Origin of the sequence: Streptomyces sp. WI03-4A, assembly GCF_033792105.1 — a bacterium.
Lineage (GTDB): Bacteria > Actinomycetota > Actinomycetes > Streptomycetales > Streptomycetaceae > Streptomyces > Streptomyces collinus_A.
Window position 1 is genome coordinate 170663 of sequence record NZ_JARAUO010000009.1, and the last position, 56436, is coordinate 227098.

Consider the following 56436-nt stretch of genomic DNA (forward strand, 5'->3'; position numbering starts at 1 on the left):
TTCCTCACGACAGGAGTTCGCAGTGAGCAGCGTCCACCACGACGTCAACCTCCTTCCCCCGCCCCGGGTCGAGGAGGTCAGCGAGAACGTCTTCGCCTACATACAGCCCGACGGCAGCTGGTGGATCAACAACACCGGCTTCCTCGTGGGGCGGCGCGGCGTGATCAGCGTGGACTCCTGCTCGACCGTGCGGCGCACGCGCGCCTACCTGGACGCGATCGGCACGGTCACGTCCCAGCCGGTACGGACCCTGATCAACACCCACCACCACGGCGACCACACCTTCGGCAACCACCTGTTCGACGGCGCCACCATCGTCGGCCACGAGGCGACCCGGACGAGCGTCCTGCAGTGGGGCGAGCCGGGCGCGGCGGCCGCGTTCTGGACCGACGTCGAGTGGGGTGACGTCACGATCGAACCGCCCTTCCTCACCTACACGGAGGGCGTCACGGTGTGGTCCGACGACCTGCGCGCCGAGGTCCGCCACGTCGGCACGCCCGCCCACACCACCAACGACTCCCTCGTCTGGCTGCCCGAACGGGGGCTGCTGTTCAGCGGCGACCTGCTGTTCAACGGCGGCACGCCCTTCCTGTTGCAGGGGTCCGTGGCCGGTGCCGTGAAGGTGCTGGAGGAGGTGGTCAAGCCGCTGGGCGCGACGACCATCGTCCCCGGCCACGGCGGGGTCGCCGGTCCCGAGCTGGTCGACGAGGTGCTCGGCTACCTGCGGTTCGTGCAGCGCACCGCCCGGGCGGGCCGCGACGCCGGGCTGACGCCCCTGGAGACCGCCCGCGAGACCGACCTGGGCGAGTACGCCGGGCTGCTCGACGCCGAGCGCATCGTCGGCAACCTGCACCGGGCGTACGCCGAGCTGGAGGACGGCCCCCTCGGCCGGACGATCGACGCCGCGGCCGCCCTCGGCGACATGGTCGCGTACAACGGCGGACGCCCCCTCACCTGCCTGGCCTGAGGTCGAGACCTCGCTCCCGGCTGTGTGAGGTGAGAGCCTGGGTTCGGGGTCCGTCTGCAGATGGGACCAGATCATGGGCTTGCCGGGCCGGGCGCACGGCGACAGCGTGAACGACCCGTTCGACCTCACCACGGCCGCGTTGGTGACGGTGGACGGGTCGGGGCTGATCGAGTGCTGGAGCCCGCAGGCCGAGAAGCTGCTCGGGCACGCCTTCGCGGACGTGGCCGGGCGGCCGGTGTCCGAGGTGCTGCGGGGCCCGGACGGCACGGACGGCGTGGCAGGCCTCACGGCGCTGGTCGAGGGCCGGCTGGTGGCCGACAGCTGGGAGGGCCCGGTCTCGGCGCGCCACCAGGACGGCCACCAGATCGGCCTGGGGCTGCGGGTGCGGGCCGTGCCGGTGCCCGGCGGCGGTTGCCGCTGGCTGGCCGCGCTGTGCCGGGCCGAGGACTGGAAGCGTTGGGAACTGAGCCAGGCGGCGCTGCGCGGCCTGCTGACCCAGTCGCCGATCGGGATCGCCGTGCTCGACGCCGGGCTGCGCTACGAGTGCCTCAACGAGGCGCTGGTGGCCATGGAGGGGCTGCCGTGCGAGGACGGCGGCCGCGGGCCCGAGGTGTTCCAGGCCGTGGAGCGGCAGGCCAGGCGGGCGCTGTCCGCGGGCAAGGCCGTCTCGTCCGTCGAGAATGTGACGCCCCCGCCCGACGCGGCCGGCCGGCCGTGCGCCGAGCACCTGCGGCTGCGCGCGTCCTTCCCGCTGCGGGCCCGCACCGGCACCACCCTCGGGGTGTGCCAGACCGCCGTCGACTTCAACGAGCACGACCCCGGCCGCCGACGCCTGCTGCTGCTCAACGAGGCCGCCGAACGCATCGGCACCACGCTCGACCTCGGCCGCACCGCGCAGGAGCTGGTGGAGATCCTGGTGCCCCGGATCGCCGACTTCGCGGCCGTGGACCTGCTGGACGGCGAGCGGTCCCCTGAGGAGTTCGCCGCCCGTCCCCGGGGCGGCGGGGGCGGACTGCACCGGGCGGCCCACCTGTCGATCCGGGCCGACCACCCCGAGGTCATCGTCCCGATCGGCGCCCCGACCCACTACCTCGCGCAGTCCCCGCAGAGCCGCTGCCTGGCCACGGGCCGTACCGTGCGGGACGCGCTGCTGACCCTCGCCACCCCCTGGCTCGTACAGGATCCGCCGCGGCGGGACAAGTGGCTGCACCTGGGCGTGCACTCGCACATGGTGGTCCCGCTGCGCGCCCGGGGGGTGACGGCGGGGGCGGTGACGCTGCTGCGCTGGGAGAACCCGGAGCCGTTCGACGAGGACGACCAGCTCCTCGTCGAGGAGTTGTCCGCCCGGGCGGCCGTGTGCGTCGACAACGCGCGGCGCTTCGCCCGGGAACACAGCGCCGCGCTCGCCCTGCAGACCAGTCTGCTGCCCCCGGTGCTGCCGGACCTCAGCGCCGTCGAGGTCGCCTACCGCTACCTGCCGGCCGACGCCGAGGCCGGTGTCGGCGGCGACTGGTTCGACGTCATCCCGCTGTCCGGCGCGCGTGTCGCCCTGGTGGTGGGGGACGTGGTGGGGCACGGCATCCACGCGGCGGCGAGCATGGGGCGGCTGCGCGCGGCCGTGCAGACCCTCGCCGACATCGACCTCCCGCCCGAGGAACTGCTCACCCACGTCGACGACCTGGTCCTCAGGCTGTCGGAGGAGGCCGAGGCCGCCGAGGGCGGCCCACTCGTCGTCGGGGCCACCTGCATCTACGCCGTGTACGACCCGATCTCGCGCAGACTGCGGGTGGCGCGGGCCGGGCACCCCGGCCCCGCGATCGCCCACCTGAGCGAGCCCGTCGAGATCCTGGACGTCCCGGCGGGCCCGCCGCTCGGGCTCGGCGGCCTCCCGTTCGAGTCGGCCGAGTTCGAGGTGGAGGAGGGAAGCGTCGTCGCCCTCTTCACGGACGGGCTGATCGAGGCGTCCGACCACGACGTGGACACGGGCCTGGAGCGCCTGTGCTTCGCGCTGGCCCACCCGGACCGGCCGCTGGAGGAGATCTGCGACACGCTGGTGCGCACGCTGCTGCCGGACCGCCCGCCCGACGACGTCGCCATCCTCGTGGTGCGCACCCGCGGTCTGGGCCACGACCGCGTGGCGTCCTGGGACATCCCCGCGACCGCCGCCGCGGTGGCGGAGGCCCGCCGCGCGGCCACCGAACAGCTCGGCCGGTGGGGCCTGGACGACGCGGTGTTCACCACGGAGCTGATCGTCAGCGAGCTGGTCACCAACGCGGTCAAGCACGCCGACGGGCCCATCCGCCTGCGGCTGATCCTCGACCGGAACCTGGTGTGCGAGGTGTCCGACGCGAGCAACACCTCCCCGCGGCTGCGCCGGGCCCGCTACTCGGACGAGGGCGGCCGCGGTCTCTTCCTGGTCGCGCAGCTCGCCCAGCGCTGGGGCACCCGCTACACGTCGCGGGGCAAGACGATCTGGGCGGAGCAGCCGCTGCCCGCCCGGTACGGCGGCGACGACCCGTCCGCGGCGTCCGTGCCGTACCCGGCGCCGGATCCCACGGCAGGACCGGGCTGACCCGGCTGCGGCGGCGGCCGGGGCCGTGCCCTCGTACATTGGAGGCGTGGGTGACACCGCAGCCGACGGGGAGCCGACCACGGACCAGGTCGACTACGCCGCTCTGTTCGCCGCCACCCCCAGCCCCTATCTGGTGCTCAGCCCCGAGCTGCGGATCGTCGGTGTGAACAAGGCCTACTGCCGGGCGACCGACCGCACCCGGCGGGACCTGCTCGGGCAGTACCTCTTCGACGCCTTCCCGGACAACCCCGCCGACCCGCAGGCCAACGGGGTCACCAACCTGTCCGCTTCCCTGGCGCGGGTGCTGGCGACACGGGAACCGGACACCATGGCCGTCCAGCGCTACGACATCCCCGTCAGCAGCCGGCCGGGCCTCTTCGAGGAGCGCTGGTGGTCCCCGGTCAACACCCCGGTGCTGAAGGACGGCGGGGAGGTGGCGTGGATCATCCACCGCGTCGAGGACGTGACGGCCTTCGTCCACCACCGCCAGGAGCGACGCACCGCCGGCCCGCCGAGCCGGCGGGAGGAGGGCATGGAGGCCGAGCTGTACGCCCGGGCCAAGGAACTCGAGCGGCTGAACGAGGAGCTGCGCCGGGCCCACGCCCGTGAGCGCCAGGTGGCGATCACGCTCCAGGAGGCCATGCTGCACTCCCCCGACCTGGCCCGGCACTCCGACGTGGCGGTGCGCTACCTGCCGGCCATCGGCTCGCTGAACGTGTGCGGCGACTGGTACGACACCGTCGACCTGTCCGACGGCCGGTTCTCGGTCGCCGTCGGCGACGTGGTCGGCCACGGCCTGGAGGCCGCCACCGTCATGGGGATGCTGCGCAGCGCGCTCTCGGCGGCGAGCAGGGCGGTGGCGGGCCCGGCCCAGGCGCTGGAGGTCCTGGGGCTGTACGCGCGTTCCGTCGACGGGGCGCTGGCGGCGACCGCCGTGACGGCCCTCGTCGACACCCGGGCGCAGGTGATCATCTACTCGAGCGCGGGCCATCCGCCCCCGGTACTGATGCATCCCGGCGGGGACTGCCAGCTGCTGGACCGGGCCACCGATCCCCCGCTGGGCGCGCGGCCCGAGCACGTCCCACGCCCGCAGGCCGGTATCGCCTTCACCCACGGCGACATCCTCGTGCTCTACACCGACGGTCTGATCGAACGCCGGGACGAGGACATCGACACCGGTCTGCAGCGGCTGACCGACACGCTGCGCGAGTGCCTCGGCCTCAGCCCCGAGCGCTTGGCCGACATGCTGCTGGCCCGCCTCGGGGTCAGCCATGGCGCGCGGGACGACATCGCGCTGGTCGTGGTCGGGCTGTGAGTCCCGGCCGGCGGCGCCTGGTCGCGCGCCCGGCCTAACTGGAGTTCGGCGGCACGCCCGCCTGCCGGCAGCGGACGGCGACGGCCGCGATGTCGTCGTCGAGCAGTCCGGCGCTGTAGTGCAGCAGGTCGCGGTGGAGCCGGTCGAGCAGCTCGCGGGGCGGCGTCGGGCCGATCTCCCGCATCCAGTCCGGCAGCGGGAAGAACTGCCCGTCGCGGTCCCGGGTCTCCGTCACGCCGTCGGTGTAGAGGAGCAGCTGGTCGCCGGAGCCGAAGGCGACCGTGTCGACGCTGTAGTCGTCCCCGAGGAGCGAGGCGAGGTTGAGCGGCGGCGAGGGCGTGGTCGGCTCCAGGACCCGGATCTTCCCGTCCTGGACGAGCAGTGGCGGCGGGTGCCCGCAGTTGAGGATCCGCACCTGGCCCCCGCCGTAGGGGATCTCGGCGATGAGGGCGGTGGCGAAGTGCTCGGGCTGGTCGGGGTCGAGGATCGCCACGCTGTAGCGCCCTATGCTCGTCTCCAGGCGGTGGATGATGCCCTTGAGGTCGGGCTGGTCGTAGGCGTTCTCCCGGAAGCAGTTGATGACCGCCGAGGCGGCCCCCACCGCGGACAGTCCCTTGCCGCGCACGTCGCCGATGAGCAGCCGCACCCCGTACGGCGTGTCGGCCACCTCGTAGAAGTCGCCGCCGATCCGGGCCTGCTCCTGGGCCGCCAGGTAGAGGGACTCGATGTCGACGTCCTGGATGCGGCGCGGCAGCGGGCGCAGCAGCACCTTCTGCGCCGCGTCGGCGACGAGCCGGACCTGGAAGAGCGTCTCCTCCCGCTGGAGCCGCAGATGGCTGGCGTAGGCGGCCGCGAGGGTGACCGCGACGATCGCGGCGGCGGTGTACGGCGTCCCCAGGTCGGTGTAGACGAGACTGAGCCCGATCATGGCCAGCAGGCAGAAGCCGCCCAGCACGACGGTCGGGAGCACCGGCCACAGCGCCGCGGCGAGGGCCGGCGCGGCGGGCAGGAGCCGGCTGAAGGCGATCTCCCGGGGGGTGGCGAAGGCCAGGCCGGTGATGAGGGCGGTGAGGATCACCGGGGACAGCAGAACGGTCTCGCGGGAGCCGCCGTTCGGGGCGCGGTGACGCCGGTGCCGTCCTGTCCTGATCACAAAAAGTATCTTATCGGTGCATACCGGACTTCTGTCGGCACGACAACGCGCGGCCGGGCGGTGGGCCGCCCGGCGGCACACGGGGTCAGCGGCCCCGTCCGCGCGGCTTGAGCGGCACGTGCGGGAGCTCCGGGGCCGGCAGCCGGTCCCCGTCGTAGCCGTGCACCTCGCCGAAGCGGGTGCCCGCCGCCCAGTCCGCGCGGGCCCGCGCGACGTCGTCGTGCGAGCGGCCGATGAAGTTCCACCACATGACGATCTCCTCCTCGAACGGGGGCCCGCCGAGCAGGACCGTTCGGGCGGTGCCGTCCGACTCGTTGACGAGGGTCAGTGTCTCGGCCCCCGGGCGGGCGTAGCCCAGCTCGGCGGGCCGCAGCAGGGTGCCGGCCAGGCGTACGTCGCCGCGGTCGACCAGGAGGCCGTGCTCGAAGCCTGGATCCACGTCGAGGGTGAGGGCCGAGCGCGGCGGCAGCAGGATCTCGGAACCGAGCAGCGGGGTGAAGGTGCGCACCGGGGAGACGGCGCCGGCGAGGGAGCCGAGGAAAACCCTGATCCCGGCTCCGTCGAGGGCGACGGGCTCGGGCACGTGGTGCTGAAAGTCGCGCGCGGTGCCGCGGTGGGCCTCGGGCAGGGCCACCCAGAGCTGGACGCCGTGCAGCACGGTGGTGTCCGGGGTCGACACCTCGGAGTGGGCGATGCCGTGGCCGCCGGTCATGAGGTTCAGCTCGCCGGGCCGTACGAAGGCGTGGCTGCCGAGGCTGTCGCGGTGTTCGATCTCCCCGCTGAACAGCCAGCTCACCGTCTGCAGCCCGGTGTGCGGATGCGGCGCCACGTCCATCCCGCCCGTCCGCGCGACGTCGTCGGGGCCGTAGTGGTCGGCGAAGCACCAGGCGCCGATCAAGGTCCGGGACCGCTGGGGTAGCGTGCGGCGCACGGTCATCGCCCGGGGGCCGCCGAGGGGGACGTCCCGCGGGGCCAGCACCTCGACCGGGGGCGCCGCGGACGGCCGGGCGCCGTCCATGGCCGCGCCGCGGCTCGTCGCGTGGGGTTCCGTCTCCGTGTCGCTCACCGTGGACTCCTCCAGCTCACTAATTGTTCTATGTTCAACTATTGCAGCCGATCGTAGACCCTCCGAAGGAGTTTCGGGTTGACCACCTACACGACCGGGGCCGCGCTCCCGCGGATCTTCGTCGACAAGCAGAGCCCCGCCGCGTACCAGGCCCTGGTGCACACGTCCGAGGCGGTGCGCGCCGTCGCCGCCGAAGCCGGCCTCGACCGTGCCCTGGTGGAACTCGTCAACCTGCGGGTCTCGCAGATCAACGGCTGCGCGTACTGCCTGGACGTGCACACCCGGGCCGCCCGGCGCGCGGGCGAGACCGAACAGCGGCTCGGCGTGCTGGCGGCCTGGCGCGACACGGAGGTGTTCACCTCCACGGAACGCGCGGCACTCGCGCTGGCGGAGGCGACCACCCTGCCCGACGACGCCGCCGCCCAGGAGAGGGCGTACGACACCGCGCGCGAGGTGCTCACCGACGACCAGCTGTCCGCGGTGATCTGGGTGGCCATCACCATCAACGCCTTCAACCGGGTCTCGATCATGAGCAAGCATCCGGTACGGCCCCGCCCGGCGTCCGGCTGACCCCGCCGCCGTGCGCCGGCGGGCCACCACCCGTGCGCTCTCGGGCAACTCGGCCCGCAGGGCCGCCCCTGGCGTCGGCGGCGCAGACACGCACCACACGCGGGAGGCACCACATGACCACCGGTTCCAAGGCCCCGAGCGGCCGGCCCTGGCTGCACCGGAAGGGGGAGGTCATCCAGGATTTCGGGACCGTCAAGCAGTTCCCGATCGGCCTCTCCCACGACGCGCGCATGTACCCCTGCCGGCGTCTGAACCGGGTGCCGGCGGACGGGGCCGAGGAGGTCCCGGCGATGCTCTCGCGCCTGCTCGCGGCGCACGAGACCATCCTGACGGACGCCCACGACGCGGCCGCCCGCACCGGGCGGTCGGGCGACGACGGCACCAAGGACCTGCTCGTCTCGCAGGTCGTCCGCACCGGCGAGCTGCACGCCTGGTTCCTGGCCGAACACCTGGTCGACACACCGCTGGTGCGCGCCTGAGCCGACGCCGGCGGCGGTGGGGGCACCCGTCCGTCCCGGGTGCCCCCACCGCCGCCGGCACCGCATGATCCCTTGCCATGCTCATGAGCGGTGTGGCAGGGTTCCCCGCGTCGAACCGCATGTCACTCTCGCACGGCGAAGGACTGAAGCCATTGATCGCGGCGTCCCCCAGCGGCCGCCGTCGGCACTGACACCCCTGCCCCACCGGCAGCGGCCCGCGGTGCCCTCGCGTCTCCTCACGGCGGTCCCACGCATGTCCCGTGTTCCCGGCCCGAGCCGGTTCCGCAGCCGTCACGGCTGCCCTTCATCGTGAGGTCATCACCATCGTGCGCACCGACGTGCAGCGCTTCGCCGTCGCCAACCTGCTCCGCCGCCCCGAGGCGGCCGAAGTCGGCGGATTCGTCGTGGGGTTCGACCCCGCGACCACCAGCCCCTACATCAACTACGCGACCCCCGTCCCCGGCGCCCAGCCGGCCGACCACGACGTCAGCGCCCTGATCGAGACGTTCCGGGAGCGCGGTCTCAAGCCCCGTCTGGAGTTCGCCCCGGACGCCGCGCCCGCCGTCGAACCCGCCCTGCTCCGGGCCGGGTTCACGACCGAGGCGGTCCACGAGTACATGGTCTGCACTCCCGCCGGCCTGGTGGTCCCGGCCGGGCACACGGTCGTGGAGACACCGGTCACCGACGAGGACTACACGGCCGTCGACGCCGCCCTGTCCGAGGCGTTCGACGGTGAGTTCCCGCCCTCCCCGGAGAGCGCCGCCCGGCTGCGGCGCACCCAGGAGGGCGGCGGCGCCGTCCGGTTCGTCCGCGCCGCCGACGGCGGCTGCGCCGGCGCGGCGATCTGCTCGGCGCCCGCCGACGGCACGGCCGAACTGGCCGGCGTGGGCACCCGGCCCGCCCACCGCGGCCGGGGCATCGCGGCCGCGGTCACGGCGGCCCTCGCCGCGACCGCCTTCGACCGCGGCACACGGTCCGTCTGGCTGGAGTACTCCGGCGAGGGCTCCCGCCGCGTCTACGAGCGGATCGGCTTCCGCCCCACCGGCACCCGCCTGTACATGTCCCTCGAAGCGTGACCCGCGCCGGGCGGGGGCCGAACGGGTCCCCGCCCGGCGCCGGGCGACCGGCCGTGCGGGTCCGGTGGCGGACGTGGCACTATCCTTGCGCCCTCGAACACGGGTAGGGAGAAGGGACATCGGCGTGGCAATGAAGGCCCTGCGTTCGGCGTTGGAGGCGATCTACCTACGTCGCCTGAACCGCAAGCTGGACGGCCTGCCCCGGCCGCGGCACGTGGCGATCATGCTCGACGGCAACCGGCGCTGGGCACGGGGTGCGGGCCACCAGGACGTCCGCGAGGGCTACCGGGTCGGCGGCGCGAAGGTCACGGACTTCCTGCACTGGTGCACCGACGCCGACATCAAGCACGTCACGCTGTGGATGCTCTCCGACGACAACCTGCACCGGCCGGCCGCCGAACTCGGCCCCCTGCTCGACATAATCGAGGAGACCGTCCAGCGCATCTGCGCCCCCGGGGAGCCCTGGGAGATCGAGATCATCGGCGCCCTCGACCTGCTGCCCGGGAACACCGCCCGGGTCCTCAAGGAGGCCGCCGCCCTGACGAACGGCCGCGGCGGGCTCAAGGTCGACGTCGCCGTCGGCTACGGCGGCCGGCGCGAGATCGTCGACGCCGTGAAGGCCGCCTTCGACAAGCACATCAGCGCCGGCGGCGACCCCCGCGACCTGGCCGCGGAGTTCGACCTGGAGCACATCAGCGACAACCTGTACTCGCCGGCCGGGCACGACACCGACTTCATCATCCGCACGTCGGGCGAACAGCGGCTCTCCGGGTTCCTGTTGTGGCAGTCGGCGTACGCGGAGGTGCACTTCGTGGACGTCCTGTGGCCCGCCTTCCGCCAGATCGACCTGCTGCGCGCCCTGCGTTCGTACGCCGACCGCGACCGCCGCTACGGCCGCTGACGGCCCAGGGGCAGGACGGTGTGCTGGGCCAAGTCCTCCAGGAGCAACTCCGAGCCGCCGTAGCGGGCGAAGACGACCGGACCGGCGCCTCACCGCCGGACTCCGGCACTCCGGTCGAGCAGGTTCCGCGGGCGGTCGGCGGGGGCTGTCGCGGAAGCACCCCGGAATTGTCCGTGATCGGTAACAGCGGGATCCTCCGGCCGTCCGCCTCCGTCCTCAGAGATGCACGGGGGCTGATCGACACAGCGAGGGGACGGGGCCGACATGGCACGGCACGGTGGGCGGGGATGGTACGGCCGGGTGATCGCGGCGGCGGTCGGGGTGACGGCGGTGGCCGCCGCCACGTCGGTGTGGACCGCACAGGCCGGACCCGTCGCGGAGCACCGGTCGTCCGCGCGCCCGGCCGCGCCCAAGGTGGCGCCGGTGGCGGAGACCATCGTGCACGCGTCGGACGGCGGTGACCACGCGGTCAACATCACCATCGACGACGGCCCCGACCCGAACTGGACCCCTCAGGTGCTGCAGGTGTTGCGGGAGAACGGGGTGAAGGCGACGTTCTGCATGGTCGGCACCCAAGCCGAGGCCCACCCCGACATGGTCAAGCGGGTGGTCGCGGCCGGGCACCGGCTGTGCGACCACACGGTCTCGCACGACACCGCCATGGACAAGAAGTCCCAGTCCTACCAGGCGCAGCAGATCCTGGACGCCGAGCGCCAGATCATCAAGGCGTCCGGCGGTGTGCGGCCGATGTACTACCGGGCGCCCGGCGGTGCCTTCACCCCGTACAGCAGGCATCTCGCGGCCTCGCACGGGATGCGGCCGCTGGGCTGGAACGTCGACTCCAAGGACTTCGAGCGGCCGGGCACGCAGGCCATCGTCTCCACCGTGCAGAGCGAGCTGTCCAACGGCCCGACCCTGCTCTTCCACGACGCCGGCGGCGACCGCTCCCAGACCGTGGCCGCGTTGCGCACCCTGCTGCCCTGGCTGAAGCAGCAGGGTTACTCGTTCGGTTTCCCGGTCCGCTGAACGCGGCCGCTGACGTCTCAGAGTTCGGCCCACAGGAACCCCTCCGCGACGCGTGCGCGGAGGGGTTCGGTCGTTCGGGGCCCTCAGTGGTGCGTGCGTGAAGGGGTTCGGCCGACGCGCAGCACTCATGGGCCCGTTCGCGGAGGTGTTCGGTCCTTCAGCGGCCGGCAGGGGCCCGCTCCGCGGCGAGGACGGCCGCCAGCGCCCCGGTCACCGCGGGCCAGGCCGGCGAAGCCGGGTCGATCACGTCGAAGTGGCCGCAGTCGGGCAGTTCGTGGAGCGTGGCGCCGCTCCGGGCGGCGTACCGGCGGGCCATGGTCACCGGCAGGGAGTCGTCGCGGCCGCCGTGCACCACGACCGTGCGGCCCGCGGGAGCGCCCAGTACGGCGGGGTCGGCGGCGGCATAGCGCTGCGGCACCTCGTCCGGTCCGCCGCCGAGCAGAGCGGCGACGGCACCGCGGCCGCTGCCCAGTTCACCGGCCCGGGCCAGGTCGGCCGTGGGGGCCAGGGCGAGTGTGCCCCGGATCGCGGCGGGGGCCGTGGTCCGGCCGGGCGCGCCCTCGGGCAGCCGGTGCCGGAGCGCGGCCCACAGGGCGAGGTGGCCCCCGGCCGAGTGCCCCGCGTGGACCGGACGGTCCGGGTCGACCCGGCCGGGTGCCGCCTCGGCGGCCAGGCCCGGCAGCAGGTCGACGGCCGCGGCGGTGTCGGTGAACGTGGCCGGCCAGCCGCCTCCGCCCCCGACCCGGCGGTACTCGGCGCTGACGACCGCGCAGCCGCTGTGCGCCGCCAACGCCCGTGCGAATCCGTCGGCATGCCGCCTGTCGTGCTCGGCGCGCCAGTAGCCGCCGTGGAAGAACAGCACCAGCGGCGCGGGGCCCTGCGGTCCGGTGGCCGGCAGGAACAGGTCGGCCACCTGATCCGGATGGTCTCCGTAGACCAGCGGGAGCGGGGCGGCGGGGACTCGGGACACGCTCATGCACCTCGTTTCGATGTACCTCGATTCGCGGTGTGAGCGTACAGGGACCCGGCCCCGACGGGCGGCTTATTTGCAGAGGAGTCAGAGAGCGACCGGGGGCGACCGCGCTGCGGGCGCTCGCGCGCAGCGCGGTGCTCTCGTCATGTCACCACGGAAGGCGCTCAGTTGAGCATGACCCGAGGTAACGGTCTACGGTGATCGCGACCACGCGTTCGACACGCGCGCAACGCGACACGAGGGCGGCCAGGCCGCCCAGGGGGAAGCGCCGACCCGCGCCGCACGAAGCGGCGCCATGAGGTCTGCGCCCTGAGGAAGAAATGTACCTGCACGCAAAACAGAAGATCGTCACGCTCGCGACCGCCTTGTTGCTGACCGTGGGCGCGGGCACCGCCGCTGCGGCCGCTCCGAAGCCCGAGCCCGAGCCCACCCTGCTGGAGATCGCGGCCAAGGTGGCGCGGTACTCCGACTGCGGTTCCCAGCCGTTGCTGGAACGGCCCGCCTGCATCAGGGACTTCGCTCTCAAGTCCGCCGGACTGGGCCTGGGCGTGGGTGTCTTCCTTTACGTCACCCGTGACGCGATGAAGGACGACGGCGCCTCCTTCAAGGGACTCGAGAAGGAGCTGAACGAGCTGTACAAGCTCAAGCCGCAGCTCCTGCTCGACCCGGACAAGGAGCCGGACCCGGAGAAGAAGAAGGAGATCGTCGAGCACACGCTCAAGGCGCTCAAGGCCGCCAAGCCGCACGTGGACAAGGTGCGCACCGATCTCGTGAAGGCGTCCCGGCTGCTCGACGCGCACACGGAGTCGGTCGAGGCCCTGGCCGTGCTCGCCGTGGCGGTCGGGGACTACTACCCGGATCCCAAGCCCGTCGACGACCGGCCGCCGAAGGACACCTGGGACATCGCCGGCTTCTTCAAGGACGTCGGCAAGAGCCTGGACCAGATCAACGCCGGGTTCGACAAGATGAACGGCGCCCTCGATGACATGAACCAGGCCACGGCCGAGGTCAACAAGGGCCTGGACAAGGCCAACAAGGGCATCGAGAAGGCCAACCGGGGTATGGACAAGCTCAACGAGGGGATCAAGGACGCCAACAAGGGGCTGAACGAGACCAGGAAGGCCGTCGACGGCATCGACAAGGCCGCATCGAAGCTCCACCAGGTACCCGAGTTCGACTTCGACTTCTCCCGCCTCGCCGAGCGGATCGGTTCGAAGGACACGACTCCCGAGGAACGGGCCGCGCAGGAGCGCCGGATGTCGCTGCTCCTCAACCTGCTGCCCGGGATCGGCGACGGCAAGGGCGTCCTCGAAGCCATCACCGGCACCGACCTGGCCACCGGCGAGAAGGTGAGCACCACCGACCGGGTGCTGGGCTCGCTCGCGGTCATGCGCTGGCTCAAGTACGGGGGCAAGTTGCTTCCGGAGAGGATCCGCACCGCCCGCAAGGGCGACAAGCTGCCGCCGTGCAACAGCTTCCCGGCCGGCACCCGGGTCCTCATGGGCGACGGCACCACCACCCTGCCCATCGAGGAGATCACGGCCGGCGACAGTGTCCTGGCCGGCGACCCGCAGGCGGGGATCACCGGCGCGCGTCCGGTGGAGGACACGATCTACACCCCCGAGGACGAGGACTTCACCGGCGTACGCCTGGCCGGCGACGCGGGCGAGGGACCGCCCGAGCTCACCGCGACCGACCACCACCCGTTCTGGGTGGAGAACCAGGGACGGTGGACCGACGCCCGCGACCTGAACCCCGGTGACACCCTCCGCGCCCCGGACGGCACCGGGGTACGGATCGACAAGGTCACGCACTGGAAGGAGCCGCAGGGCGCCTACAACCTGACCGTCAACGATCTGCACACCTACTATGTGCTGGCGGGGAAGACTCCCGTACTCGTCCACAACGCGTCGTGTGATTTCATCCGCGGCGAGATCCCCGACGCCGCGGCCATCGACCGCGGCTCCCTGGTCAAGATCAAGGAGAAGCAGCTCGAAAAGGCGCTGAAGAGCGTCGGTGAGGACCCGCACGCCTTCAAGGCCGACTGGGTGGGGAAGAACAACGTGTCGCGCTTCGACGCGATGCGCGACGGAGAGGGCAGGGTCGTCCTCGTGAGCAAGGACGGGAAGATCTTGGTGCCGACCAACTACAGGTACCGGCCGTGAGCGCCTTCCGGATGTACCTGAGGGTGGTCAGCGAGTCCCTGCAGCCGGAGCAGATCTCCGCGCGGCTGGAGACCGAGCCCGACGAAGCGACGGCGATCGGCAGCCGCAGGCGCCCCCAGTCGCCACCGCGCGCCCACACGACCTGGATCCGGCACGCCCCGGCCCCGGACGGGCCCGGACGCCCCGAGGACGTCGAGCCCGTGATCCTCGCCTGGGGACCGCAGTTCGCCACGGCCCTGGGGCAGCTGGCCTCCTCCGGGGACGCCGAGATCTCCCTGGTGATCGTGCAGAAGCTCACCGACCCGGAGGACCCGCAGCAGAAGGGCATCTGGCTGAGCGCACCCCTACTGGCCTGGCTCACGAAGGCGGGGGCGTCGCTGGACATCGACCAGTACGTGTACGTCGGCAACGACGACTGAGCGGTCAGCTGTCCGGAAAGCGGGCCCCGGAGGGTCAGGTCCCCGGCACGGCGAGCACGATGAGGACCAGCGGGGAGGGCCCGTCCCGGGTCCCCCGCCGGGCAGCGTCCGGAGGCGATGGGCGCAGGCTTGAGTCTCCTCCTGGTCGAGATGTACCGGGAGGGGTACGAACTGACCGCGCTCCTGCCCGCGGCACCGTCCGCACACCCCCTCGCCGGTCACCTGCACGTACGGACGCGCGGCCGCTGACAAGTGGGCGCAACAGACTTGCCTCACTACTTAATTCACCTCTTGACGCTTCTGGTTCAGACCTTTACGTTGCACCGCACCCCCCACACGACAGGAGCGCCCCATGCGCGGTGTCAGAACGTCGTCGTCCCCGGTCCTCGCCCTGTGCCTGCGACTGCTGTTCCTGCTGGCCGTCCTGCTGGCCACGGCCGTCACCCCGGCACGCGCAACGGCCGTCACCCCGGCGCCGGCCGCGGCCGCCCCCTTCAAGGTGCTGGCCCTGTACAACGGGACCTGGGACGCGGCGCACATCAGCTTCGTCGAAGAGGCGAACGAGTGGTTCCCGAGGCAGGCGGCGGCCAACGGCTTCACCTACACCGCGAGCACCGACTGGGACGTGCTCGCCGACAGCCGGGTGAACGCCTACCAGGTGGTCCTCTTCCTCGACGACCTGCCGCAGTCGCCGGCCCAACGCTCCGGCTTCGAGCGGTACATGCGTGCCGGCGGCGCCTGGATGGGCTTCCACGTCTCGGCGTTCACCACCGACGCGGCGGGGTGGCCCTGGTACCACGATCAGTTCCTGGGTTCGGGCGACTTCACGAGCAACACCTGGGGCCCCACCAGCGCCGTGCTGCGGGTGGAGGACCGTACGCATCCCGCGACGAAGAACCTGCCGGCCACCTTCACCTCGTCGGTCAGCGAGTGGTACAGCTGGTCCAACGACCTGCGCAAGAACCCGGACATCAGGATCCTCGCCTCCATCGACCCGAGCAGCTTCCCGCTCGGCACCGACCCCGCGCAGACCTGGTACAGCGGCTACTACCCGATCCTGTGGACGAACACCAAGTACCGGATGCTGTACGCCAACTTCGGTCACAACGCGATGGACTACGCCACGAACACGACGCTCTCGTCCACCTTCGCGAGCCCGACGCAGAACCGGTTCGTGCTGGACGGCCTGAAGTGGCTGGGCGGGCTCACGGACCCGCAGCCGCCGACCGGGCCCATCTCCGAGACGTCCTGGTACGAGCTGCGCGCCGACGGCAACGGCACCTGTGTGGACGCCCGGGGCGCCGCCACCGCCAACGGCACGGCGGTCCAGCAGTACACCTGCAACGGCACCGCGGCCCAGCAGTACCAGCTCCGTTCCACCGACGGCGGATACGTGCGGATCGCCGCCCGGGGCAATCCACAGCAGGCCGTCGACGTGACCGACCGCTCCACCGCCGACGGCGCCCCGTTGCAGCTCTGGACCTACGGAGGCGGCCAGAACCAGCAGTGGCGGCCGGTCCAGCAGGCCGACGGCGGCTACCACTTCGTGGCCCGGCACAGCGGGAAGTGCCTCAGCGCCGCCCCCACGGCCGCCGACAGCGTCCAGCTCACCCAGCGGGCCTGCGACGGCTCCCCCGCCCAGAGCTTCCGCCTGACCGAGCGTCCCTGACCGAGCAGACCCGGTCGAGCAGTCACGGTCGAGCAGTCCTGACCGAGCGGTTCCGACCGGGCGGCCCGCCCGGCCCGGTATCCCGTCGCCGGTGCCGGGCCGGCTCAGGGACCGGGGGAAAACCGCTGGCCGGCAGGGCAGCCGGATGCTGGGATGGCTCGATGCGAGACGACGTTGCGTGGACCGTGGACCGCGGCCGGTACGAGGACGCGGTGACGCCCTGGGAGCAGGAGTCCTGGCGGACGGCGGCCCTCGCCTGGGTGGCGGACGGGCTCGCCGCGCACGGGCTGCGGGCGGCCGGTCCGCTGGGGGTGCGGCTGCGGCCGTGGTCGGTCCTGGCGCGGGTGCCCGTGGCCGGGCGGCCCGCCGTGTGGTTCAAGGCGAACCCGCCGGCCAGCGGTTTCGAGGGGGCGCTCACCGCGGCGCTGGCCCGCTGGGTGCCGCGGCACGTCCTGGCACCGCTCGCGGTCGACGCGGACCGCGGCTGGTCGCTGCTGCCGGACGGGGGCGCCCTGTTCCGGGACGTGCTGGAGCGGCAGGCCGTGGGCCCGGAGACGTGGGAGGGGCTGCTGCGGCAGTACGCGGACATGCAACGGGCCCTGGTCCCGCACATCCAGGAGCTCGCACGGCTCGGCGTACCGGACGCCAGGTGCGACCAAATGCCCGGTGTCTTCGACGAGTTGCTGGCCCAGAACACCGCGCTGGGGCCTGCCGACCGGTCCCGGCTGGACCGGCTGCGCCCCCGCCTGCTGGACTGGTGCGCGGAGCTGGCCGACCTGGGCGTCCCCGACTCCCTCGACCACGCGGATCTGCACGACGGCCAGCTGTTCCACCCGGAACCGGACCGGTACACCTTCTTCGACTGGGGCGACGCCACCGTCTCGCACCCGTTCTGCAGCCTGCACGTCACCGCCCGCAAGGCCGCGGAGCGGTACGGCCCCGGTGTCATGGCCCGCCTTCGCGACGCCTATCTGGAGCCGTGGACGGACGACGGCCGCACCACGGCCGAGCTGCGGCGCGCGGTTGACCTCGCGTGGCGGCTGAGCGCGCTCGGCCGGGCCCGCGCCTGGGGCGGCCTGTTCCCGGCCGCACCCGGAACCACGGCGAGCGCCTCGCTCTGCGGGCACAGCGCCCAGTCGCTGCTGGAGCTGCTGGACGAGCCCCCGTTCTAGCCGCGCACGGCTTCCAGCCGGGCATGGCCGGTCGTGCCTGGCCGACCCTCCGTCCCGGCCGCCCCCACCCAGCAGCCCCTGCCGGCCGCCCGACCCGCCCCGCGGGCCTCTGACCTGCCACCGACCCGCCCAGCAGCCCCCGGCCCGCCACTCGTCCGGCACAACGGCCGGTGCCCGAGCCGACGCCCTCGCCGTCCCGTGCCGTGGGCGCCAGACGCAACCGAGGCGGCTCGGATCGGGGCCGTCGTGGGGTTGCGTGGAGTGCCGCCGGATCGGGAGGCTGGAAGAGGGGAGGGACGTACCGGGGCGGATCCGGGAGGCGCAGTGACCGCAGCACCGCTGGGCGGGGACGACGCGACCCGTCGGCGTTTCCTGGGCCTGTGCGCCGCCGCCGGCCTGGGCGCGGCGGCCGGTTGTACCGCCGCGCCGCCCGCGGCGGGCCGCCGCCGTGAGCCGTCCCACCTGCCGGAGGCCGAACAGGACGCGCCGGGCACCGCGGACTGGCGGATCCGCTCGGCGGGCCCGGTGGACGCCGTGACCGGATACACGGACCGGGTGAGCGTGGCACCCGGTGAGGAGTGCGGTCTGCACGTGTCGACCACCGCCGCGTCCTTCCGGGTGTCGGCCTTCCGGGTCGGCTGGTACGGCGGCAAGCGGGCCCGGCTCGTGTGGGCCTCCCCCCGCGTACCCGGCCGCGTCCAGCCGTCGCCGCGGGTGCTGTCCGGGACCCGGACCGTGCGTGCCGACTGGCCGGTCACGCTGACTCTGGACACCACCGGATGGCCGGAGGGCGCGTACCTGCTGCGGCTGGAGTCGGACGCGGGCCACCAGCGGCACGTCCCGCTCGTCGTCCGGTCCGCCGAAGGCACGGGGCGCACGGTGCTGCTGCACGCCCCCGCCACCTGGCAGGCCTACAACCGCTGGGGCGGCAGCAGCCTGTACGCGGGCTCCTCGGGCGCCTACGCCACCCGGTCGCTCGCGGTCAGCTTCGACCGCCCCTACGACGGCAACGGCGCCGAGAAGTTCCTGGTCCACGAGTGGGCGCTGGTGGTACTGGCCGAACGGCTGCGCATCCCGCTCGCCTACACCACCGGGCCGGACGTCCACCGGGACCCGTCGGTGCTCGGCGGGGCGCACGCCGTCGTCTGCCTGGGGCACGACGAGTACTGGACGCCCGAGCAGCGGGCGCACGTCACCCGCGCCCGGGACTCCGGCACGAACATCGCCTTCCTCGGCGCCAACACCTGCTTCCGCCGGGTGCGTCTGGAGGACGGGGAGCGGGCGGGCGGCCGTACGGTCGTCTGCTACAAGACGTCCTACCGCGCCGACCCGGTCTACGCGTCCGACCCGGAGCGGGTGACCACCGACTACCGCGTACCGCCCGCCGCCGACCCGGAGTCCTCGCTCACCGGCGTCCTCTACGAGGGCTATCCGGTCGACGCGCCCTATGTGGTGCGCAACGCCGGTCACTGGGTGTACGACGGCACCGGCGTCTCCGCCGGCGACGGCTTCGCCCACCTGGTCGGCGTCGAGTACGACCGGGTCACCCCCGGCTCCCCCACGCCCGGACCGCTGGAGATCACCGCGCACTCCCCGCTGGTGTGCGGCGGCCGGCCGAGTCACAGCGACTCTGCGTACTACACCGCCGCCGGCGGTGCGGGGGTCTTCGCGACCGGCACCATGCGGTGGGTGGAGGGGCTGCTGGCGGGCACCGGCGAACTCGGCCGCGACCACGGCATGGACGGCCGCACCAGGGCGTTCGTCACCCGCGCCACGGAGAACCTGCTGCGCACGTTCGCGAAGGGCCCGGCGGCGCGGCACGCCCCGGCGCCGGTTCCCGACACCGCTCGGGTGTACGGCCGCCCGGCCTGAAGCCGGAGCGGCGGTCAGGGCAGCGGGGTGCCGCCGGTGGCGTTGAGGATCTCCGCCGTGACGAAACTCGCCTGGTCGGAGGCGAGGTAGACGTAGGCCGGGGCGATCTCGGCGGGCTGGGCGGGGCGGCCGAGCGGGCTCTGCTTGCCGAACTCGGCCGTGTCCGGGAGCGTCGCCGGGATCAGGGGTGTCCACACCGGGCCCGGTGCCACCGCGTTGACGCGGACGCCACGCTCGGCGACCATCTGCGCCAGTCCCTGGGTGAAGGTGACGATGGCGCCCTTGGTCGTCGCGTAGTCCAGCAGGTGCGGGCTCGGCTTGTACGCCTGCACCGACGTCGTGTTGATCACGCTGCCGCCGGCCGGGATGTGCGGCAGGGCGAACTTGGTCAGCCAGAACATGCCGTACAGGTTCGTGCGGAGCACCCGGTCGAACTGCTCGGTGCTGATCGCCTCGATGCCGTCCGGCTGGGACATCTGGTACGCCGCGTTGTTGACGAGGACGTCGATGCGCCCGAACTCGTCGACCGCCCGGTCGATCAGCGCACGGCAGTTGTCCTCCTCGCGGATGTCGCAGGGCACGGCGACGGCCTTGCGGCCCGCGTCCTCCACCAGGCGGGCGGTCTCGCGGGCGTCGTCCGCCTCCTCCTCCAGGTGGGTGAACAGCACGTCGGCGCCCTCGCGGGCGTAGGCCAGCGCCACCGCCCGGCCGATGCCGGAGTCGCCGCCCGTGATCACGGCCTTGAACCCGTCGAGGCGGCCCGCGCCGCGGTACGACTCCTCGCCGTGGTCCGGCGGCGGGTCCATCGGCCCGGTCCAGCCGGGGTGCGGCTGGTCCTGGGAGGGGAAGTCGGGGCGGGCGTGCCGCGTGGTCGGGTCGGGCTGGGGGGTGCGGTTCTCCGTCACGTCGGCCTCCGGTGCTGCTCGGGCGGGCGGGCAGGCGACCGGGTTCCCCGGTCGTCCCGTCCGGAACCCCCGCGTCCGCCCGGGGCCGGGTGCGGGCGGGCGCGGGCGGCTCAGAGCGTGGGCGTCTGGTGGCCGGCGGAACGGAGGTGCTCCCTGCGGGCGTTGTTGTAGATCCGCAGGAGGTGCTTGGCCACGGCACAGGGCACGGTGTCGACGTGGCACTGGCGGCACCGGTGCAGGTGCTGCTCGTAGGTGAAACGCGCGTTTTCCAAGGCGTCGGAGGACTCAGAGGACATGGACATCTCCGGGCAGGGCACGCCACCGGGACGTGCCGAGTTGACTGACTGGTACAACCGGAGCCAAGGTCATCATGTTACTGGCGGTACTGGGAAACCGGCGGGTAACAAGGCTTCTCCGCCCGGTCTCACCACACCTCGATGCGGCGTCCCGTGAGCGTGTCCGGCGCGATGCGCACCCAGAGGTCGCGCCCCTCGCCGCCGGCCCAGGGCGTGCTGTAGGCCCGCGCGGTCAGCCGGCTCACCTCGCCGGGGTCGGTGACGGCGTGGGCGGTGCCGCGTACCAGGACGCTCCACCCCTGGCTCAGCGCGTCGTCCACGCGGTCGATCTCGAAGGCCACCTCCCGGCCGACGCCCTGGGCGGGCACCGAGTCCGGGTGGGTACGGAAGACGACGGCTCCGTCGACGACGCTGTAGTTCACGGGGACGACGACCGGTGCCCCGTCCCCGGCCAGCGCGATCCGGCCCACGCCGTGGGACGACATCAGCTCCCGGCACTCCTCCTCGTCCAGCTCGCTCAGCCGGGGATCGCGGGCGGCCCGTCCGATACCCGCCGGGAGACCGGTGTGGCCGCCGCCGAGTTCCGCGGGGCTGGTCCGCAGCGCCCCGGCCAGCCACAACAGGGTGCCGGCGTCCGGTGCCGCCGTGCTGTGCTCCTCCAGATGGGCGACGTACCCCTCGGACATGCCCGCGCGGAACGCCACCTCCGCCCGGCTCAGGCCCAGTTCCGTGCGGCGCCGCTCGATCCGGCGCCCGAGGTCGCCCCGCGCGGACGTATCCGGCGCCTCCTGCGCCGGGTGCCGCGGGCTCGTGCGGTCGGTCATCGTCATCCACTCCTCTTCCGGCCGGTCGCCCGGCACGGGGGTGTCGTGTCGTTCACGCCCGCTGGGGCACGACGGCCACCGGGCAGTGGGCGTGGTGCAGCAGCCGGTGCGCCACCCGCCCGAGCTGGAGCCCGCCGTGCCCGTGCCGGTGCCGGGCCCCGATGACGACGAGGTCGGCGGCGGCCGAGCGCTCCACCAGCACCTTCCGGGCCGCCCCCTCCACGGCGGTGCGGCGCACCAGGACGTCGGGGTGGTCGGCCGCCGGGCCCTCCAGCACCTCGTCGAGTGCGGCGGAGGCCTGCCGCGCGTGCCGGTCCTCGGGGCCGCCGGGCCGCAGGGCGTGGTCGGCGATCTCGTACAGCGGGGTGCGCCAGGTCCGGACGGCGTCGAGGACGCAGCCGCGCACCCGGGCCTCGCCGAGGGCGAAGCGCGCGGCCTCGGCCCCGGTGCCCGTATCGCCGGCGCCGAGCAGGATCCGCTCGTGGCTGCCGGTCAGTGCGGCCCGGTCACCGCGCACGACGATCACCGGGCAGCGGGCGCGGGCGGCCACGGTCAGGCCGACCGAGCCGAGCAGCAGCCCGGCGGGACCGCTCCGGCCGCGCGCGCCCGTCACCACGGCGAAGGCGGTGTCACCGGCGCCCACCAGGGCGTCCGCGGGGTCCTGCGGGAGGATGGCGGTGGTCGACTTCACCTCGGGGTCGCGCAGCCTGGCCCGCTCCGTCGCCAGGTCGACCACGCGTTCCACCATCGCCTGCTCGGAGCGGCTCTCCGGACCGCCCGGCAGGAAGCCCTCGTACCGCTCCCAGACGGAGGCGTACACCAGGCGCAGCGACAGGCCGCGCCGGGCCGCCTCGTCGACCGCCCAGTCGACCGCCGTCAGGCTGGAGTCGGACCCGTCGACGCCCACGACCAGTGGCATGTCCAGCATCGGGCTCACCGCCTTCCGGCCGCGTCGCGCCGCGTGCGGAGCGGCCACACCACCACCGTCCCATGCGCACGGCCGTCCGTCCCATGGGCCGGTCCGGCCCCTGCGGCAGCCGTTCGGCCCCTTCGGGCCCGGGGGGTGCGGACGGCCGGGCCGGCACTGCGCTCGGACGGCCGGGCCGGCACGGCGCGCGGGCGGCGCGTGTACGGGCCTGGGCGCGGGGCTGCGGGAGACTGGGCGCATGGGTGACACGAACGTGGACCGGCTGCCACGCAAGACGTACGAGAAGGAACTGCTGCGGTTGCAGGCGGAGTTGGTGAAACTGCAGGAGTGGGTGCGCGCCGAGCGGGCGCGGCTGGTGATCGTCTTCGAGGGGCGTGACGCGGCCGGCAAGGGCGGCACCATCCAGCGCGTCACCGAGCACCTCAACCCCCGGGTCGCCCGGATCGCGGCGCTGCCCGCGCCGACCGAGCGCGAGCGGACCCAGTGGTACTTCCAGCGCTACGTCGAGCACCTGCCGGCCGCGGGCGAAATCGTCCTCTTCGACCGGTCCTGGTACAACCGGGCCGGCGTGGAGCAGGTGATGGGCTTCTGCACCCAGGACGAGTACCAGCGGTTCCTGCGGCAGTGCCCGATCTTCGAGCGGATGCTGGTGGAGGACGGCATCCTGCTGCGCAAGTACTGGTTCTCGGTGAGCGACGCGGTGCAGCAGGAGCGGTTCCGGCGCCGTCTCGAGGACCCGCTGCGGCGCTGGAAGCTGTCGCCGATGGACCTGGAGTCGCTGTCCCGCTGGGAGGCGTACTCGCGCGCCAAGGACGCGATGTTCGTGCACACCGACATCCCCGAGGCCCCGTGGAACGTCGTGGAGAGCGACGACAAGCGCCGGGCCCGGCTGAACATGATCGCGCACCTGCTGGGGTCCGTCCCCTACCAGGAGGTGCCGCCGCCGGTGCTGGAGCTGCCCGAGCGTCCCCCGTCGACCGGGTACGAGCGGCCGCCGCGCGACCTGCAGACCTTCGTCCCCGATCACGCGGCCGGCCTCTGAGCCCCTCACGAACAATTTGCGCAGCGTTCCCGACAGGTCCGGCCCCGCGGCGGACGTCTTCCGGCCGCCTGCCGCACAGGACGTGACAAGACACCGCGCCGACGTCCCACATGCGTTGGGATGGCCGGACTTGCACGCCCGACACCCGCGGGGTTGCCCATGAGATCCTTCGCCCACCAGCCGCCACGGGTGGCGGCCCCGGCGCTCCCCGACGGCGGCGCCCGGCTCGCACAGGGCGGCCCCTCGGCGGCCGAGGAGCGGTTCCGCGGACTGCTGGAGGCGGCCCCGGACGCCATGGTGATCGTCGACGACACCGGAGCGATCCGGCTGGTCAACGCGCAGACGGAGGCCCTGTTCGGCTACGGGCGCGAGGAACTGCTCGGCCGGCCGGTCGAGTTGCTGGTGCCGCACCGGTTCCGCGACCACCACACCCGGCACCGCGACGGCTACGCCGACAACCGGCAGGTGCGCCCGATGGGCGCCGGCCTGGAACTGCACGGGCTGCGCAAGAACGGCACCGAGTTCCCTGTCGAGATCAGCCTCAGCCCGCTGGAGACCGCGGACGGGCTGCTGGTGTCGGCGGCGGTGCGCGACGTCAGCGACCGCAAGGCCGCCGAGGCCCGCATCACCGAACTGGCCGCGCTGGTCGAGTCCTCCCAGGACGCCATCCTCGCCAAGACGCTGGACGGCCAGATCACCTACTGGAACGCCGCCGCGGCACGGCTGTACGGCTACACGGCCGAGGAGGCCATCGGCCGGCACGTGTCCATGCTCGCGCCCGAGGAACTGCACGACGACATCCGGGTGCTGCTCAAGCGGCTGCGGCACGGCGAGAAGGTCGAGCACTTCGAGACGCTGCGGGTCACCAGGACGGGCTCGCTCCTCGACGTCGACGTCACGCTGTGGCCGACCCGGGACGCCCGGGGCCGGGTGGTCGGGGCGTGCGCGATCGTCCGCGACATCAGCGACCGCAAGCGCGCGGAGGCCGAGCTGACCGCGCTGCTGGAGCAGCAGCGGCACATCGCGCTCACCCTGCAGCGCAGTCTCATGGGCACCCCGCCGGCTATCCCGGGCCTGGCCACCGCCAGCCGCTACCGGCCCGCCACCCAGGGCGCCGGTGTCGGCGGCGACTGGTTCGACCTCATACCGCTGGGTGCCGGCCGGGTCGGCGTGCTCATCGGGGACGTGATGGGCCGCGGTCTCGAGGCGGCCGCCGTGATGGGCCAGCTGCGCTCCGCCGCGCACGCCCTGGCCAAGACGGAGATGCAGCCCCGCCGGCTCATGCAGGCTCTCGACACCGTGGTGACCGACCTCGACGTCCCCGACCAGCTGGTCACCTGCTGCTACCTGGTGATCGTCCCGGACGCCCAGACCGTGACGATCTGTTCCGCCGGTCATCTGCCTCCCCTGGTGGTTGACCCCCTGGACGGCGTGCGCACCCTGCCCACACCGGTCAACGCCCCGCTCGGGGTGGGCGGCGTGCTCTACGAGGAGTCCTGTGTCGCCATAGCGCCCGGCGCCACCCTCGTGCTGTACACCGACGGCCTGGTCGAGACCCCGGACAGCGACATCGAGGCCCGTATCTCCGAGCTCACCACCGTCCTCGACACCTGCCTGCCGCGGTCGACGGGTCTCGAGACCGCGGCCGACCACGTGCTCGCCACCCTGCTGCCCGACGCCGAGGGCCACAACGACGACGTGACCCTCCTGCTGGCCCAGTTGCCGGCCGCCCCGCTGGCCGCCGTCACCACCGCGCTGCCCGCCGTCCCGTCCTCCGTGCCGGAGAGCCGTTCCTTCCTCCGCCGCACCCTGGCGCTCTGGGACTGCGTCGCGGTCGCCGAGGACGCCCTGCTGCTGCTCTCCGAGACCCTGACCAACGCCGTGCAGCACGCCGAGGGGCCGGTGGCGCTGCGGCTGTGCCGTACCGCCACCGACCTCACCGTCGAGGTCAGCGACCACAGCCCGCACCTGCCCCAGCCGCGGCTCGCCGCCCAGTACGAGGAGTCGGGCCGCGGTCTGCTGCTGGTTCGCAACCTCGCCGAGAGCTGGGGCGTGCGGCCGACCGACGAGGGCAAGACCACCTGGTTCACGCTGAAGCTGTGAGGCGCGCCGTGGCCCCGTGGCCGCCGGGTCCGCTCGCTCCGCCTCACCCCACCGGAGGCCGAGCGAGCGACCACCGACAGGCACTCCAGGAGGCGGGCGGACAACCGGGGCCCGGGAACGGGCCGTCCGGTGGGGACGCCCCCCGACGCGTCAGGTCCCGGAGCGGGGACCCAGCGTGCGCGGGCCGCCCGTGCGGGGCTCGGCCGGGCGCGGGAGGCCGCCCGCGTCCCGGGCCTTGGTGGCGATGACGGCGGCCTGGATGCGCCGCTCCACGCCGAGTTTGGCGAGCAGCCGCGAGATGTGGTTCTTGACGGTCTTCTCGGCGAGGTAGAGGCGCCCGCCGATCTGCCGGTTGGTCAGTCCCTCGCCGATCAGGGCGAGGATCTCCCGCTCCCGTTCGGTCAGCCCGGGCAGGGCGTCCGGGGTCTCCTCCCGCCGCTGTCCGCCGCGCAGGCGTGCCATCAGACGGGTGGTCGCGCCGGGGTCGAGCAGCGACTGTCCACGGGCCACCGTGCGGACGGCGGAGACGAGGTCGGAGCCCCGGATCTGCTTGAGCACGTATCCGGACGCCCCGGCCATGATCGAGTCCAGCAGCGCCTCCTCGTCGTCGAACGAGGTCAGCATCAGGCAGGCGAGGTCCGGCATGCGCGAGCGCAGCTCCCGGCAGACGGTCACCCCGTCCCCGTCGGGCAGGCGGACGTCGAGGACCGCCACGTCCGGCCGCAGGGCCGGCACCCGGGCCAGGGCCTGCTCGACGGTGGCCGCGTCGCCGACGACGGTGATGTCGGCTTCGTCGTCCAGCAGGTCGTGCACCCCGCGCCGTACCACCTCGTGGTCGTCCAGGAGGAAGACACGGATCGGGGTGGCGGGGCCGGCCTGCTCGCTGTCCGCCATCGAGGGCTCCTCTGCCGCGCGTTCGGACGTCACCGTGATCCTTCCCGGCGCGCGGCCGCGGGCGCCAGGGTCCAACGGCCCTGTTTCCCCCCGCCACCGTAGCGCCGGACGTCCGGGCACCGGCTGTCCCCGCCGCTCGGCCGGCCGTCCAGGAAGCGGACCGTCACCGGCCGGGTCCACGCCGTACAGGGTCCGGCCGCCGACCAGTTCGCGTCCGGTGACCAGTTCGGGCCGGATGCGTACGAACACCTCCTCGGGCGAGGGCACCCAGGAGCGCGGGCCGTCACGGCTGAGGCGCTGCCGGTCGGCCGGGTCCCGCACCACCTCCGCGCGGCCGGTGACGACCACGCTCCAGCCCGACTGCCGGTCCGGGTCGATCGCGTCCGCCTCGAACGCGACCACGGTCGCGTCGACCGCGCGGGCCGGCTCCGAGGCGGCGCAAGGGCGCAGCAGCACGGCGCCGTCGCGGTCGAGGCGGAAGCCGAGCGGGAGCACGGCCGGCATCGCGGGCCGGGTGTGCACGACGCGCCCGACCGGTGCCCGCCCCAGCAGCCGGAGGCACTCCTGCCGGTCGGGTTCGCGGAATCCGTCGTGGGCGTACATGGTCGTCCGTTCCTTCGCCGGGCACGGCCTGATGCCTCCAGGGTCGGCCCGGCACCGCGCCCCGGGTCAGGGCCATCGGTCCCGCGAGCGGCAGGAGAGCGGCCCTTGTGCGGTGCGGTCGGCGCGGGCGCCGTGGGCCGTCCTCCCCCGGTCGGGGAATCGGCGCCGACCGGGCCTGGTTAACCGGCGGTTTCCGTGGTGTGCTGGTAGTGGCGGGAAGGACCCCAGCAGACGCGGGGAAGCGGCCGGCAGCCGCGCACCGCGCAATCCGGATCCGCGAGAAGCGGGTGGCGCCCTTCCCGCCCTGCCGAGCCCCGGACGCGCTGTGCCGCCCCGCGCATGGGGCGAAGGTCCCCCCGGCGGGACCGGGCGGCCCGTGGTGCCGGAGGCCGGGCGCGCGCACGCTGGAGGCATCCGCCACGAAGGGAGCCGGTGCGATGACCTCCGCGACCACCATGACCGCGGCTCTTGAGCCCCTGTACCGCGAACGGCTGCTGTGCCTCGCCCGCGAGGTCTCCTTCACGGCGGGCACCCGTCTGTTCCATGAGGGCCGGCACGCCGACCGCTTCTGGATCGTGCGCACCGGGACCGTGGCGCTCGACCTGCATGTGCCAGGCCGCCGCCCCGCCGTGATCGAGTCGCTCGGGCACGGCGAACTCGTCGGCTGGTCCTGGCACTTCGCGCCGCACATCTGGAAGTTGGGCGGCGAGGCGCAGAGCCCCGTGCGGGCGTGGGAGTTCGACGCCGAAGCGGTCCGTGCCCTGTGCGAGCAGGACCCCGAGTTCGGCCGGGCCGTCGCGGTCTGGGTCGGACGGGTGGTCGCCCAGCGGCTGCACGCCTCGCGCGTCAGGCTGCTCGACCTGTACGGCCCCTACGGCAGCGGCGGCCTGGTCTGACCTCGGCGCCGAACGGCTCCCGGGGGCCCGGCGGCCGGCCCGTTCCCGGGGTGGTCAGCCCCTGCCCCCGCTGAGGTTGCGCCACTCGGGCCCGACCCGCTTCCACTCCTCGCCCCACTCCGTCAGCCGCCTGCGGACGAGCCGGGCGCGCACCAGACGGCCGCCGGCCCAGACGAACGTGCCGGCGGCCTGGGCGACGAGCACGCCCGCCAGCACCGTCTGCAGCATCGCCTCGGCCGGTGTCGCGGGCGCCGAGACCAGCCGGCCGGTGCCGTCGGTCCAGACGGTGACCGTGCTGCCCGCGGGGGCGCCGGGGAACACCTTCGCCCGGTCGGTGTGCACGGCGCCGTTCGCGGACGTCCACCGCACGGGCGCCCACACCCGGCCGTCGTCGTAGCCGCTGCCGGCGGTCGGTGTCCTCGCGGCGCCGTCGGTGAGAACGGCGGACACGGCGTGCACCTGGGCCCTGCGGGCGGAGAAGGCCGCGTCCATGGAGCCGGCCGCCGCCTGGCCCGCGAGGACTCCGCCCAGCACGGCGAGGATCCAGGTGACGAGCACGATCCAGGCCTCGACGACGTCGCTGTGGCGCCTGAGGGGGTTGCGCCGCCAGCGCCACATCCGCACCCGCGCGACCGTCGTGGAAGGTGTCCCTGCCATGGTCGCCGCCTCCTCTCGCGTGCCGGCGGCCGCCCGTCGGGGGGTGCGGGCCCGGTCGGCGTCCCGAAGGTCCGGGCCGAGATCCCGGGTGACGGCGCGGGCCGGGCCGTGCCCGCCGCACGTCCGCCGCGCCGGCCGCGGCCCGCGCCGGGCGGGTCGTGACCGGCACCGGAGCCACCGCGTGGGGCCGGCCCGAATGCGTCACGACTCCATCGTGCACCCCGATCCGGACGTCCGCCGTGTGGGTGACAAGGAGCCGTACGGCGCCCGCCGGATCTCCCGGGCGGCGCGCCCGGGAGGCGTTGCGCCCACACGACCTAGCAGCCCGGCAACGGGACCGACCATTCCAGCGTCGCGCCGCCGCCGGTGGGAACGGCCACGTCGAACCGTCCGCCGAGTTGCGCGGCCCGCTCGGCCATGTTGGCGAGACCGCCGCGCCGGCCCTCGGCCGGGATGCCGACACCGTCGTCCGTGACCCTGAGCCGGACCTCGCGGCCGTCGGTGGTCAGCAGGACGTCGGCCCGGTCGGCGTGGGCGTGCCGGGCCACGTTGGTGAGGGCCTCGGAGAGCACGGCCACCACGTGGTCGGCGACGTCGTGGGGCACGTCGGTGTCGAGCAGGCCCTCCATCCGCAGGCCGGGCGCGAAGCCCAGCACCGGCGTGGCCTCGTCGGCGACCCGGACGGCCCTGGACCGCAGTCCGCCGCCCGCGGCGCCCTCACGGGCCCGCAGTCCGAAGATCGCGGATCTGATGATCTTGATGGTGTCGTCGAGGTCGTCCACGGCCCGCAGCACCCGCTCGGCGGCCCCCTCGTGCTCGATGAAGCGGCCGGCGCTCTGCAGGGTCATCCCGGTGGCGAACAGCCGCTGGATGGCGAGGTCGTGCAGGTCCCGGGCGATCCGGTCGCGGTCCTCCAGCAGCGCGATCTGCTCGGCGTCCGCGCGCCGCTCCGCCAGTTCCATGGCCACGGCGGCCTGCGCGGCGAAGGCCAGCAGCATCTCCGTCTCCCTGCCGGAGAAGAGCGCCCGGCCGGTCTCCCGGGCCAGCAGCAATACGCCCCGCAGGCCGCCCGCGCCGGTGCCGACCGGGACGGCGACGGCGGGGCCGAGGCCCTGGAAGCGCGGGGGTTCGGGCGAGATCCGCCCGTCCCGGGTGACGTCGTCGCTGGTGACCGGGGCGGCTGCGGTGAACGCCAGGCCCATCAGCGTGTCGTGCAGGGGCAGGACGAGACCCCGGTGCGCGTCCGCGTCCAGCCCGACGGCGATCTCCACGTCGAGCGACCCGCCGTCCGCCAGCGGCATGGCGACCGCGGCCAGTGCCGAGCCCGTGATCTCGCGGGCCTGTTCGGCGATCAGGTCGAGGACCTCGGTGCGGGCGCTGCCGGACATCAGGCTGTGCGTGATCTCGGCGTTCGCGCGCAGCCAGCGTTCGCGCAGCCGGGACTCCTCGTACAGCCGGGCGTTGTCGATCGCCACCCCCGCCGCCACCGCCAGCGTCGACAGCACCGCCTCGTCGTCCTCGTCGAACAGCGCGCCCCCGCGCTTCTCCGTCAGGTACAGGTTCCCGAACACCTGCTCCCGCACCCGGATCGGCACACCCAGAAAGCTGCTCATCGGCGGATGGTGGGCAGGAAAACCGTACGACGCCGGATGCTCCGACAACTTCGCCAGCCGCAACGGCTCGGGACGCCGGATCAGCTCACCCAGGATCCCGTGCCCCTCCGGAAACGGCCCGATCTCCGCGATCCGCTCCTGCGACACCCCCACCGTGTGGAACGCCGACAGGGTCCTGCCGTCCGGGCCGATGACGCCGAGGGCGGCGTACTCGGCGTCCACGAGGACGGCCGCCGCGTCCACGATGGCGTGCAGGGCCTGCTCCAGGTGGAGTTCCCGGCCCACGGAGAGCACGGCCTCCAGCAGGCTGTGCACCCGGTCCCGGGTTCCCCGGGCCGCGTCGAGCCGTGCCTGCAACTCCTCCAGCAGCTCGTCCAGCCTGAGCTGCGGCAGTCGTACCCGGGGCTCCGGGGCACCGCTCACCACGACCTCCAGCGCCCGTCGGCACGTGGTTCCGAACCGGCGGGTCATCTGCCACGGTATCGGTCGGCGGCGAGGGGCGGTACACGCCGCGTCGCCCGCGCCGCCGTCGGGGCGCAATCCGGCGCGAGGGTCCGACGGCCCCGCGTCAAGGGCCGAACGGCCCTGGGGGTACGGCGCGCCGTTGCGACACAGTGGGTCCAAGGAGCGGCACCGATCCCCCGCGGTGTCGCTCCGTCCGTACGGCTCGTACCGCCGGTGCGGCCGCGGCGACGCGACACGCGGCGCGGGGCGAGCGACACTCACGTCCGAAGAAGCCAGCCATGATCCGTAACGACGTCCCGACCCGCAGGCGTGTGGACCTCGACCGCGTCGAGGCGTTGCGTCTGCTGGCCGGCGTGCCTCTGGGCAGGCTCGTCTTCACCCGGCAGGCGCTGCCCACGGTCCGCCCGGTCAACCACGTGCTGGACGGCGGCGACATCGTCATCCGCACCCACGAGGGGGCGGCCCTGACCTCGCAGGCCCAGCAGGCCGGGGGCGCCGGGGTCGTCGTCGCCTACGAGGCGGACGCGATCGACCCCGACACGCACCTGGGCTGGAGCGTCGTGGTCACGGGGTACGCCCGGCTGGTCACCGACCCCGAGGAACTGACCCGCATCCGGGGGCTGCTGGAACCCTGGGCGCCGCAGCAGGGCATGGACCACGCGGTGCGCATCCGCCCCGACCTGGTCACGGGGGTACTGCTGACCGAGGCCGGCGGCCCGGCGGCGGGCTCCGGCTGAGCCACCGCCCACGGCTCACGGCCCACGGCTCACGGCCCACGCGGTGCGACGGGGTGTCCACGGCGGATGTGTCCTGGACGGTCCCGGGACGGGGGCCGAACGGCCCTATCGGGACCCCGACGCCCCCGGTTGGCTTGGTGACATGTCCGAGAACCACGCGAGACCCATGTCCGAGTGCCAGATGGGGTTCGTGGCCGAGGACGGCACGGCGTTGGCGCCGCAGGCCGGGGGCCGGGCGCCCGGCGGAGCGACCGTCGTGCCGCTGCACGGCGAGATCGACGTGCTGACCGCGACCGCGCTGTCGGAGCGGCTGGACGCGCTCACCGCGCATCCGTGCCCCGACCTGGTGCTCGATCTGCGGCCGGTCGCCTTCATCGACTGCACCGGACTCGGCGTGCTGTGCCGGGCCCGCAACCGGGCGCTGGCCCGGCGGGGCCGGCTGCGGCTGGTCGCCGACAGTTCGAGATTCCTGCGGGTCCTGCGCGTCACCGGGCTGTCCGACGTCTTCGAGGTGATCCCACGGCTCCCGCACCACGGCGAGCCGGACACCGAGGGCGCCGCCTGACCGCTGACGGGGCCGCACGGCGGGAGGAGACACCGCGTGACGAGGACCGGGAAGGGACGGCGCGGACGGCGCGGCGGCGTGCTGTGGCGGTGGCGGAAGAACCCGCTGCGGCGGCGCGAGGACATCCTGGAGGCGTGGGTCGTCCTGGCCGTCTGGCTCGTCGTGGTGATCGGCTCGGCGGCGGCCGCGGTGGTGACCGCCCGTGCCGCCGGGGCCGAGTTCGCCCACCAGCGCGCCGACCGGAGCCAGGTCCGGGCCGTCCTGCTGGCCGACGCGCCCGGCGGCACCTCGGCGGCCTGGTCGTCCGGCGGCCGGGTCTGGGTGCCCCTGCGCTGGACCGCGCCCGACGGCACGTCCCGTACCGGGCGGGCGCCCGTGGACAGCGGGCTGCGGGCCGGCGCGCGGGTGGTGGTCTGGCAGGACGGGCACGGCCGTATCGCCGCCGGCCGGCCGACGGGCGGTGCGGACGGCGTGGTGCAGGCCGGCCTGTTCGGTGCCGCGGCCGCCCTGGCCGTCGCCGCTCCCGCCTGCCTCGCCGGAGCCGTCGCCCGGGCCCACCTGGACCGCCGCCGCCTGACCCGCTGGGACCGGGAGTGGGAGCGGGTGGGCCCGCACTGGGGCCACCGCACGAGCTGACTCCCGGGACGGGGGCCGGGCTCCGGCCCGGCGCCGCACCGCCGTCAGCTGGAGGGGGACGGTCCGGTGCCGGCGATGGTGAAGTGGGCGATCGTGCCGGTGACGGTCAGGAGACGGGTGACCGCCGGCTGGAGTGGGCCGAGCAGCACCAGTTCCCGGCCGTCCGCCGCGTGGCGGCGCCGGGTGTCGAGGAGCGCGTTGAGGAGCGTGCTGTCGGCGAACGTGACCCGGGACAGGTCCACCGCTGTGGTGGGCAGCCCGGCATCGTCCGCCGCCGCGAAGGCGTCGTCGACGGCCTCGGCGTCGTCGTGGTCAAGCTCCCCGCGCACCGTGATCACCAGAACCTGCTCATAGCGAGTGACGTGCACTTTCGTCTCGAAGGCGGCGGACATCGCGCCATCTTCACACCACATCCGCAGGGAAGCCAATCGCTCCGGCGAACGGTGACCGGAACACCCGCGACAAAGTGTGCGCCACCGGCCCCGCCCGCCGGGTACGTTCAGCTGTTCCAGGTCCAGTCCGCGACCTCGGGCAGGTCGGTGCCGTGGGCGCGGATCCAGTCGTGGTGGCGGGTCCTCGCGTCCACCATGGCCTGGCGCACGGCGGCGGCGCGCACCGCGAGACCGGGCACGCGGTCGATGACGTCCATCACGAGCCGGTAGCGGTCGAGGTCGTTGCGCACCACCATGTCGAACGGCGTGGTGGTGGTGCCGGACTCCTTGTAGCCGCGCACATGCAGGTTCCCGTGCCCGGTGCGGCGGTAGGCGAGGCGGTGGACCAGCCACGGATAGCCGTGGTAGGCGAAGATCACCGGCTTGCCCACGGTGAACAGGCCGTCGTACTCGAAGTCGCTCATCCCGTGCGGGTGCTCCTCGTGCGTGAGCAGCCGTGTCATGTCGACCACGTTGACCACCCGCACCGCCACGTCGGGCAGGAACCTGCGCAGCAACTGCGCGGCGGCCAGCACCTCCTGGGTGGGGACGTCGCCGGCGCAGGCGAGGACCACGTCGGGTTCGCCGCCGTTCTCGGTGCCGGCCCAGTCCCAGATGCCGGCTCCGCGCGCGCAGTGGACCCGGGCCTGGTCCAGGGAGAGCCAGTCGAAGCACGGCTGCTTGCCCGCCACGACCACGTTGACGTAGTCGCGGCTGCGCAGCACGTGGTCGGTCACGCACAGCAGGGTGTTGGCGTCCGGCGGCAGGTAGACGCGCACCACCTCCGGGCTCTTGTTCAGGACGTGGTCGACGAACCCGGGGTCCTGGTGCGAGAAGCCGTTGTGGTCCTGGCGCCACACGTGCGAGGTGAGCAGGTAGTTGAGCGAGGGGACGGGAGCCCGCCAGGACAGTCCGCGGGAGGTCTTCAGCCACTTGATGTGCTGGTTGACCATGGAGTCGACGATGTGCACGAACGCCTCGTAGCAGGAGAACAGTCCGTGCCGGCCGGTCAGCAGGTAGCCCTCCAGCCAGCCCTGGCAGAGGTGTTCGGACAGGATCTCCAGGACCCGGCCGTGCCGGTCCAGGTGCTCGTCGACCGGGAGGGTGGCGGCCTGCCACGCCTTGCCGCTGGCGTCGAAGACGGCCTGCAGCCGGTTGGAGGCGGTCTCGTCCGGCCCGACGAGGCGGAAGTTCCGCCCGGCCGCGGTGTCCCGCATGACCCGTTCGAGCAGCCCGCCGAGCACCCGGGTGGGTTCGTGCAGCGTGGCGCCCGGCTTGTCGACGGGGACCGCGAAGGACTCGAGCGGGGGTACGGGCAGGTCGCGGACGAGCAGGCCGCCGTTGGCGTGCGGGGTGGCGCCGAGCCGACCTGTTCCGGCGGGGACGGCGGCGAGCACGTCCGGGTGCGGCCGCCCGTCGGAGCCGAACAGCTCCTCGGGCCGGTAGGAACGCAGCCACTCCTCCAGTTGGCGCAGGTGCTGGGGGTTCTCCCGCACGCCCGCGAGCGGGACCTGGTGGGCGCGCCAGGTGCCCTCGACGGGTGTGCCGTCCACCTCGGCGGGTCCGGTCCACCCCTTCGGGGTGCGCAGGACGATCACCGGCCAGTGGGCGCGCTCGGTGGTGCCGTCCTCGCGGGCGGCGCGCTGGATCCGCGCGATGTGGTCCAGTGCCCGGTCCATGGCGGCGGCCATGGCCCGGTGCACCTCGGCCGGGTCGTCACCGGTGACGTGCAGGGGTTCGTGGCCGTATCCGCGCAGCAGGGCGTCGAGTTCGTCCTCGGGCAGCCGGGAGAGCACGGTCGGGTTGGCGATCTTGTAGCCGTTGAGGTGGAGGATCGGCAGGACCGCCCCGTCGTGGACGGGGTCCAGGAACTTGTTGGAGTGCCAGGAGGTGGCCAGCGGCCCGGTCTCCGCCTCTCCGTCGCCGATCACGCAGGCGACCAGCAGCCCGGGATTGTCGAAGGCGGCGCCGTAGGCGTGGGCGAGCGAGTAGCCGAGTTCACCGCCCTCGTGGATCGAGCCCGGGGTCTCCGGCGCCACGTGACTGGGCACGCCGCCCGGGAAGGAGAACTGCCGGAACAGCCGTTCCATACCGGCCGCGTCCCGGGAGACGTCGGGGTAGGTCTCGCTGTAGGTGCCCTCCAGCCAGGAGTTGGCGACCACCGCCGGTCCGCCGTGCCCCGGCCCCCAGACGCACAGCGCGTCGAGCCCGCGCGCCTTGATCACACGGTTGAGGTGCGTGTACACGAGGTTCAGCCCGGGCGAGGTGCCCCAGTGGCCGAGCAGCCGCGGCTTGATGTGCTCGGTCCGGAGCGGTTCGGTGAGCAGCGGGTTGGCCATCAGGTAGATCTGGCCGACGGACAGGTAGTTGGCGGCACGCCAGTGCGCGTCCAGCACGCGCACGTCCTCGTCGGTCAGTGCGGTGGCGTCCTGCGGGGCGTCCAGGGACATGGGAACTCCGTCAGTCGTCTTCGATTGCCGGTAATCAGGTACGTTACGTCACACGATGTCCGTTATCGTCGGCGCGAGCACGGGGCGATGCACGTGCCGCCCGGGCCCGCGACGCGGTTCCAGCCTGGAGGGCGCGGCGGTGGCGGTACAGGGGCCATCCGGCCCATCCCGTGGCCCGCTGGTCCGCGGGCGAGCCGCAGGACGCGGGCGGGGTCGGGGCGCGGGCCGGGCGGACGCACCGCGGCCCGGGGTGCGCGAGCGGCCGGGAGCGGCCGGCCTGGTGCATCCGGCGTCGGAGGGCGATGATCGGCCTGGGGGACGCACAGTCCACGCCCCGTCCCGGACGGGGCACGGGAGGCCGCCATGGCGCCGACGCGCACCTTCACCGAACGGGACCCCATCCGGGTGTTCCTGCTCGACGACCACGAAGTCGTCCGCCGGGGCCTGGCCGACCTGCTCGACGCCGAACCGGACATCACCGTCGTGGGTGACGCGGACACCGCGGGGCACGCGCTCGCCCGCGGCCCCGCCCTGCGCCCGGACGTGGCGGTGCTCGACGTGCGCCTGCCGGACGGCGACGGCATCACCGTCTGCCGGGAGCTGCGCGGCCGGCTGCCCGGGCTGGCCTGTCTGATGCTGACCTCGTTCGACGACGAGGACGCCCTGCTCGACGCGATCATGGCAGGGGCCGCCGGCTATGTGCTGAAGCAGGTCAAGGGCGCGGACCTGGTGACGGCGGTCCGCACGGTCGCCTCCGGGCAGTCGATGCTGGACCCGGCGACGACGGCCCGCCTCATGCGCGCGCTGCGGGCCGAGACCCCGCCCGTGCCCCCGCCGGATCCGGCCGCGTCGGCGGCGCTGTCGCCCCGGGAGCGGGACATCCTGGCGCTGATCGGCGACGGGCTGACCAACCGCGAGATCGGCACGCGGCTGTACCTGTCGGAGAAGACCGTGAAGAACCACATCTCCCGGCTCCTGGCCAAGCTGGGCGTCAGGCGCCGGGTGCAGGCCGCGGTCCTCGCCTCCCAGCTTGGCGGCCCCGGCACGGCGGAGCGCCCGGAGCGGTGAGGACCGCCCGCAGCGGGCGGTGGCGGTGGGGTCGCGACGGGCCCCGGATCAGGTCCCTTCGGTCCGGACGATGACGACCGGGCACGCCGCGTGCTGGGAGACGTGCTGGCTGACGGACCCGAGCAGGGCGCGGGCGAACCCGCCTCTGCCCCGGCTGCCGACCACCACCGCTTCGGCCCCCTCGGCGGAGCGCAGCAGGACCTCCGCCGCGTTGCCGTGCACCACGTGCGCCCGGACCGCCCCGGCCGTCTCCGCGCCCAGCACGTCGGTGAGTTCCTGGCGCATCATCTGCCGTGCCTCGTCCTCGTCGACGTCCGTGTCCACCGCGGGCGCCGACCAGCCGTACAGACCGGGCAGCTCCCACACGGTGACCGCGTCCACGACGCCGCCGAGGAGCGCGGCGTACCGCACGGCCCAGCGCACCGCCGCGTACGAGGAGTCCGACCCGTCCACGCCGACCACGACCCTCGGCTCGGAGACGTCCCTGTCCATGCGCTCCACCTCTCCCGCTCTCCCGCGGCGCTCCCGCCGTCCGACCGGCGCCCTTCGCCTCCACGCTGCGCGAGGCCGGGCCCGCGCGCCACAGATGGGCCTCCGGGGGCATGACGGAGGCGGGGCGGGGGGCGTGGACGGGACGGGGCGGCCGGCTCAGGGCAGCAGCCGCTGCTCCTTGGCGCGGCGCGCGGCGGCAGGGTGCGCAGGCCGGTGTAGAACAGCGGGACCGCGCACCAGGCGAAGCTCGGGGCGAGCACGACCAGCAGCGCCCAGACGGCGACGACCAGGCCCAGCCAGACCGTCCGGCGGCGGGTGGGGCGGGTGCCGGACGCGATGCCGGGAACGGCGGAGACGCCGGGCACACGGAGGACACCGAGCACGTAGAGCAGGGCCAGCAGCGTGGACAGGGCGACGATCCACGGGGTGTGGGGGCCCCTCGGCGTGCCGGGCGAGGGACGCGCCGAGCAGCACGAAGAACGCCGGGTGCATGACGACGGTGAGGGCGCGGGTGTCGTCGCGTACGGTTCCCGGCACCGCCCTCACCTCCCTGTGACCGCGCTGAACTGGGCAAACACCTTCCATTGTTGCCTGGTCCCGCGGGCCGGGGGTCATCCGATCGGATGACCCCCGAGGCAGCCGGTCCGGCGACGGGAGACGGCCGGAACCGGGCCCAGGATCGGTACCGGGAGCGATTGCGCCCCTCTCGACGCCACAGGAAGGCCGTTCATCATGTCAAGCCGCAAGAAGCCGTCCCGTCGTACCCGTGTCCTCGTGGGCGGTGCCGCCCTGGCCGTCGTCGGCGCGGGCGTCGTCGGTACGGTCGCCGCCAACGCCGCCGACTCGTCCGGGACCACCCCGGCCGCCGCCCCCGTCGCCGCGCGGGAAGGTGACCTGACCCGGAGCACGCACCTGACCCTGGACGCCGCCACCGAGGCGGCCCGCGCCGCGGTGCGCGCCGCGGAGAAGGAGGGCCGGCACGTCTCCGTGGCCGTCGTCGACCGCGACGGCAACACCCTGGTCACCCTGCGCGGCGACGGCGCGGGCCCGCAGTCGTACGAGTCCGCCGAGCGCAAGGCGTTCACGGCGGTGTCCTGGAACGCGCCCACCTCGGAGCTGGCCGGGCGGCTGGCGCAGGCGCCGACCCTGAAGGACATCCCGGGCACGCTGTTCCTCGCCGGCGGTGCCCCGGTGACCGCCCAGGGCGCCCCGGTCGCGGGCATCGGCGTCGCGGGCGCCCCGTCGGGCGACCTGGACGAGAAGTACGCGCAGGCCGGAGGGGCGACGCTCGGCCACTGACGCCCGGGCCCGCGCTGCCCCCGCCGGTCCTGCCCGGCGCGGGGGACTCGGGCCGGACAGCAATGCGTCCGGGCCCGCCCCCGCGAGGGCGGACCCGGACGCTGCCGGCCGGTGGATCAGACCAGGTCGAACCGGTCCAGGTTCATGACCTTGTCCCACGCGGCGACGAAGTCCTTGACGAACTTCTCCTTGGCGTCGTCCGAGGCGTACACCTCGGCGAGCGCGCGCAGCTCGGAGTTCGAGCCGAAGACCAGGTCGGCACGGCTGCCGGCCCACTTCAGCTCGCCGGTGGCGGCGTCGCGGCCCTCGAACGCGGTCTGGTCCTCGCTGGTCGCCTTCCACGTCGTGCCCAGGTCGAGCAGGTTGACGAAGTAGTCGTTGGTGAGGACACCGGGCGTCCGGGTGAGGACACCGAGCTGCGAACCCTGGTGATTGGCGCCGAGGACGCGCAGGCCGCCGACCAGGACGGTCATCTCCGGGGCGCTCAGGGTGAGCAGGTTGGCCCGGTCGAGCAGCAGGTACTCGGCCGGCAGGCGGTTGCCCTTGCCGAGGTAGTTGCGGAAGCCGTCGGCGACCGGCTCCAGCGCCTCGAAGGACTCGGCGTCGGTGTGCTCCTCGGTGGCGTCCACACGGCCCGCGGTGAAGGGCACCTGGACCTCGAAGCCCGCTTCCTTGGCGGCCTTCTCCACGGCGGCGGCGCCGCCGAGGACGATGAGGTCGGCCATGGAGACCTTCTTGGCGCCGGAGGCGGCGTTGAAGTCCCGCTGGACGCCCTCGAGGACGCGCAGCACCTGGGCGAGCTCGTCGGGGTCGTTGACCTCCCAGCCGCTCTGCGGGGCGAGGCGGACGCGGGCGCCGTTGGCACCGCCGCGCTTGTCGCTGCCGCGGAAGGTCGAGGCGGACGCCCAGGCGGTGGAGACGAGCTGGGAGACGGTGAGGCCCGACTCCAGCAGCTTGGTCTTGAGGGCCGCGACGTCGGCGGAGTCGATCAGCTCGCCCTCGCGCTCGGGCAGCGGGTCCTGCCACAGCAGGGTCTCCGCCGGGACCTCCGGGCCGAGGTACAGCGACTTCGGGCCCATGTCGCGGTGGGTGAGCTTGTACCAGGCGCGGGCGAAGGCGTCCGCGAACTCCTCCGGGTTCTCGTAGAACCGGCGGGAGATCGGCTCGTAGATCGGGTCGTAGCGCAGCGACAGGTCGGTGGTCAGCATGCGCGGGCGGTGCTTCTTCTCCGGGTCGAACGCGTCCGGGACGTTCTCCGGGGCGTCCTTCGCCACCCACTGGTTGGCGTCGGCCGGGCTCTGGGTGAGTTCGTACTCGTACTCGAAGAGGTTCTTGAAGAAGCCGTTGCTCCACTGGGTCGGGGTCGTGGTCCAGATGACCTCGAGACCGGAGGTGATGGCGTCCTTGCCGACACCCGTGTTGTAGGTGCTGCGCCAGCCCAGGCCCTGCTCCTCCATGGTGGCGGCCTCGGGGTCGGCGCCCACGTGGTCGGCGGGGCCGGCGCCGTGGGTCTTGCCGAAGGTGTGGCCGCCGGCGATCAGGGCGACGGTCTCCTCGTCGTTCATCGCCATGCGGCGGAACGTCTCACGGATGTCGCGGGCCGCCGCGATCGGGTCCGGGTTGCCGTTCGGGCCCTCCGGGTTGACGTAGATCAGGCCCATCTGCACCGCGCCGAGCGGGTTCTCCAGCTCGCGGTCGCCGGTGTAGCGGCGGTCGTCCAGCCAGGTGGTCTCGGGGCCCCAGTAGACGTCCTCCTCGGCCTCCCAGACGTCGGCGCGGCCGCCGCCGAAGCCGAAGGTCTCGAAGCCCATCTGCTCCAGCGCGACGTTGCCGGTGAGGACCAGCAGGTCGGCCCAGGAGATGTTCTGGCCGTATTTCTTCTTGACCGGCCACAGCAGGCGGCGGGCCTTGTCGAGGTTGCCGTTGTCGGGCCAGCTGTTCAGCGGGGCGAAGCGCTGCTGGCCGGCGCCGGCGCCGCCGCGGCCGTCGCTGATGCGGTAGGTGCCCGCGCTGTGCCACGCCATGCGGATCATCAGCGGGCCGTAGTTGCCGAAGTCGGCGGGCCACCAGTCCTGCGAGGTGGTGAGCACCTCGGCGATGTCCTGTTTCACGGCCGCCAGGTCGAGCCGGCCGAACGCCTCGGCGTAGTCGAACTCCTCGCCCAGCGGATTGGCCACGGCCGGGTTCTTGGCCAGGATCTTCAGGTTGAGCCGCTCCGGCCACCACTGGCGGTTGCCGCCGCCCTGGGTGGGGTGCGGGGCACGGTCGTGCGCGACGGGGCAGCCGCCGCTTCCCTCCGCCTTCGCGTCAGTGACGATCGCGTCGTGGTTCTCAGTCATGGCAATCCTTCCGAACTGTGCGGAACTCGGTGCTCAGGAACTGCGGCCGGTGGAACAGTCGGGGCAGGTGCCCCAGTAGACGACCTCGGCCTCGTCGATCGAGAAGCCGCGGTCGTCGGAGGCGGTCAGGCAGGGTGCGTCGCCTACCGCACAGTCCACGTCGGCGAGGGCACCGCAATCTCGGCACACGACGTGGTGGTGGTTGTCGCCGACCCGCCCCTCGAACCGGGCGGGACTCCCGGCCGGCTCGATACGGCGTATGAGGCCCGCTGCGGTGAGGGCGTGCAGGGCCTCGTAGACGGCTTGCAGGGAGATGTGACCCACGCGGTCGCGGACCCCGGCAGCGATCGCCTCGACGCCGAGGTGGTCACCGTCCCGGACGGTCTCCAGCAGCGCTACGCGGGCCGCCGTCACGCGCAGTCCGGCACCGCGCAGCTCCTCGGCGGTGGTCGGGATCTGGGATCCGGTCATGACCCAGGAACCTACCCTCATAAACACGAAGGGTTCAAGAAAACGAATGATGCAATTCTGGCCTTCCGCGGTCGGCCGCCGTTCGCCCGCGCGACACCCGGCCCCGCGGGACCGGCGCGGCCCCCTGGCGCCCGGGCACGGACGCATCATCCGGCCGCGCGGCCGCCCGGTCGGAACGCCGAGCCGCGGGGTCCACCGAACGGGTGAGCCCGCCCCCCGCTCCGCCCCCTCGCCGCCCCCGCGCCGCCCCCTCGCCGCCCCCGCGCCGCCACCCCTGCCGGCCGCCGCGCGTTCGCGCCGGGCGGCCTCACCCGTGCGGGTGCACCCCGTCCCGCCGTCCGTGGCACAGCGCGGGTCCTGTCGTTCGGCAGCCGTGTGACGTTCGCTACGAGAGGTGATTGAGACAGGGGGAACGGGCAACGTTCCCCCTCATGCCCCACGCGAACCTCCAGCGGCAGGTGATCGGATGACGACGGCGACGACCCGGGAGACCCGGACGCCGCTCGCACGAACCGGCACGGACCACCCCTCGTCCAGCTCCCCCACGCCCGCCGCCATGACCTCCCTGCCGTCCCTCACGGGGCTTCGGTGGATGGCGGCGCTGCTCGTGTTCGGGCTGCACGTGAACAACTTCGGCTACTTCGGCGGGGGTGCCGGACGCATCGTGTTCTGGGGCTTCGGCGCCGGCGCCACCGGGGTGTCGTTCTTCTTCGTGCTCTCCGGTTTCGTGCTGACCTGGTCCGCGCGGCCCCATGACCGCGCCCTCGCCTTCTGGCGGCGGCGCGTGGCGCGGATCTACCCGGTGCACCTGGTCACCCTCGGCGTCGCGTTCCTCATGGCGTACACGCTGGCCCGCCAGCCGAGGCCGGCGCCCTCGCAGGCGCTGGCCAACGCCCTGCTGGTGCACTCCTGGTGGCGCCCCTGGTGGCAGACCCTGAACCCGGTGAGCTGGTCGCTGGCCTGCGAGGCGTTCTTCTACGCGGTCTTCCCGCTGCTGATCCTGGTGCTGCGCCGGCTCGGCGCCCGGGGCGCGACGGCGCTCGGCGCGCTCTCGGCCGCCGCGGTGCTGGTCCTGGCCTGGGCGGACGCCCACCACTGGTGGAGCCAGACGGTCTACGCCCTGCCCGCCGCCCGCCTCCCCGAGTTCGTGCTCGGCGCGGTCACCGCCCGGCTGGTGCTGCTCGGCCGGTGGCGCGGACCCGGTCTGGAGGCCTCGCTGGCCCTGGCGGTCATCGGTTACTTTTTCGTGCCCCAGGTCACCCCGGGCTACCCCGCCACCGTCTGCACCCTCCTCGGGTTCACCCTGCTCATCCCGGCGGCGGCCGTCGCCGACCTGCACGGGCTGCCGTCGTTGTGGCGGCACCGGCGGCTGGTGCGGCTGGGCGAACTGTCGTTCGCCTTCTACATGATCCACCTGCTGGTGCTGCGGACCGGCACCCAGTTGCTGGGCACCAAGCCGCACTTCGGGGTGGCGGCGGGCCTGGCGGTCACCGCCGTCGCCTTCACCCTGTCGCTCGCCCTGTCGTGGCTCCTGTACGAGGCGGTGGAGAGCCCGGCGCGACGCCTGCTGCTGCGCCGCCGCCGCACCGGCGGCAGGCCCGCCGACCCGCCGAGGGAGCCGGCCCCCGCGTGCCCCGCGGTCGCGGCCGTACCGCCCGAGTGACCCGGCGGCCCGCCGGACCCACGGCCGAACCGCGTGCATGACATGCCCGCGGACAGGAACCCGGACCTCTCACACCACCGACGACGAGAGGCGGAACCCATGTCCCAGGTCGAGGAGTCCGTGCGGGTCGACGTCCCCGTGCACACCGCGTACAACCAGTGGACCCAGTTCGAGACCTTCCCCCGGTTCATGGAAGGGGTCGAGCGCATCGAGCAGCGCACGGACACGCTGACCCACTGGGTGACCAACGTCGGCGGGGTCCGGCGGGAGTTCGACGCCGCCATCACCGAACAGCGGCCCGACGAGCGGGTGGCGTGGACCACCGTGGACGGTGAGGCGCGGCAGGCCGGGGTGGTCACCTTCCACCGCATCGACGACTCCACCACGAAGGTCATGCTGCAACTGGAGTTCGAACCCGAGGGGCTCGCCGAGAACGTCGGCGACAAGCTCGGCCTCGTCAAGCGCCGGGTCTCCGGCGACCTGCGGCGGTTCAAGGACTTCATCGAGCAGCGCGGCGGCCGGGAGACCGGGACGTGGCGCGGCGAGGTCGGCGGCCCGGACGGCGCCGGACTGCACTGACCCGTCGTCCGACCCGTCGCACTCCCGGGTGACATGCACAACAGCGAGGAGAGCCCGTGCCGATCCGGGGTAGACGGCTCTGCGGAACCCGCCCGGCGGCCTGAACCGCCGGGCGCCGTCGACGCAGTGAGGGAGCCGTGGCGACCATGCGCGAAGGCCCGGCCGACGCGTCCCGGTGGGCGGGAGCAGAACCCTGCTCCCGCCCACCGCGCCGTCGTCCGCCCGTACGCACCGTGCCGCGGAGCCCGGCCGTCGCCGGGCGGCGCGCAGCCGGACCACCCGGGCCGCGCGCCGCCCGCGCACCGGGCCTGCGACACGGAGGGCTTGACGGCCGGTGCGGCCGGTCGAGCCCTCCGGTGCGCGTCAGGCCCGGCCGGCCAGGGACAACTCCCTTGGCGGGGACGGATTTTGGACCGGTCAGAGCCTCGCGGTTGCCGTGACCGGACGGCATTGACCGGCCCCGGGCCGGCCGTCCGGCGGCGGACCTGGGGGTCGTTGGAAGGGAGAGGATGTACGTGCCGGAGCAGGACGCGACCGGATCGGCGGCGCGGTTGGTGAGCTCCTTCCTGGAGCGGCGGCGGGAGCAGATCGCCCAGCGCTGGGCGGACGCGCCCTTGTTCCGTTCGGTCTTCACCGTCTCCCGCGACGAGGCGGTCGAGGCGTGCAAGGCCGTCGTGGACGCGCTCTCCGACGTCGCGGTGAGCGGACGGCCGGAGCACATCGGCGCTCCCGGCTTCACCACCGTGCGCGAGCAGCTGGGCCGGATGGCGGCGACCCGGGCCCGCACCGGGTCCACCCCGGCGCAGATCGCCGACGAGGTGGCCGCGCTGCGCGAACCCGCGGTCGAGCTGCTGCGCCGGGAGTTCCCCGATCCCCACGGCGCCGAGGCGCAGGAGTGCGTGCTCACCCTGACCCTGATCATGGGCACCCTGCGCCTGGTGGTCATGGAGACGACGCTCAGCGAGGGCGAGGACCTGATCGAGCGGCAGCGGCTGCAGCTGATCGAAGCGGCCACGCCGGTCATCAGCCTGTGGGAGGGGACCGTCGCCGTCCCGCTGATCGGGACCCTGGACAGCGCGCGCAGCCAGGTGGTCATGGAGTCCCTGCTGGAGGCGATCGTCGACCAGCGGGCGCGGTACGCCATCCTGGACATCACCGGTGTGCCCACGGTCGACTCGCTCGTCGCGCAGCACCTGATGAAGACCGTGGCCGCGGCCCGGCTGATGGGGGCCGAGTGCATCGTCTCCGGTATCCGGCCGGCGATCGCGCAGACGATCGTGCAGCTCGGCATCGACCTCGGGACCGTCGTCACCCGTGCCTCGCTGGCGGACGCGCTCGCCTACGCGCTGGGCCGGCAGGGCATCGAGGTCACGGCCCGCGCGGACGCCGCTGCGAGCGCCCGGTGAACCAACCGCTCACCGGACCGGCCCAGGTGCCCGTGCTGGCCCTGGGCGACATCCTGCTCGTGTCGCTGCAGGGCGAGCTGCACGACGGCCTGGCCGAACAGCTCCAGCACGACCTCACCAGCCGTGTCTCCGCCAGCGGCGTCACGGGGGTGGTGATCGACATCTCCGGTGTGGACATGGTCGACTCGTTCCTCGGGCGGGTACTCGGCGAGATCGCCTCGATGGCCCGGCTGCTCGCGGCCCGTACGGTGATCGCGGGCATGCGGCCGGCCGTGGCGATCACGCTGGTCGAGCTGGGGCTCACGCTGCCCGGGCTGGTGACCGCCCTCGACGTCGACCGCGCCCTGGAACTGCTGTCCTCGGGGGGAACGTGATGCAGGCATCCGGCCACGCGTCCGCGACCAGCCTGCCCATCGGCTCGGACGCGGATCTGGCCTGGGTCCGGCAGCAGGTGCGGCAGTGCGCGGCGCGGCTCGGCTTCGGTCTGGTGCAGCAGACCAAGCTGGTCACCGCGGCCAGCGAGCTGGCCCGCAACACCCTGGTGCACGGCGGCGGCGGCCGGGCGGAGATCACTCCCCTGGACGACGGCCGCGCCCGGGGGCTGCGGATGAGGTTCACCGACGACGGCCCGGGCATCCGCGACCTCGACCTCGCGATGAGCGACGGCTACACCTCCGGGGGCGGCCTCGGACTGGGGCTGAGCGGCGCGAAGCGGCTGGTGCACGAGTTCGCCGTGGACACCGAACCGGGCCGGGGCACCACGGTCACGGCCGTCGCCTGGGTCACCCATGTGCCCTCCTCCCGCCCGGGGGTGCGATGAGCCGGGTCTGGGAGATCCCGGTGCACGACTCGACGCGGGTGCGGGACGTCCGGGTCGCGGCACGGGAGGCGAGCGCCCTCGCGGCCCTGGACCGGGACCGCACGGCGGCCGCCGAGCTGGTCGGCACCGAGCTGGCGACCAATCTGCTCAAGCACGCGGGCGGAGGCCGCATGGTGCTGAACCTCGTGGACGGCCCGGCCGCCGACAAGGCCGCCGGCGCGCCGTCGGTGCAGCTGTGCTCGCTCGACCACGGGCCGGGCATGGCCGACGTCGGCGCGGCGCTGCGCGACGGGTACAGCACCGTCGAGGCGTCCCTCGGCGCCGGCCTGGGCAGTTGCCGGCGGATAGCGAACCACTTCCGGCTGTACAGCGCGCCGGGCCGGGGCACGGTGGCGACGGCCCGGGTCGACCGGGAGCCGGTCCGGCGCTCGGCGGCGGCGGCGGACGACGTGCTGACGGTCGGCGGGATCACCCTCGCGCTGGGGCAGGCGGCGGATTCCGGCGACGCCTGGGGCTGGGCCCGGTCGGGTCCCCTGCTGACGCTGTTGCTCGCCGACGGCCTCGGCCACGGCGGCAAGGCCGCGCACGCCTCCACCGCCGCGGTCGAGGAGCTGCGCCGCGCCGCGCACCTGCCGCCGGTGGAGATACTGCGCCGCCTGAACGACACGCTGCGCCGCACCCGCGGAGCGGCGGTCGCGGTGGCACAGGCGGACACCGACCGGCGGGAACTCCGCTTCGCCGGGGTCGGCAACATCGGCGCACGGCTGCGCTCGGCGGACGGCTGGACGCCCCTCGTCTCCCACCCGGGCATCGTCGGCGCGTACTTCCCGGCGCAGGTTCCGCTGCGCCGGGCGCCGTGGGGGCCGGACAGCCTGCTCGTCCTGCACAGCGACGGGCTGCCGAGCCGCTGGTCGCCGCCCGACGACCCCCGCCTGCTCACCCGTGATCCGACGGTGGTGGCCGCGACGGTCCTGCGCGACGCCGGCAGTCCCGCCCGCCCCGTACGCGACGACACCAGCGTGGCCGTACTGGCCCCCGACCGCCGGACCAGCACCCATGACAGCCGCCTCTGACATCTGGACCATCGCCTCGACCGCCGACGCGGCCCGCGCCCGAGCCCTGCTGGCGCGGCTCACGGCGGACGCCGGCGTGCCCGCGCTCGAACGCGCCCGTTTCCTCACCGCGTTCACCGGTCGCGTGCGCGACAGCGTGGCCGCGGGCGGCGCGCAGGTCGGCGTCGTCGCCGACCGGGAGCGGCGACTGCACGTCTGCGTACGGCAGCCGGACCGCCCGGAGCCGTGGCTGCGGACGCTCGTCTGCCCCGCTCCCCTGCCCCGGCCGCTGCCCGACCCCGCCGGCCTGGACGGCACCGAACTCGCCGAGGCGCTCCTGGACGCCGACGAGGACGCGGCCGCCGTGCTGGAGAGCCTGAGCGAGAGGGAGGAACTGGTCAGCTTCCACCGCGAGGAGCTGCACCAGACCAACCAGGGCGTCCTCGCGCTGCACGCCGAACTGGAGGCGGCCGCGCGGGCCCAGCGCGAACTGCTCGAGGCCGAGCGGAGCGCACGGGCCGCGGCGGAGCGGGCCCGCCGGCTGCTCACCTTCCTGACCAACGCGAGCGCCGCCCTCAACGCCTCACTGGACCACGAGGACATCGTGCACCGGCTGCCCGACCTGCTCGTCCCCGACTACGCCGAGCACGTGGACCTCTGGCTGGCCGAGGACGAACGCGCCTCCGCCGACGGCCGCGCCGCCGCCACGGTGACCGCGGCCCGCACCGGGCGCCCCCAGCACGCGGCGGCCCACCCCGGCGAACTGCCCGGCGTGGACGACGCGCCGCCGTCCGCCCTCTCCCCCGGGCGGCCGCTGCTGTGCATCCCGCTCGGCGCCCGCACGGTGCAGGGGGTACTGACCCTGTCCGCGCCCGGTGACCGTTTCGACCCGGACACCACCGTGATGCTGCTGGAACTCGCCCGGCGGGCGGGCATCGCGCTGGACAACGCCCGCCAGTACGAACAGCACCGGGATGTGGCCAGGGAGTTGCAGCAAGCCCAGCTCACCGACCTGCCCAGCACACCGGACCTGGCGCTGGCCGCCCGCTATCTGCCGGCGACCCGCGGCCTGAACATCGGCGGCGACTGGTACGACGCCTTCCCGCAGCCCGACGGCAGTGTGCTCGCGGTGATAGGGGACGTCACGGGGCACGGGCTGCGCGCGGCCGTCATCATGGGGCAGTTGCGCACCGCCCTGCGCGCGTACGCCGTCGAGGGCAACGGACCCGCGCGCATCCTGACCCTGCTGCACCGGATGCTCCGCCACCAGCAGCCGGAGCTGTACGCGACCTGCGCGATCGCCCGTTTCACGCCGGGCGATCCCACCCTGGTGTGGGCCGCCGCCGGGCATCCGCCCGCCGTCGTGCGCGAGCCGGACGGCGCCGTGCGGGTGCTGGAGGTCAAGCCGGGGATCATGCTGGGCGTGCCGCTGGCCTACGAGTACGAGGAGAACACGGTCGAACTGCCCGCGGGGTCCACCCTGGCGCTGTACACGGACGGCCTGGTGGAGCGGCGGGCGGCCGGGATCGACGCGGGGATCGAGCGCCTCGCGCAGGCCGTGGGGGCGCTGGGGTCGGTGGAGCTGGAGGACCTGGACACGGCGGCCGACTCGCTGCTGAAGCCGATGCTGCACGACTCCGAACACGACGACGACGTCTGCCTGTTGCTCTGCCGTACGACGGCCGCGCCGCCGGATCCCGCGCCCGCGTCCTGAACGGCCGTGGGCCGGCCCCCGCGTCGGGGGGCCGGCCCACGGTGGCGTCAGCCGTTCGTGCAGGAGCTGCCGCCGGCCGGGTTCAGCAGCCCGATCACGTCGATGGTGTCGCCGCACAGGTTCAGGCCGAGGTCGACCGGCACCTGGACGACGTTGCCGGAGAGGACGCCCGGGCTGTTGGCGGCGGCGCCTACGGGGTTCGGGTCGGCCGCGAAGGCGGTCGTGGTGCCCGCCATCGCGAGGGCACCCGCGAGAACTGCCGTGGTGACGAAGCTGCGCTTGCGCATGAGTTGCCTCACTGGTTGACGAAAGGACCCTCTCATCACAACGGCAGCGGACACCGGCCGCCTGTCCTGGTACGCCGTCCGGGCCGGGCAGTTGCCCCGTTCAGGTGGCGGCGGGGAACCGTTCCCAGACCCGGTGGGCGCCGAGCAGCGAGGCGGCCTGCTGGAGGGCGGTCGACACGCTGTCGGCGACGATCACCCCGGGGGCGTCCGACGGGATGCCGGCGGCCTCCAGGACCTCCTCGCCGCCCTTGGCCGCGCCGATGGCCTTGCCGTGCCGGTACGCCTCGTTCAGCAGCAGCCCCACCCGCGGGTCCGGGGTCGCCTGCCGGGCGGCGGGCAGTCCCGCCTTGGCGTCCCGGGCACCGTAGGCGTCGACGCCCACCCCGGCCGGGCCGGCCAGCAGCAGGGCGTCGTACTCGACGGAGCGCGCGGTGGCGTAGGTGCGCTGGACGGCCAGGGCGTCCGCGCCCGAGCCGAGGGTGCCGCCGGCCGGTGCGATGACCAGCGGGACCATGCCGGCGTCCAGGATCTCCTGCCGTACGGCCCGTGCGCCGTCCAGGTCGCCGTCGGGGCCGGTGATGATGCCGATGACCCGTCCTTCGGTGGGCCAGGTGCGGCCGACCTGGGACAGGGCCGGGCTCGGCTCGACGTCGGCGAGGGGGACGGTGGGCTCGGGTGCGGGCAGGCCGAGGCCGTCCGCGACGCCCGCGCACAGCTCCGGGTCGATGTTGGCGAGGACCCCCAGCGCCCGTTCCCTGATGGCCGGTTCGTAGCACTTCGCGAGTTCGAAGGAGTACGCGCCGATGATGTGCTCGCGCTCGACCGGGCTCATGCTCAGCCAGAACCGGCGCGGCTGGCTGAAGTGGTCGTCGAACGACGCCGGTGCCTCCCGGACCTTCGTCGCCTCCGGCACCCGCACCGGCGCCTCGACGAACGCGCCGGTGTCGGCGCCGGCCGTGAACGGGCAGCCGCCGTCCAGGGAGTTGGGGCGGTAGGGCGCCACCCCGCGGTGCACCGCCGTCTGGTGCATGCCGTCGCGCAGCATGTCGTTGACGGGCGCCTGCGGCCGGTTGATCGGGATCTGGGCGAAGTTGGGGCCGCCGAGACGGGTGATCTGGGTGTCCAGGTAGGAGAAGAGACGGCCGGACAGCAGCGGGTCGTCGGTGATGTCGATGCCCGGCACCAGGTGACCCGGGTGGAAGGCGACCTGCTCGGTCTCGGCGAAGAAGTTCGACGGGTTCCGGTTCAGGGTGAGCAGCCCGATGGGCTGCACCGGGGCCAGTTCCTCGGGCACGAGGTTGGTCGGGTCCAGCAGGTCGATGCCCTCGAAGGTCTGGTCGGGGGTGTCGGGGAAGGTCTGGATACCGAACTCCCACTCCGGGTAGGCGCCGGCCTCGATGGCGTCGGCGAGGTCACGGCGGTGGAAGTCCGGGTCGACGCCGTTGACGATCTGGGCCTCTTCCCACACCAGGGAGTGCACGCCGAGCTTCGGCTTCCAGTGGAACTTCACCAGCGTCGTGCCGCCCTCGGCGTCGACCAGCCGGAAGGTGTGGACGCCGAAGCCCTCCATCATGCGGAAGGACCGCGGGATGCCCCGGTCGGACATGTTCCACAGGGTGTGGTGGGTGGCCTCGGTGTGCAGGGTGACGAAGTCCCAGAAGGTGTCGTGGGCGCTCTGTGCCTGCGGGATCTCCCGGTCCGGGTGCGGCTTCGCCGCGTGGACGACGTCCGGGAACTTGATCGCGTCCTGGATGAAGAACACCGGCATGTTGTTACCGACCAGGTCGAAGACGCCCTCGCTGGTGTAGAACTTCGTGGCGAAGCCCCGGGTGTCCCGGACCGTGTCGGAGGAGCCCCGGGAGCCCAGCACGGTGGAGAAGCGCACGAAGACGGGTGTCTCGACGTCCTCCGCGAGGAACGCCGCCCTGGTCACACCGGCCGCGGTGCCGTAGCTGCGGAACACACCGTGCGCTCCGGCGCCGCGCGCGTGCACCGCGCGCTCCGGGATGCGCTCGTGGTCGAAGTGCATCACCTTCTCCCGCAGATGGTGGTCCTGGAGGAGCACCGGTCCGCGGGGGCCCGCCTTCAGCGAGTGGTCGGTGTCGTACAGCCGGGTGCCCTGGGCGTTGGTGAGATAGCTGCCGCTCTGGGCCATCCGTGCCTGGTCGGCGCCGGTCGGCTGTCCGGTGGGCGAGACGGTGGCCGGGCCGGACTGGTCGGGCTTGGGGGGCAGCGGGTCGCGCGGCTCGGTCGGCTCGGCGACCGGCGGTGACTCGGGAGCCGGCCTGCCGGGGATGCCGTCCTTCGGGGCCCCGTACGCGCCGTCCTCGCCCTGCACGGCGTGGGCGACCTTCTCCGCCGCACGCTTGAGGGGGTTGGTCTCACTCATCACTACCATTCCTTCACTGGTCACGAGGGTTGCCCCCGTACGGGCGAGGCGGGTTCGCGGCACACGGGGACGGGCGCCTGCGGTGGTACGCGCGCATGCGTCCGTATCGGATCATGTGCGGTCGAATCGGTCGGACGTGGGTCCTCACACCGAGGTCCCCGGGCCGGGGCATCCGAAACCGGGGATCGCATGGCATTTCCCCGTGGGGTGAAGTCGGGCCGGGACACCACACCTTGGCGGTGCGGCCGGCCTTTCGGACGTGTGCGCCCGGACCCGGAGACCAGCGGGCGGGGTCAACGGCCCCCTGCCGACGGAGGGTTCGCAGCAGGGCCGGTTTCTTGACCCGGTGGCGGGCCGCCATGCGCGCCCGCACTCGACACCCTAGGCGGTGCACCGGGGCCGCGCAGGTCGGACACCGCCGGTCAGGGGCGTGCGACGACGCGCAGGGTCTTCAGCGCCGGGTCCGCCGAGTCGGAGATCAGGAAGCCGTGCCCGACACCGCTGCGCAGGCGGTCCAGCACCTCCGCCGTGATGACCTCGCCGGGCACGTGTTCGGCCTCGGCGAAGAACGCCTCGCGCGGCGGGACGGCCTGCTCCCGTTCCAGCACCCCGGGGGCGGCCAAGCACTTCCGCGACAGCGAGGTGCTGTGCGAGCACTTCGCCGGCCCCCTGACCCGCGCCGGGATCGACCTGAGCCCGCCCACCCCCCGCGTCCACCTGGGGTCGGGGTTCGCCGCGGCCGCCGCTTCGGAGCGGGCCCGGCGGGTGCTGGAGGCGGTCGGGGAGCCGCTCGCCTGCACGGCCGGGGACGTGCTGCGGGACGCGGGGCTGCGCGGCCGTGCCTGGGACGGGCACCGCCGACCGGTGTGAGGTGCCTCAGGCGGTCGGGGTGTCCTGGTCCGCGGGGGTGGTCGTGGCGGCGCCGCGGGCGTGGTCCACCGCGGCGGGCAGCGCCTCGCGGATCCGCTCGGGCAGCCGGCCCGTGGCGGGCCACTGCACCAGCCAGTGCGCGACCTCGCGCAGCTTGATGTTGGTGTGCTGCGAGATGTGGCGCAGGACCACCCAGCCGTGCTCGGGGTGCAGGCTCCCCACGGTGATGACCACGCCGATGGCCTGGTCGATGAGCGCGTGCGAGGCCATGGCCCGGCGCAGCTGGCCCACCTCCTCCTGCAGGGTGGTGAGCGGGTCGGGGTCCACGTACGGTCCGGTCATGTCGGGCAGCCTCCGTGCTGCGCTCAGTCGTGGAAAGCCGATACGCGAACAGCCTGGCTCGCGATGGTACAGATTACGAAAAACACCTGGTCAGCCTCGCTATCTCGGGCCCCTTCGCGGGCATGCGCCCCTCATGGAGACGCTCACCTTCGACAGTGCCGACCTGGCCGTGACCGAGGACTTCCTCAGCCGCGCCTACGCCAGGATGAGCATCGGCAGCAGCGCGCCCGGCGCCGGCCGGGCCCGCATCGTGCGCAACGGCGTGCCCTGCGTCAGCGTCGACGAGCTCGATCTGGACTTCGAGATGAGCTACTCGGTGACGCCGCTGGGCCGGATCTGCCTGTGCCTCGTGCACGACGGCACCGTGCGCGACCACTCGTTCCCGGGGATGGAGGACGCCTTCGGCCCCGGTGACGTGGTGATGTTCGCTCCGCCGGACCTGCCGTACTCGGGACGGATCTGCGCCGCCCGCTACAACATCACCATGCTCGACCCGGCCCTGCTCGGCCAGGTGGCCTCCGGCGGGCCGCACGGCGACGGGCCGGTCCGGCTGACCGGGCACCGGCCGCACTCGGCGGCCGCCGCCCGCTACCTGAGCCACGCGATCGCCCACCTGCGCGACCACGTGCTGGCCGACCCCGCCGTCGCCGACCAGCCACTGATCGCCTCCACGGCCGCGCAGCACCTGGCGGCGACGGTGCTGGCGACGTTCCCCAACACCGCGCTCACCGAGCCGGCGGGCCCCGATCGCGGCGACGCCCGCCCGGCGACCCTGAGACGCGCCCTGGCCTTCGTCGACGACCACGCCGACCAGCCGGTGACGGTCGCCGAGATCGCCGCGGCCGCGCATGTCACCGTGCGGGCGCTGCAGTACGCGTTCCGCCGCCATCTCGGCACGACCCCCCTCGCCCATCTGCGGCGGGTCCGTCTCGCGCACGCCCATCACGACCTGGTGGCCGCCGACCCGGCCGGCGGGACGACGGTCACCGAGATCGCCGCGCGCTGGGGCTTCCACCACGCGGGCCGTTTCGCCGCCGAGTACCGCAAGACCTACCGGCGGGCTCCGCACCGGACGCTGGCGGACGGCTGAGACGGGTGTGTCCCCGGACGGAGGTGCTCCGTCCGGGGACACGGTCCCGCTGGGGAACCAGCAGAACCAGGGGAACCAGGGGAACTAGGGGAACGACGTGATCTTGGACGGGACGGTGTCCGTGCCCGAGGTCGCGGCTCCGGTGCTGTTGACGACGTGGGCGTACTGGCCCTTGCCGCCGAGGGAGATCACGAGCAGGTCGTGCATCTTGATGCCCGTGGTGGTGGGCACCTGGAAGCCGTGGGCCTGCACGATCGAGGGATCGGACGTGTAGTTGCAGTAGCTGCCCAGGCCCCATGCCTCGTGCGTGCCGACGGTGTCGGCGACCTTGTAGGCCGCGTAGCCGACGATGCCGTCATGGGTGATGGCGGCGGCGTTCGGGGCGTCATAGGCCTTCTCGTTCTGGAAGAAGATCGTCCGGCCGCGTTCTCCGCTCCAGTACACGTCGTACTTGTTGAAGTGTTCGACGAACAGGCCGGTGGCGAGCACGTCGTTGCCGTTGACCCGCAGTCCGTAGTCGGCGCGGTTGGTGTCCCAGCCGACCCCGGTGCCGTGGTCCGCGCGCCAGAGCCAGGTGTGGTCGATGATCACGTTGTTGCTGTCGACGACGACCGAGTTGGTGGCGAGGCCGGGTCCGGCGCCGCCGATGCGGACGAACACGTCCTGCATGCTGGTCGGGTTGGCCGAGTGGTCGGCGCCGGAGCCGGGCGCGCCGATCCGCAGCAGGGTGTCGGAGTTGACCGGTCCCGCGTCGATGAGGAACCCGGCGAGCTTCACGCCGTCGACGTCGGCGACGTGCATGGCGTCGACGCCGTTGTCCGGGATCAGGGTGGCGAGGCCGAGGCCGAGGACCACGGTGTTGGCGCGGGTGACGTCGATCGTCCGGTCGAGGTGGTAGACGCCGGGCGTGAAGAGGAGGTTGAGGCCCTGGGCGAGGGCCGCGTTGATGGTGGTGGCGGTCGCTCCCGGCTTGACCACGTAGAACTGGTCGAGCGGCAGCGAGGTGCCCGCGTTCGCCGGCCAGGAGACGCCCCGGGCGTTGGTCCGCTTGGCCGGGACGAACACCTTGTAGGTGGAGCCGTCCAGGTAGAGGAAGGGCTTCTCGCGGGAGACCGGTGTGGTGTCCAGGGTGGTGTACGGGCCGCTGTCGAAGTTGGTCGCGGGTGCGCCCTGGACGCCGGAGAACGTCATGTTCCACACGCCGTTGGTCCAGCCGCCGACCGAGCTGTCGCGGGTGTACCACTGCTGCTGGGAGTACGGCCCGACGGTTCCGTCGATCTTCGAGTCGGCGATGTAGCCGCCGGAGGCCCAGCCGTAGCCGTTGGGTGCGAGGTTGAGGCCGCCCTGGACGTGGATCCGGCGGAAGGGCGCCGCCTGCGCGACGGCCCAGCGGTCGTCGCCGTGGGAGGGCCTGATGGCGAGGTTCTCCGCCGAACGCCAGAAATTCTGGGTGGCGTTGCCGTTGAACCAGCCCGCGTCCACGGTGACGTCACCGTTGATCTGGGTGTCGTCCGGGTTCAGGCCGAGTCCGGAGATGGAGGTGTAGAAGCCGATCTGGGCGTTGACGCCGTTGTAGGTGCCCGGCTTGAGCAGGAACTGGTAGCGGCCGGTGCCGAACTGGCTGGACTCCTGCTGCTTGAAGACGTCGTCGAACTTCTGCTGGAGGTTCGGGGTCGAGGGGTCGACGACGATCACGTTCGGGCCGAGGTCACCGCCGCCCTCGATCGGGGGCGTGCCGGTGCCGCCGGTGTGCACGGCGACCTCCCACAGGGAGTAGCCGTAGCCGGTGCCCCGCGCGGTGCCCAGGATCCGGACGTAGCGGCCCGAGCCGCTGACGTCGTAGGAGGCGGTCCCGCCGGTCGCGCCGTCGACGCTCTTGAGGGTGTTCCAGCTCTGTCCGTCGGCGGACGCCTGGATCTGGAAGTCCTTGCCGTACGCGGCCTCCCAGGTGAGGTCGACCTTGCACAGGTCCTTGGCCGCGCCGAGGTCCACCTGGAGCCACTGCGGGTCGGACGCCTGGCTGGACCAGCGGGTCCCGGTGTTCCCGTCGAAGGCGGCGGAGGCGGGGGTGCCGGCGTTCTCGGTGGAGGACGCCGTGGCCGGTCGGCCCTGGGCGGCGTTCGCGGTCCCGCAGGTGGGCTGAGTGCTGCCGCCCGTGGCGCCGAACACCTGGAACTCCCAGAGGGAGTAGCCCCATTGCGTGGCGCGGTGCACGCCGAGCATGCGCACGTAGCGGCCCTGTCCGGACACGTCGAGGGTGTCGGCGCCTCCGTCGGAGCCGGTGACGGACTTCAGGTCGGTCCAGGCGCTCCCGTCCTTGGAGATCTGGACCTTGTAGTCCTTGCCGTACGCGGTCTCCCAGTTGAGGACCACCTGGGTGACCGACGCGGTGGCCCCCAGGTCGACCTGGAACCACTGGTCGTCGGTGGCGGCGGAGGACCAGCGGGTGCCGGTGTCGCCGTCGACGCCCTTGGCGGCCGCGGTTCCGGCGTTCTCCTCCGACGACGCGGTGGCCGACTTGCCCTGGGACAGGGGGGTCTCGGCGGCGGCGGCCGGTGGATGGGTGGTGGGCAGGGCGATCAGCGCGGCTGCGGCGGCCAGCGCGACGCCCAGGGATCTCAGTCTCATGCGGCGGCTCCATGCGGCTAAAGGCGGCAGAAGGGGTCGGCGCACGACCCCTCGACTTAGTTCATGTTTTGATTTAAGTGATGAACCAAGCGGGCGGCAAGCCTTCGGAAGACAAAACCTTGAACTGCTAACGCACCTGTGCCGCTTGGCCGTTGACCATCTCCAGCAGAGCGGCGTGGGTCTCGGCGTCCGCGGCCGCGATCAGGCCGCCCGTGCCGGTGTGGACGGGCGTGCCGTCGAGGCCGGTCACCACGCAGCCGGCCGCCCGGCACAGGGCGATACCCGCCGAGAAGTGAACGCTGTCCCGCAGGAGGCCGTCGGTGACGTACGCGGCCCGGCGCCCCGCGGCCACCCAGGCGACCGCGAGGGTGGTGGACACCACGCGGGGCCGGAACCGCCGGACGAAGCCGGGGTCGGCCAGCAGCCGGGCGGCCTGGAAGCCGGGGGCGTTGGGGAACGGCGGGTCGAGGTTGACGTCCACCAGCCG

The 56436-nt window shown here is 73.5% G+C and carries 51 protein-coding genes and 2 pseudogenes (1 of these 53 running past the window's edge); 30 read left to right on the plus strand and 23 right to left on the minus strand.

Annotated elements, in window-relative coordinates:
- The first annotated feature begins 22 nt into the window (after nucleotides 1-22).
- From PV343_RS13030 to PV343_RS13040, 3 genes are all read left to right on the plus strand, one after another.
- Nucleotides 23-967 carry an MBL fold metallo-hydrolase gene (locus PV343_RS13030; RefSeq protein WP_319147035.1) on the plus strand — a complete coding sequence of 315 codons (945 nt, stop codon included), beginning with the start codon at nucleotides 23-25 and terminating at the stop codon, nucleotides 965-967.
- Nucleotides 968-1040: 73 nt separating this feature from the next.
- Nucleotides 1041-3539, plus strand: coding sequence for a SpoIIE family protein phosphatase (locus PV343_RS13035; RefSeq protein WP_319147036.1), 2499 nt, complete (start codon nucleotides 1041-1043; stop codon nucleotides 3537-3539).
- 46 nt (nucleotides 3540-3585) lie between these two features.
- A complete protein-coding gene (locus tag PV343_RS13040; protein WP_319147037.1) occupies nucleotides 3586-4854 on the plus strand; it encodes a PP2C family protein-serine/threonine phosphatase in 1269 nt (422 codons plus the stop codon).
- 34 nt (nucleotides 4855-4888) lie between these two features.
- On the opposite strand, the gene PV343_RS13045 is transcribed toward PV343_RS13040, so the two are convergent.
- Nucleotides 4889-6007: a PP2C family protein-serine/threonine phosphatase gene (locus PV343_RS13045; protein WP_387953107.1), complete on the minus strand. Its 1119-nt coding sequence runs from the start codon at nucleotides 6005-6007 to the stop codon at nucleotides 4889-4891.
- Between the two features lie 85 nt (nucleotides 6008-6092).
- A complete protein-coding gene (locus tag PV343_RS13050; RefSeq protein WP_319147038.1) occupies nucleotides 6093-7073 on the minus strand; it encodes a pirin family protein in 981 nt (326 codons plus the stop codon).
- A gap of 78 nt (nucleotides 7074-7151) precedes the next feature.
- Between PV343_RS13050 and PV343_RS13055 the strand changes: the two genes are divergently transcribed.
- The 5 genes from PV343_RS13055 to PV343_RS13075 all read left to right on the plus strand — a co-directional run bounded on the left by PV343_RS13055 (nucleotide 7152) and on the right by PV343_RS13075 (nucleotide 11125).
- On the plus strand, nucleotides 7152-7643 hold the full coding sequence (locus PV343_RS13055) for a carboxymuconolactone decarboxylase family protein (protein ID WP_319147039.1): 492 nt from the start codon (nucleotides 7152-7154) through the stop codon (nucleotides 7641-7643).
- A gap of 113 nt (nucleotides 7644-7756) precedes the next feature.
- Entirely contained in the window at nucleotides 7757-8122 is a 366-nt protein-coding gene (locus tag PV343_RS13060; RefSeq protein WP_319147040.1) for a ferritin-like domain-containing protein, read from the plus strand.
- Between the two features lie 326 nt (nucleotides 8123-8448).
- The gene (locus PV343_RS13065) at nucleotides 8449-9198 is read left to right on the plus strand and encodes a GNAT family N-acetyltransferase (RefSeq protein ID WP_319147041.1); all 750 of its coding nucleotides are present in this window, start codon (nucleotides 8449-8451) and stop codon (nucleotides 9196-9198) included.
- Nucleotides 9199-9328: 130 nt separating this feature from the next.
- Nucleotides 9329-10099, plus strand: coding sequence for an isoprenyl transferase (locus PV343_RS13070; protein ID WP_319147090.1), 771 nt, complete (start codon nucleotides 9329-9331; stop codon nucleotides 10097-10099).
- Between the two features lie 264 nt (nucleotides 10100-10363).
- Nucleotides 10364-11125, plus strand: coding sequence for a polysaccharide deacetylase family protein (locus tag PV343_RS13075; protein ID WP_319147042.1), 762 nt, complete (start codon nucleotides 10364-10366; stop codon nucleotides 11123-11125).
- Nucleotides 11126-11282: 157 nt separating this feature from the next.
- Here the strand turns inward: PV343_RS13075 and PV343_RS13080 are convergent, their stop codons facing one another.
- Nucleotides 11283-12101: an alpha/beta hydrolase gene (locus PV343_RS13080; protein ID WP_319147043.1), complete on the minus strand. Its 819-nt coding sequence runs from the start codon at nucleotides 12099-12101 to the stop codon at nucleotides 11283-11285.
- Nucleotides 12102-12418: 317 nt separating this feature from the next.
- Here PV343_RS13080 and PV343_RS13085 point away from each other — a divergent pair, with 317 nt between their 5' ends.
- From PV343_RS13085 to PV343_RS13105, 5 genes are all read left to right on the plus strand, one after another.
- Nucleotides 12419-14263 (plus strand): polymorphic toxin-type HINT domain-containing protein, encoded by a 1845-nt coding sequence (locus PV343_RS13085; protein ID WP_319147044.1) that lies wholly within the window; start codon nucleotides 12419-12421, stop codon nucleotides 14261-14263.
- A complete protein-coding gene (locus PV343_RS13090) occupies nucleotides 14260-14682 on the plus strand; it encodes a DUF4279 domain-containing protein (RefSeq protein ID WP_319147045.1) in 423 nt (140 codons plus the stop codon). The genes PV343_RS13085 and PV343_RS13090 overlap by 4 nt, the downstream gene beginning before the upstream one ends.
- A gap of 352 nt (nucleotides 14683-15034) precedes the next feature.
- Nucleotides 15035-16351 carry a ThuA domain-containing protein gene (locus tag PV343_RS13095; protein ID WP_319147046.1) on the plus strand — a complete coding sequence of 439 codons (1317 nt, stop codon included), beginning with the start codon at nucleotides 15035-15037 and terminating at the stop codon, nucleotides 16349-16351.
- Nucleotides 16352-16512: 161 nt separating this feature from the next.
- Nucleotides 16513-17523: a phosphotransferase gene (locus PV343_RS13100; RefSeq protein ID WP_319147047.1), complete on the plus strand. Its 1011-nt coding sequence runs from the start codon at nucleotides 16513-16515 to the stop codon at nucleotides 17521-17523.
- Nucleotides 17524-17847: 324 nt separating this feature from the next.
- Nucleotides 17848-19395 carry a N,N-dimethylformamidase beta subunit family domain-containing protein gene (locus PV343_RS13105; RefSeq protein ID WP_319147048.1) on the plus strand — a complete coding sequence of 516 codons (1548 nt, stop codon included), beginning with the start codon at nucleotides 17848-17850 and terminating at the stop codon, nucleotides 19393-19395.
- Between the two features lie 14 nt (nucleotides 19396-19409).
- Here PV343_RS13105 and PV343_RS13110 read toward each other — a convergent pair whose 3' ends face one another.
- The 4 genes from PV343_RS13110 to PV343_RS13125 all read right to left on the minus strand — a co-directional run bounded on the left by PV343_RS13110 (nucleotide 19410) and on the right by PV343_RS13125 (nucleotide 22348).
- Nucleotides 19410-20300, minus strand: a complete 891-nt coding sequence (locus tag PV343_RS13110) for an SDR family oxidoreductase (protein ID WP_319147049.1) — start codon at nucleotides 20298-20300, stop codon at nucleotides 19410-19412.
- A 110-nt stretch (nucleotides 20301-20410) separates the two neighbouring features.
- A complete protein-coding gene (locus PV343_RS13115; RefSeq protein ID WP_319147050.1) occupies nucleotides 20411-20596 on the minus strand; it encodes a hypothetical protein in 186 nt (61 codons plus the stop codon).
- A gap of 128 nt (nucleotides 20597-20724) precedes the next feature.
- Nucleotides 20725-21420: a helix-turn-helix domain-containing protein gene (locus tag PV343_RS13120; RefSeq protein WP_319147051.1), complete on the minus strand. Its 696-nt coding sequence runs from the start codon at nucleotides 21418-21420 to the stop codon at nucleotides 20725-20727.
- Between the two features lie 52 nt (nucleotides 21421-21472).
- Nucleotides 21473-22348 carry a universal stress protein gene (locus tag PV343_RS13125; protein WP_319147052.1) on the minus strand — a complete coding sequence of 292 codons (876 nt, stop codon included), beginning with the start codon at nucleotides 22346-22348 and terminating at the stop codon, nucleotides 21473-21475.
- A 238-nt stretch (nucleotides 22349-22586) separates the two neighbouring features.
- Here PV343_RS13125 and ppk2 point away from each other — a divergent pair, with 238 nt between their 5' ends.
- On the plus strand, nucleotides 22587-23390 hold the full coding sequence (gene ppk2, locus PV343_RS13130) for a polyphosphate kinase 2 (RefSeq protein WP_319147053.1): 804 nt from the start codon (nucleotides 22587-22589) through the stop codon (nucleotides 23388-23390).
- A gap of 159 nt (nucleotides 23391-23549) precedes the next feature.
- Nucleotides 23550-25493 (plus strand): PAS domain S-box protein, encoded by a 1944-nt coding sequence (locus PV343_RS13135; RefSeq protein WP_319147054.1) that lies wholly within the window; start codon nucleotides 23550-23552, stop codon nucleotides 25491-25493.
- A gap of 150 nt (nucleotides 25494-25643) precedes the next feature.
- Here PV343_RS13135 and PV343_RS13140 read toward each other — a convergent pair whose 3' ends face one another.
- Both PV343_RS13140 and PV343_RS13145 read right to left on the minus strand, forming a co-directional pair.
- Nucleotides 25644-26387 (minus strand): response regulator transcription factor, encoded by a 744-nt coding sequence (locus tag PV343_RS13140; protein WP_319147091.1) that lies wholly within the window; start codon nucleotides 26385-26387, stop codon nucleotides 25644-25646.
- Between the two features lie 222 nt (nucleotides 26388-26609).
- Nucleotides 26610-26990, minus strand: a pseudogene (locus tag PV343_RS13145) (pyridoxamine 5'-phosphate oxidase family protein); the annotation flags it as partial.
- 437 nt (nucleotides 26991-27427) lie between these two features.
- On the opposite strand from PV343_RS13145, the gene PV343_RS13150 reads away from it, so the two are divergent.
- The gene (locus tag PV343_RS13150; RefSeq protein WP_319147055.1) at nucleotides 27428-27886 is read left to right on the plus strand and encodes a Crp/Fnr family transcriptional regulator; all 459 of its coding nucleotides are present in this window, start codon (nucleotides 27428-27430) and stop codon (nucleotides 27884-27886) included.
- Nucleotides 27887-27940: 54 nt separating this feature from the next.
- Here the strand turns inward: PV343_RS13150 and PV343_RS13155 are convergent, their stop codons facing one another.
- A complete protein-coding gene (locus PV343_RS13155; RefSeq protein ID WP_319147056.1) occupies nucleotides 27941-28543 on the minus strand; it encodes a hypothetical protein in 603 nt (200 codons plus the stop codon).
- A 317-nt stretch (nucleotides 28544-28860) separates the two neighbouring features.
- A complete protein-coding gene (locus tag PV343_RS13160) occupies nucleotides 28861-30579 on the minus strand; it encodes a GAF domain-containing protein (protein ID WP_319147057.1) in 1719 nt (572 codons plus the stop codon).
- Nucleotides 30580-30899: 320 nt separating this feature from the next.
- On the opposite strand from PV343_RS13160, the gene PV343_RS13165 reads away from it, so the two are divergent.
- The 3 genes from PV343_RS13165 to PV343_RS13175 all read left to right on the plus strand — a co-directional run bounded on the left by PV343_RS13165 (nucleotide 30900) and on the right by PV343_RS13175 (nucleotide 32559).
- Entirely contained in the window at nucleotides 30900-31358 is a 459-nt protein-coding gene (locus PV343_RS13165; protein ID WP_319147058.1) for a pyridoxamine 5'-phosphate oxidase family protein, read from the plus strand.
- A gap of 142 nt (nucleotides 31359-31500) precedes the next feature.
- Nucleotides 31501-31923 carry an STAS domain-containing protein gene (locus PV343_RS13170; protein WP_415923491.1) on the plus strand — a complete coding sequence of 141 codons (423 nt, stop codon included), beginning with the start codon at nucleotides 31501-31503 and terminating at the stop codon, nucleotides 31921-31923.
- Between the two features lie 36 nt (nucleotides 31924-31959).
- Nucleotides 31960-32559 (plus strand): hypothetical protein, encoded by a 600-nt coding sequence (locus tag PV343_RS13175; protein ID WP_319147059.1) that lies wholly within the window; start codon nucleotides 31960-31962, stop codon nucleotides 32557-32559.
- Between the two features lie 44 nt (nucleotides 32560-32603).
- Here PV343_RS13175 and PV343_RS13180 read toward each other — a convergent pair whose 3' ends face one another.
- Both PV343_RS13180 and PV343_RS13185 read right to left on the minus strand, forming a co-directional pair.
- On the minus strand, nucleotides 32604-32951 hold the full coding sequence (locus PV343_RS13180; protein ID WP_319147060.1) for an STAS domain-containing protein: 348 nt from the start codon (nucleotides 32949-32951) through the stop codon (nucleotides 32604-32606).
- Between the two features lie 107 nt (nucleotides 32952-33058).
- Entirely contained in the window at nucleotides 33059-35440 is a 2382-nt protein-coding gene (locus PV343_RS13185) for a phosphoketolase (RefSeq protein ID WP_319147061.1), read from the minus strand.
- A gap of 363 nt (nucleotides 35441-35803) precedes the next feature.
- Between PV343_RS13185 and PV343_RS13190 the strand changes: the two genes are divergently transcribed.
- Nucleotides 35804-36508: a response regulator transcription factor gene (locus PV343_RS13190; protein WP_319147062.1), complete on the plus strand. Its 705-nt coding sequence runs from the start codon at nucleotides 35804-35806 to the stop codon at nucleotides 36506-36508.
- 48 nt (nucleotides 36509-36556) lie between these two features.
- On the opposite strand, the gene PV343_RS13195 is transcribed toward PV343_RS13190, so the two are convergent.
- Nucleotides 36557-37000: a universal stress protein gene (locus PV343_RS13195; RefSeq protein ID WP_319147063.1), complete on the minus strand. Its 444-nt coding sequence runs from the start codon at nucleotides 36998-37000 to the stop codon at nucleotides 36557-36559.
- 182 nt (nucleotides 37001-37182) lie between these two features.
- Nucleotides 37183-37492: pseudogene (locus PV343_RS13200) on the minus strand (sensor histidine kinase); the annotation flags it as partial.
- Between the two features lie 240 nt (nucleotides 37493-37732).
- Between PV343_RS13200 and PV343_RS13205 the strand changes: the two are divergent.
- Nucleotides 37733-38299, plus strand: a complete 567-nt coding sequence (locus tag PV343_RS13205) for a heme-binding protein (protein WP_319147064.1) — start codon at nucleotides 37733-37735, stop codon at nucleotides 38297-38299.
- A gap of 116 nt (nucleotides 38300-38415) precedes the next feature.
- Here PV343_RS13205 and katG read toward each other — a convergent pair whose 3' ends face one another.
- The gene (katG, locus tag PV343_RS13210; RefSeq protein ID WP_319147065.1) at nucleotides 38416-40638 is read right to left on the minus strand and encodes a catalase/peroxidase HPI; all 2223 of its coding nucleotides are present in this window, start codon (nucleotides 40636-40638) and stop codon (nucleotides 38416-38418) included.
- A gap of 33 nt (nucleotides 40639-40671) precedes the next feature.
- Nucleotides 40672-41109 (minus strand): Fur family transcriptional regulator, encoded by a 438-nt coding sequence (locus PV343_RS13215; protein WP_319147066.1) that lies wholly within the window; start codon nucleotides 41107-41109, stop codon nucleotides 40672-40674.
- A 466-nt stretch (nucleotides 41110-41575) separates the two neighbouring features.
- Between PV343_RS13215 and PV343_RS13220 the strand changes: the two genes are divergently transcribed.
- The 7 genes from PV343_RS13220 to PV343_RS13250 all read left to right on the plus strand — a co-directional run bounded on the left by PV343_RS13220 (nucleotide 41576) and on the right by PV343_RS13250 (nucleotide 48343).
- Nucleotides 41576-42772: an acyltransferase gene (locus PV343_RS13220; protein ID WP_319147067.1), complete on the plus strand. Its 1197-nt coding sequence runs from the start codon at nucleotides 41576-41578 to the stop codon at nucleotides 42770-42772.
- Nucleotides 42773-42871: 99 nt separating this feature from the next.
- Nucleotides 42872-43351: an SRPBCC family protein gene (locus PV343_RS13225; protein WP_319147068.1), complete on the plus strand. Its 480-nt coding sequence runs from the start codon at nucleotides 42872-42874 to the stop codon at nucleotides 43349-43351.
- A gap of 509 nt (nucleotides 43352-43860) precedes the next feature.
- Nucleotides 43861-44757 carry an STAS domain-containing protein gene (locus tag PV343_RS13230; RefSeq protein ID WP_319147069.1) on the plus strand — a complete coding sequence of 299 codons (897 nt, stop codon included), beginning with the start codon at nucleotides 43861-43863 and terminating at the stop codon, nucleotides 44755-44757.
- Nucleotides 44754-45131, plus strand: coding sequence for an STAS domain-containing protein (locus PV343_RS13235; protein WP_319147070.1), 378 nt, complete (start codon nucleotides 44754-44756; stop codon nucleotides 45129-45131). Before PV343_RS13230 ends, PV343_RS13235 begins: the two co-directional genes overlap by 4 nt.
- On the plus strand, nucleotides 45131-45577 hold the full coding sequence (locus PV343_RS13240) for an anti-sigma regulatory factor (RefSeq protein ID WP_319147071.1): 447 nt from the start codon (nucleotides 45131-45133) through the stop codon (nucleotides 45575-45577). Before PV343_RS13235 ends, PV343_RS13240 begins: the two co-directional genes overlap by 1 nt.
- Complete coding sequence (locus PV343_RS13245; protein ID WP_319147072.1) at nucleotides 45574-46650, plus strand: SpoIIE family protein phosphatase; 1077 nt, start codon at nucleotides 45574-45576, stop codon at nucleotides 46648-46650. The genes PV343_RS13240 and PV343_RS13245 overlap by 4 nt, the downstream gene beginning before the upstream one ends.
- Nucleotides 46634-48343 carry a SpoIIE family protein phosphatase gene (locus PV343_RS13250; protein WP_319147073.1) on the plus strand — a complete coding sequence of 570 codons (1710 nt, stop codon included), beginning with the start codon at nucleotides 46634-46636 and terminating at the stop codon, nucleotides 48341-48343. Before PV343_RS13245 ends, PV343_RS13250 begins: the two co-directional genes overlap by 17 nt.
- 47 nt (nucleotides 48344-48390) lie before the next feature.
- On the opposite strand, the gene PV343_RS13255 is transcribed toward PV343_RS13250, so the two are convergent.
- The 3 genes from PV343_RS13255 to PV343_RS13265 form a co-directional block, all read right to left on the minus strand.
- Nucleotides 48391-48630 (minus strand): chaplin, encoded by a 240-nt coding sequence (locus PV343_RS13255; protein ID WP_319147074.1) that lies wholly within the window; start codon nucleotides 48628-48630, stop codon nucleotides 48391-48393.
- A gap of 100 nt (nucleotides 48631-48730) precedes the next feature.
- Nucleotides 48731-51019, minus strand: a complete 2289-nt coding sequence (locus tag PV343_RS13260; protein WP_319147075.1) for a catalase — start codon at nucleotides 51017-51019, stop codon at nucleotides 48731-48733.
- A gap of 422 nt (nucleotides 51020-51441) precedes the next feature.
- Nucleotides 51442-51642, minus strand: a complete 201-nt coding sequence (locus tag PV343_RS13265; RefSeq protein WP_319147076.1) for a hypothetical protein — start codon at nucleotides 51640-51642, stop codon at nucleotides 51442-51444.
- Between the two features lie 19 nt (nucleotides 51643-51661).
- Here PV343_RS13265 and PV343_RS13270 point away from each other — a divergent pair, with 19 nt between their 5' ends.
- Entirely contained in the window at nucleotides 51662-51889 is a 228-nt protein-coding gene (locus PV343_RS13270; protein WP_319147077.1) for a hypothetical protein, read from the plus strand.
- Between the two features lie 6 nt (nucleotides 51890-51895).
- On the opposite strand, the gene PV343_RS13275 is transcribed toward PV343_RS13270, so the two are convergent.
- Nucleotides 51896-52231: an ANTAR domain-containing protein gene (locus tag PV343_RS13275; protein ID WP_319147078.1), complete on the minus strand. Its 336-nt coding sequence runs from the start codon at nucleotides 52229-52231 to the stop codon at nucleotides 51896-51898.
- A gap of 133 nt (nucleotides 52232-52364) precedes the next feature.
- Between PV343_RS13275 and PV343_RS13280 the strand changes: the two genes are divergently transcribed.
- Nucleotides 52365-53321: a helix-turn-helix transcriptional regulator gene (locus PV343_RS13280; RefSeq protein WP_319147079.1), complete on the plus strand. Its 957-nt coding sequence runs from the start codon at nucleotides 52365-52367 to the stop codon at nucleotides 53319-53321.
- Between the two features lie 84 nt (nucleotides 53322-53405).
- Here the strand turns inward: PV343_RS13280 and PV343_RS13285 are convergent, their stop codons facing one another.
- Nucleotides 53406-55949, minus strand: a complete 2544-nt coding sequence (locus tag PV343_RS13285; protein WP_319147080.1) for a discoidin domain-containing protein — start codon at nucleotides 55947-55949, stop codon at nucleotides 53406-53408.
- A gap of 127 nt (nucleotides 55950-56076) precedes the next feature.
- Nucleotides 56077-56436, minus strand: the end of a protein-coding gene (locus tag PV343_RS13290) for an inositol monophosphatase family protein (RefSeq protein WP_319147081.1). The gene runs 456 nt beyond the window's last position; the window shows 360 of its 816 coding nt (coding positions 457-816); its start codon lies beyond the right edge, outside the window — the gene reads right to left on this strand; it ends in the stop codon at nucleotides 56077-56079.

Coding starts and splice junctions, on each gene's coding strand:
- PV343_RS13190 (WP_319147062.1), top strand. CDS start 35,804: ATGGCGCCGACGCGCACCTTCACCGAACGGGACCCCATCCGGGTGTTC.
- PV343_RS13225 (WP_319147068.1), top strand. CDS start 42,872: ATGTCCCAGGTCGAGGAGTCCGTGCGGGTCGACGTCCCCGTGCACACC.
- PV343_RS13115 (WP_319147050.1), bottom strand. CDS start 20,596: ATGTCCTCTGAGTCCTCCGACGCCTTGGAAAACGCGCGTTTCACCTAC.
- PV343_RS13230 (WP_319147069.1), top strand. CDS start 43,861: ATGTACGTGCCGGAGCAGGACGCGACCGGATCGGCGGCGCGGTTGGTG.
- PV343_RS13245 (WP_319147072.1), top strand. CDS start 45,574: ATGAGCCGGGTCTGGGAGATCCCGGTGCACGACTCGACGCGGGTGCGG.
- PV343_RS13180 (WP_319147060.1), bottom strand. CDS start 32,951: ATGTCCGCCGCCTTCGAGACGAAAGTGCACGTCACTCGCTATGAGCAG.
- PV343_RS13070 (WP_319147090.1), top strand. CDS start 9,329: ATGAAGGCCCTGCGTTCGGCGTTGGAGGCGATCTACCTACGTCGCCTG.
- PV343_RS13155 (WP_319147056.1), bottom strand. CDS start 28,543: ATGGCAGGGACACCTTCCACGACGGTCGCGCGGGTGCGGATGTGGCGC.
- PV343_RS13250 (WP_319147073.1), top strand. CDS start 46,634: ATGACAGCCGCCTCTGACATCTGGACCATCGCCTCGACCGCCGACGCG.
- PV343_RS13100 (WP_319147047.1), top strand. CDS start 16,513: ATGCGAGACGACGTTGCGTGGACCGTGGACCGCGGCCGGTACGAGGAC.
- PV343_RS13255 (WP_319147074.1), bottom strand. CDS start 48,630: ATGCGCAAGCGCAGCTTCGTCACCACGGCAGTTCTCGCGGGTGCCCTC.
- PV343_RS13125 (WP_319147052.1), bottom strand. CDS start 22,348: ATGCTGGACATGCCACTGGTCGTGGGCGTCGACGGGTCCGACTCCAGC.
- PV343_RS13285 (WP_319147080.1), bottom strand. CDS start 55,949: ATGAGACTGAGATCCCTGGGCGTCGCGCTGGCCGCCGCAGCCGCGCTG.
- PV343_RS13095 (WP_319147046.1), top strand. CDS start 15,035: ATGCGCGGTGTCAGAACGTCGTCGTCCCCGGTCCTCGCCCTGTGCCTG.
- PV343_RS13150 (WP_319147055.1), top strand. CDS start 27,428: ATGACCTCCGCGACCACCATGACCGCGGCTCTTGAGCCCCTGTACCGC.
- katG (WP_319147065.1), bottom strand. CDS start 40,638: ATGACTGAGAACCACGACGCGATCGTCACTGACGCGAAGGCGGAGGGA.
- PV343_RS13135 (WP_319147054.1), top strand. CDS start 23,550: ATGAGATCCTTCGCCCACCAGCCGCCACGGGTGGCGGCCCCGGCGCTC.
- PV343_RS13205 (WP_319147064.1), top strand. CDS start 37,733: ATGTCAAGCCGCAAGAAGCCGTCCCGTCGTACCCGTGTCCTCGTGGGC.
- PV343_RS13280 (WP_319147079.1), top strand. CDS start 52,365: ATGGAGACGCTCACCTTCGACAGTGCCGACCTGGCCGTGACCGAGGAC.
- PV343_RS13275 (WP_319147078.1), bottom strand. CDS start 52,231: ATGACCGGACCGTACGTGGACCCCGACCCGCTCACCACCCTGCAGGAG.
- PV343_RS13240 (WP_319147071.1), top strand. CDS start 45,131: ATGCAGGCATCCGGCCACGCGTCCGCGACCAGCCTGCCCATCGGCTCG.
- PV343_RS13085 (WP_319147044.1), top strand. CDS start 12,419: ATGTACCTGCACGCAAAACAGAAGATCGTCACGCTCGCGACCGCCTTG.
- PV343_RS13195 (WP_319147063.1), bottom strand. CDS start 37,000: ATGGACAGGGACGTCTCCGAGCCGAGGGTCGTGGTCGGCGTGGACGGG.
- PV343_RS13260 (WP_319147075.1), bottom strand. CDS start 51,019: ATGAGTGAGACCAACCCCCTCAAGCGTGCGGCGGAGAAGGTCGCCCAC.
- PV343_RS13185 (WP_319147061.1), bottom strand. CDS start 35,440: ATGTCCCTGGACGCCCCGCAGGACGCCACCGCACTGACCGACGAGGAC.
- ppk2 (WP_319147053.1), top strand. CDS start 22,587: ATGGGTGACACGAACGTGGACCGGCTGCCACGCAAGACGTACGAGAAG.
- PV343_RS13170 (WP_415923491.1), top strand. CDS start 31,501: ATGTCCGAGAACCACGCGAGACCCATGTCCGAGTGCCAGATGGGGTTC.
- PV343_RS13060 (WP_319147040.1), top strand. CDS start 7,757: ATGACCACCGGTTCCAAGGCCCCGAGCGGCCGGCCCTGGCTGCACCGG.
- PV343_RS13220 (WP_319147067.1), top strand. CDS start 41,576: ATGACGACGGCGACGACCCGGGAGACCCGGACGCCGCTCGCACGAACC.
- PV343_RS13215 (WP_319147066.1), bottom strand. CDS start 41,109: ATGACCGGATCCCAGATCCCGACCACCGCCGAGGAGCTGCGCGGTGCC.
- PV343_RS13075 (WP_319147042.1), top strand. CDS start 10,364: ATGGCACGGCACGGTGGGCGGGGATGGTACGGCCGGGTGATCGCGGCG.
- PV343_RS13140 (WP_319147091.1), bottom strand. CDS start 26,387: ATGGCGGACAGCGAGCAGGCCGGCCCCGCCACCCCGATCCGTGTCTTC.
- PV343_RS13035 (WP_319147036.1), top strand. CDS start 1,041: ATGGGCTTGCCGGGCCGGGCGCACGGCGACAGCGTGAACGACCCGTTC.
- PV343_RS13080 (WP_319147043.1), bottom strand. CDS start 12,101: ATGAGCGTGTCCCGAGTCCCCGCCGCCCCGCTCCCGCTGGTCTACGGA.
- PV343_RS13165 (WP_319147058.1), top strand. CDS start 30,900: ATGATCCGTAACGACGTCCCGACCCGCAGGCGTGTGGACCTCGACCGC.
- PV343_RS13120 (WP_319147051.1), bottom strand. CDS start 21,420: ATGACCGACCGCACGAGCCCGCGGCACCCGGCGCAGGAGGCGCCGGAT.